This window comes from Sphingomonas sp. AP28 (genome assembly GCF_056680455.1).
This window is the reverse complement of sequence record NZ_CM155283.1, coordinates 3357057-3411700: the sequence shown is the minus strand read 5'-3', so window position 1 is coordinate 3411700 and position 54644 is coordinate 3357057. Positions and strand designations below refer to the sequence as shown.

63 protein-coding genes and 1 tRNA gene (2 of these 64 cut by a window edge) are annotated in these 54644 nt (G+C 65.3%); 27 read left to right on the top strand and 37 right to left on the bottom strand.

Annotated features, from left to right (window positions below; genetic code table 11):
• Both aroA and cmk read left to right on the top strand, forming a co-directional pair.
• Window positions 1-1021, top strand: the 3' portion of a protein-coding gene (gene aroA / locus AC1MH0_RS15680; RefSeq protein ID WP_480963523.1) for a 3-phosphoshikimate 1-carboxyvinyltransferase. It extends 314 nt beyond the left edge of the window; 1021 of the gene's 1335 nt are visible here — the last part of the coding sequence; its start codon lies off the left edge, out of view; the stop codon is at window positions 1019-1021.
• A 1-nt stretch (window position 1022) separates the two neighbouring features.
• Complete coding sequence (gene cmk, locus AC1MH0_RS15675; RefSeq protein WP_480963522.1) at window positions 1023-1661, top strand: (d)CMP kinase; 639 nt, start codon at window positions 1023-1025, stop codon at window positions 1659-1661.
• 233 nt (window positions 1662-1894) lie between these two features.
• On the opposite strand, the gene AC1MH0_RS15670 is transcribed toward cmk, so the two are convergent.
• Window positions 1895-2152: a SemiSWEET family transporter gene (locus tag AC1MH0_RS15670; protein ID WP_480963521.1), complete on the bottom strand. Its 258-nt coding sequence runs from the start codon at window positions 2150-2152 to the stop codon at window positions 1895-1897.
• Between the two features lie 276 nt (window positions 2153-2428).
• On the opposite strand from AC1MH0_RS15670, the gene rpsA reads away from it, so the two are divergent.
• The 3 genes from rpsA (at window position 2429) to AC1MH0_RS15655 (ending at window position 4784) form a co-directional block, all read left to right on the top strand.
• The gene (gene rpsA, locus AC1MH0_RS15665; protein ID WP_056060414.1) at window positions 2429-4147 is read left to right on the top strand and encodes a 30S ribosomal protein S1; all 1719 of its coding nucleotides are present in this window, start codon (window positions 2429-2431) and stop codon (window positions 4145-4147) included.
• 174 nt (window positions 4148-4321) lie between these two features.
• Window positions 4322-4600, top strand: a complete 279-nt coding sequence (locus tag AC1MH0_RS15660) for an integration host factor subunit beta (RefSeq protein ID WP_056060417.1) — start codon at window positions 4322-4324, stop codon at window positions 4598-4600.
• Between the two features lie 100 nt (window positions 4601-4700).
• Window positions 4701-4784, top strand: a tRNA-Leu gene (locus AC1MH0_RS15655).
• A gap of 33 nt (window positions 4785-4817) precedes the next feature.
• Here AC1MH0_RS15655 and AC1MH0_RS15650 read toward each other — a convergent pair.
• The 3 genes from AC1MH0_RS15650 to AC1MH0_RS15640 are packed head-to-tail and all read right to left on the bottom strand — an operon-like array spanning window position 4818 to window position 7551.
• Window positions 4818-5870 (bottom strand): patatin-like phospholipase family protein, encoded by a 1053-nt coding sequence (locus AC1MH0_RS15650; RefSeq protein ID WP_480963520.1) that lies wholly within the window; start codon window positions 5868-5870, stop codon window positions 4818-4820.
• The gene (locus AC1MH0_RS15645; RefSeq protein ID WP_480963519.1) at window positions 5867-6880 is read right to left on the bottom strand and encodes an SDR family oxidoreductase; all 1014 of its coding nucleotides are present in this window, start codon (window positions 6878-6880) and stop codon (window positions 5867-5869) included. Before AC1MH0_RS15645 ends, AC1MH0_RS15650 begins: the two co-directional genes overlap by 4 nt.
• Window positions 6881-6885: 5 nt before the next feature.
• Window positions 6886-7551, bottom strand: coding sequence for an HAD family hydrolase (locus AC1MH0_RS15640; RefSeq protein ID WP_480963518.1), 666 nt, complete (start codon window positions 7549-7551; stop codon window positions 6886-6888).
• Between the two features lie 548 nt (window positions 7552-8099).
• Between AC1MH0_RS15640 and AC1MH0_RS15635 the strand changes: the two genes are divergently transcribed.
• The 4 genes from AC1MH0_RS15635 (at window position 8100) to AC1MH0_RS15620 (ending at window position 10731) form a co-directional block, all read left to right on the top strand.
• The gene (locus tag AC1MH0_RS15635) at window positions 8100-9272 is read left to right on the top strand and encodes a zinc-dependent alcohol dehydrogenase (RefSeq protein ID WP_480963517.1); all 1173 of its coding nucleotides are present in this window, start codon (window positions 8100-8102) and stop codon (window positions 9270-9272) included.
• A gap of 77 nt (window positions 9273-9349) precedes the next feature.
• Window positions 9350-9811 (top strand): hypothetical protein, encoded by a 462-nt coding sequence (locus AC1MH0_RS15630; RefSeq protein WP_480963516.1) that lies wholly within the window; start codon window positions 9350-9352, stop codon window positions 9809-9811.
• An 84-nt stretch (window positions 9812-9895) separates the two neighbouring features.
• A complete protein-coding gene (locus AC1MH0_RS15625; protein WP_480963515.1) occupies window positions 9896-10405 on the top strand; it encodes a ferritin-like domain-containing protein in 510 nt (169 codons plus the stop codon).
• A gap of 74 nt (window positions 10406-10479) precedes the next feature.
• Window positions 10480-10731 carry a hypothetical protein gene (locus AC1MH0_RS15620; RefSeq protein ID WP_480963514.1) on the top strand — a complete coding sequence of 84 codons (252 nt, stop codon included), beginning with the start codon at window positions 10480-10482 and terminating at the stop codon, window positions 10729-10731.
• Between the two features lie 21 nt (window positions 10732-10752).
• Here the strand turns inward: AC1MH0_RS15620 and AC1MH0_RS15615 are convergent, their stop codons facing one another.
• Window positions 10753-12879 carry a phosphocholine-specific phospholipase C gene (locus AC1MH0_RS15615; protein ID WP_480963513.1) on the bottom strand — a complete coding sequence of 709 codons (2127 nt, stop codon included), beginning with the start codon at window positions 12877-12879 and terminating at the stop codon, window positions 10753-10755.
• 348 nt (window positions 12880-13227) lie between these two features.
• On the opposite strand from AC1MH0_RS15615, the gene AC1MH0_RS15610 reads away from it, so the two are divergent.
• The 5 genes from AC1MH0_RS15610 (at window position 13228) to AC1MH0_RS15590 (ending at window position 17594) form a co-directional block, all read left to right on the top strand.
• A complete protein-coding gene (locus AC1MH0_RS15610; protein ID WP_480965764.1) occupies window positions 13228-14664 on the top strand; it encodes an NAD-dependent succinate-semialdehyde dehydrogenase in 1437 nt (478 codons plus the stop codon).
• Between the two features lie 167 nt (window positions 14665-14831).
• The gene (locus tag AC1MH0_RS15605; RefSeq protein ID WP_480963512.1) at window positions 14832-15122 is read left to right on the top strand and encodes an I78 family peptidase inhibitor; all 291 of its coding nucleotides are present in this window, start codon (window positions 14832-14834) and stop codon (window positions 15120-15122) included.
• A 10-nt stretch (window positions 15123-15132) separates the two neighbouring features.
• The gene (locus AC1MH0_RS15600) at window positions 15133-15507 is read left to right on the top strand and encodes a hypothetical protein (protein WP_480963511.1); all 375 of its coding nucleotides are present in this window, start codon (window positions 15133-15135) and stop codon (window positions 15505-15507) included.
• 171 nt (window positions 15508-15678) lie between these two features.
• Window positions 15679-17163 carry an ABC transporter substrate-binding protein gene (locus AC1MH0_RS15595; protein ID WP_480963510.1) on the top strand — a complete coding sequence of 495 codons (1485 nt, stop codon included), beginning with the start codon at window positions 15679-15681 and terminating at the stop codon, window positions 17161-17163.
• Window positions 17164-17168: 5 nt separating this feature from the next.
• Window positions 17169-17594 carry a DUF4112 domain-containing protein gene (locus AC1MH0_RS15590; RefSeq protein ID WP_480963509.1) on the top strand — a complete coding sequence of 142 codons (426 nt, stop codon included), beginning with the start codon at window positions 17169-17171 and terminating at the stop codon, window positions 17592-17594.
• Between the two features lie 135 nt (window positions 17595-17729).
• Here the strand turns inward: AC1MH0_RS15590 and AC1MH0_RS15585 are convergent, their stop codons facing one another.
• On the bottom strand, window positions 17730-19184 hold the full coding sequence (locus AC1MH0_RS15585) for a L,D-transpeptidase family protein (RefSeq protein ID WP_480963508.1): 1455 nt from the start codon (window positions 19182-19184) through the stop codon (window positions 17730-17732).
• A 170-nt stretch (window positions 19185-19354) separates the two neighbouring features.
• Here AC1MH0_RS15585 and AC1MH0_RS15580 point away from each other — a divergent pair, with 170 nt between their 5' ends.
• The 10 genes from AC1MH0_RS15580 (at window position 19355) to AC1MH0_RS15535 (ending at window position 29538) form a co-directional block, all read left to right on the top strand.
• Window positions 19355-20080 (top strand): endonuclease/exonuclease/phosphatase family protein, encoded by a 726-nt coding sequence (locus AC1MH0_RS15580; RefSeq protein WP_480963507.1) that lies wholly within the window; start codon window positions 19355-19357, stop codon window positions 20078-20080.
• A 48-nt stretch (window positions 20081-20128) separates the two neighbouring features.
• A complete protein-coding gene (locus tag AC1MH0_RS15575) occupies window positions 20129-22417 on the top strand; it encodes a patatin-like protein (RefSeq protein ID WP_480963506.1) in 2289 nt (762 codons plus the stop codon).
• 84 nt (window positions 22418-22501) lie between these two features.
• Window positions 22502-22849 (top strand): hypothetical protein, encoded by a 348-nt coding sequence (locus AC1MH0_RS15570; protein WP_480963505.1) that lies wholly within the window; start codon window positions 22502-22504, stop codon window positions 22847-22849.
• Complete coding sequence (gene pyrF, locus AC1MH0_RS15565; RefSeq protein WP_480963504.1) at window positions 22846-23520, top strand: orotidine-5'-phosphate decarboxylase; 675 nt, start codon at window positions 22846-22848, stop codon at window positions 23518-23520. The genes AC1MH0_RS15570 and pyrF overlap by 4 nt, the downstream gene beginning before the upstream one ends.
• Before the next feature lie 177 nt (window positions 23521-23697).
• Window positions 23698-24333: a phosphoribosylanthranilate isomerase gene (locus tag AC1MH0_RS15560; RefSeq protein WP_480963503.1), complete on the top strand. Its 636-nt coding sequence runs from the start codon at window positions 23698-23700 to the stop codon at window positions 24331-24333.
• Between the two features lie 160 nt (window positions 24334-24493).
• Window positions 24494-25735 (top strand): tryptophan synthase subunit beta, encoded by a 1242-nt coding sequence (gene trpB / locus AC1MH0_RS15555; RefSeq protein ID WP_480963502.1) that lies wholly within the window; start codon window positions 24494-24496, stop codon window positions 25733-25735.
• A 160-nt stretch (window positions 25736-25895) separates the two neighbouring features.
• Window positions 25896-26708, top strand: a complete 813-nt coding sequence (trpA, locus tag AC1MH0_RS15550; protein WP_480963501.1) for a tryptophan synthase subunit alpha — start codon at window positions 25896-25898, stop codon at window positions 26706-26708.
• On the top strand, window positions 26705-27556 hold the full coding sequence (gene accD, locus AC1MH0_RS15545; RefSeq protein WP_480963500.1) for an acetyl-CoA carboxylase, carboxyltransferase subunit beta: 852 nt from the start codon (window positions 26705-26707) through the stop codon (window positions 27554-27556). The genes trpA and accD overlap by 4 nt, the downstream gene beginning before the upstream one ends.
• Window positions 27557-27673: 117 nt before the next feature.
• Entirely contained in the window at window positions 27674-28993 is a 1320-nt protein-coding gene (locus tag AC1MH0_RS15540) for a bifunctional folylpolyglutamate synthase/dihydrofolate synthase (RefSeq protein WP_480963499.1), read from the top strand.
• A gap of 68 nt (window positions 28994-29061) precedes the next feature.
• Window positions 29062-29538: a DUF6628 family protein gene (locus AC1MH0_RS15535; protein ID WP_480963498.1), complete on the top strand. Its 477-nt coding sequence runs from the start codon at window positions 29062-29064 to the stop codon at window positions 29536-29538.
• Here the strand turns inward: AC1MH0_RS15535 and AC1MH0_RS15530 are convergent.
• Together AC1MH0_RS15530 and AC1MH0_RS15525 are read right to left on the bottom strand one after the other, a co-directional pair.
• Window positions 29528-30898 carry an AmpG family muropeptide MFS transporter gene (locus tag AC1MH0_RS15530; protein WP_480963497.1) on the bottom strand — a complete coding sequence of 457 codons (1371 nt, stop codon included), beginning with the start codon at window positions 30896-30898 and terminating at the stop codon, window positions 29528-29530. The genes AC1MH0_RS15535 and AC1MH0_RS15530 overlap by 11 nt on opposite strands.
• A gap of 52 nt (window positions 30899-30950) precedes the next feature.
• Complete coding sequence (locus tag AC1MH0_RS15525) at window positions 30951-31382, bottom strand: response regulator (protein WP_056060487.1); 432 nt, start codon at window positions 31380-31382, stop codon at window positions 30951-30953.
• A 120-nt stretch (window positions 31383-31502) separates the two neighbouring features.
• On the opposite strand from AC1MH0_RS15525, the gene AC1MH0_RS15520 reads away from it, so the two are divergent.
• Together AC1MH0_RS15520 and rsmD are read left to right on the top strand one after the other, a co-directional pair.
• Window positions 31503-33071, top strand: coding sequence for a pseudouridine synthase (locus AC1MH0_RS15520; protein ID WP_480963496.1), 1569 nt, complete (start codon window positions 31503-31505; stop codon window positions 33069-33071).
• Window positions 33071-33613: a 16S rRNA (guanine(966)-N(2))-methyltransferase RsmD gene (gene rsmD, locus AC1MH0_RS15515; protein ID WP_480953092.1), complete on the top strand. Its 543-nt coding sequence runs from the start codon at window positions 33071-33073 to the stop codon at window positions 33611-33613. The genes AC1MH0_RS15520 and rsmD overlap by 1 nt, the downstream gene beginning before the upstream one ends.
• A 33-nt stretch (window positions 33614-33646) precedes the next feature.
• On the opposite strand, the gene AC1MH0_RS15510 is transcribed toward rsmD, so the two are convergent.
• The 26 genes from AC1MH0_RS15510 to rpsJ form a co-directional block, all read right to left on the bottom strand.
• Complete coding sequence (locus tag AC1MH0_RS15510) at window positions 33647-34906, bottom strand: MFS transporter (protein ID WP_480963495.1); 1260 nt, start codon at window positions 34904-34906, stop codon at window positions 33647-33649.
• A gap of 172 nt (window positions 34907-35078) precedes the next feature.
• Window positions 35079-36425: a sensor histidine kinase gene (locus AC1MH0_RS15505; protein ID WP_480963494.1), complete on the bottom strand. Its 1347-nt coding sequence runs from the start codon at window positions 36423-36425 to the stop codon at window positions 35079-35081.
• Between the two features lie 9 nt (window positions 36426-36434).
• Window positions 36435-37127 carry a winged helix-turn-helix domain-containing protein gene (locus AC1MH0_RS15500; protein ID WP_480965763.1) on the bottom strand — a complete coding sequence of 231 codons (693 nt, stop codon included), beginning with the start codon at window positions 37125-37127 and terminating at the stop codon, window positions 36435-36437.
• A gap of 439 nt (window positions 37128-37566) precedes the next feature.
• Entirely contained in the window at window positions 37567-38217 is a 651-nt protein-coding gene (locus tag AC1MH0_RS15495) for an adenylate kinase (protein ID WP_480963493.1), read from the bottom strand.
• A gap of 52 nt (window positions 38218-38269) precedes the next feature.
• Window positions 38270-39634, bottom strand: coding sequence for a preprotein translocase subunit SecY (gene secY / locus AC1MH0_RS15490; RefSeq protein WP_055872627.1), 1365 nt, complete (start codon window positions 39632-39634; stop codon window positions 38270-38272).
• A 392-nt stretch (window positions 39635-40026) separates the two neighbouring features.
• Window positions 40027-40569 carry a 50S ribosomal protein L15 gene (gene rplO / locus AC1MH0_RS15485; protein ID WP_056047631.1) on the bottom strand — a complete coding sequence of 181 codons (543 nt, stop codon included), beginning with the start codon at window positions 40567-40569 and terminating at the stop codon, window positions 40027-40029.
• 120 nt (window positions 40570-40689) lie between these two features.
• Complete coding sequence (gene rpmD, locus AC1MH0_RS15480; RefSeq protein ID WP_480963492.1) at window positions 40690-40866, bottom strand: 50S ribosomal protein L30; 177 nt, start codon at window positions 40864-40866, stop codon at window positions 40690-40692.
• 6 nt (window positions 40867-40872) lie between these two features.
• Window positions 40873-41667 carry a 30S ribosomal protein S5 gene (rpsE, locus tag AC1MH0_RS15475; protein WP_060524133.1) on the bottom strand — a complete coding sequence of 265 codons (795 nt, stop codon included), beginning with the start codon at window positions 41665-41667 and terminating at the stop codon, window positions 40873-40875.
• Between the two features lie 3 nt (window positions 41668-41670).
• Window positions 41671-42027, bottom strand: a complete 357-nt coding sequence (gene rplR, locus AC1MH0_RS15470; protein ID WP_031393749.1) for a 50S ribosomal protein L18 — start codon at window positions 42025-42027, stop codon at window positions 41671-41673.
• Window positions 42027-42560 carry a 50S ribosomal protein L6 gene (gene rplF, locus AC1MH0_RS15465; protein ID WP_056047628.1) on the bottom strand — a complete coding sequence of 178 codons (534 nt, stop codon included), beginning with the start codon at window positions 42558-42560 and terminating at the stop codon, window positions 42027-42029. The genes rplR and rplF overlap by 1 nt, the downstream gene beginning before the upstream one ends.
• The gene (gene rpsH / locus AC1MH0_RS15460) at window positions 42560-42955 is read right to left on the bottom strand and encodes a 30S ribosomal protein S8 (protein WP_031393751.1); all 396 of its coding nucleotides are present in this window, start codon (window positions 42953-42955) and stop codon (window positions 42560-42562) included. The genes rplF and rpsH overlap by 1 nt, the downstream gene beginning before the upstream one ends.
• A gap of 10 nt (window positions 42956-42965) precedes the next feature.
• A complete protein-coding gene (rpsN, locus tag AC1MH0_RS15455) occupies window positions 42966-43271 on the bottom strand; it encodes a 30S ribosomal protein S14 (protein ID WP_056015537.1) in 306 nt (101 codons plus the stop codon).
• A 158-nt stretch (window positions 43272-43429) separates the two neighbouring features.
• Complete coding sequence (rplE, locus tag AC1MH0_RS15450; protein ID WP_082441396.1) at window positions 43430-43993, bottom strand: 50S ribosomal protein L5; 564 nt, start codon at window positions 43991-43993, stop codon at window positions 43430-43432.
• A gap of 49 nt (window positions 43994-44042) precedes the next feature.
• The gene (gene rplX / locus AC1MH0_RS15445; protein ID WP_480963491.1) at window positions 44043-44360 is read right to left on the bottom strand and encodes a 50S ribosomal protein L24; all 318 of its coding nucleotides are present in this window, start codon (window positions 44358-44360) and stop codon (window positions 44043-44045) included.
• On the bottom strand, window positions 44360-44728 hold the full coding sequence (rplN, locus tag AC1MH0_RS15440; RefSeq protein WP_031393755.1) for a 50S ribosomal protein L14: 369 nt from the start codon (window positions 44726-44728) through the stop codon (window positions 44360-44362). The genes rplX and rplN overlap by 1 nt, the downstream gene beginning before the upstream one ends.
• 267 nt (window positions 44729-44995) lie before the next feature.
• Window positions 44996-45268, bottom strand: a complete 273-nt coding sequence (rpsQ, locus tag AC1MH0_RS15435; protein WP_031393756.1) for a 30S ribosomal protein S17 — start codon at window positions 45266-45268, stop codon at window positions 44996-44998.
• A 10-nt stretch (window positions 45269-45278) separates the two neighbouring features.
• Window positions 45279-45485, bottom strand: a complete 207-nt coding sequence (gene rpmC / locus AC1MH0_RS15430; RefSeq protein WP_055872644.1) for a 50S ribosomal protein L29 — start codon at window positions 45483-45485, stop codon at window positions 45279-45281.
• 4 nt (window positions 45486-45489) lie between these two features.
• Window positions 45490-45924 (bottom strand): 50S ribosomal protein L16, encoded by a 435-nt coding sequence (gene rplP, locus AC1MH0_RS15425; RefSeq protein WP_031393758.1) that lies wholly within the window; start codon window positions 45922-45924, stop codon window positions 45490-45492.
• A 15-nt stretch (window positions 45925-45939) separates the two neighbouring features.
• On the bottom strand, window positions 45940-46647 hold the full coding sequence (rpsC, locus tag AC1MH0_RS15420) for a 30S ribosomal protein S3 (RefSeq protein WP_055872646.1): 708 nt from the start codon (window positions 46645-46647) through the stop codon (window positions 45940-45942).
• Window positions 46647-47024 (bottom strand): 50S ribosomal protein L22, encoded by a 378-nt coding sequence (gene rplV, locus AC1MH0_RS15415; RefSeq protein WP_056047621.1) that lies wholly within the window; start codon window positions 47022-47024, stop codon window positions 46647-46649. The genes rpsC and rplV overlap by 1 nt, the downstream gene beginning before the upstream one ends.
• Window positions 47024-47299 carry a 30S ribosomal protein S19 gene (rpsS, locus tag AC1MH0_RS15410; protein ID WP_031393761.1) on the bottom strand — a complete coding sequence of 92 codons (276 nt, stop codon included), beginning with the start codon at window positions 47297-47299 and terminating at the stop codon, window positions 47024-47026. The genes rplV and rpsS overlap by 1 nt, the downstream gene beginning before the upstream one ends.
• A gap of 1 nt (window position 47300) precedes the next feature.
• Complete coding sequence (gene rplB / locus AC1MH0_RS15405; protein WP_055872649.1) at window positions 47301-48140, bottom strand: 50S ribosomal protein L2; 840 nt, start codon at window positions 48138-48140, stop codon at window positions 47301-47303.
• A gap of 4 nt (window positions 48141-48144) precedes the next feature.
• Window positions 48145-48459: a 50S ribosomal protein L23 gene (locus AC1MH0_RS15400; protein WP_056047618.1), complete on the bottom strand. Its 315-nt coding sequence runs from the start codon at window positions 48457-48459 to the stop codon at window positions 48145-48147.
• A complete protein-coding gene (rplD, locus tag AC1MH0_RS15395; RefSeq protein ID WP_056047616.1) occupies window positions 48452-49078 on the bottom strand; it encodes a 50S ribosomal protein L4 in 627 nt (208 codons plus the stop codon). Before rplD ends, AC1MH0_RS15400 begins: the two co-directional genes overlap by 8 nt.
• Window positions 49079-49080: 2 nt before the next feature.
• The gene (gene rplC / locus AC1MH0_RS15390; RefSeq protein WP_056060507.1) at window positions 49081-49827 is read right to left on the bottom strand and encodes a 50S ribosomal protein L3; all 747 of its coding nucleotides are present in this window, start codon (window positions 49825-49827) and stop codon (window positions 49081-49083) included.
• A 288-nt stretch (window positions 49828-50115) separates the two neighbouring features.
• A complete protein-coding gene (gene rpsJ, locus AC1MH0_RS15385) occupies window positions 50116-50424 on the bottom strand; it encodes a 30S ribosomal protein S10 (RefSeq protein ID WP_007406109.1) in 309 nt (102 codons plus the stop codon).
• A 141-nt stretch (window positions 50425-50565) separates the two neighbouring features.
• On the opposite strand from rpsJ, the gene AC1MH0_RS15380 reads away from it, so the two are divergent.
• Complete coding sequence (locus AC1MH0_RS15380) at window positions 50566-51009, top strand: endonuclease domain-containing protein (RefSeq protein ID WP_480963490.1); 444 nt, start codon at window positions 50566-50568, stop codon at window positions 51007-51009.
• A 120-nt stretch (window positions 51010-51129) separates the two neighbouring features.
• On the opposite strand, the gene AC1MH0_RS15375 is transcribed toward AC1MH0_RS15380, so the two are convergent.
• The 3 genes from AC1MH0_RS15375 to fusA form a co-directional block, all read right to left on the bottom strand.
• Window positions 51130-51480, bottom strand: coding sequence for a hypothetical protein (locus AC1MH0_RS15375; RefSeq protein ID WP_480963489.1), 351 nt, complete (start codon window positions 51478-51480; stop codon window positions 51130-51132).
• 266 nt (window positions 51481-51746) lie between these two features.
• Complete coding sequence (gene tuf, locus AC1MH0_RS15370; protein ID WP_132741515.1) at window positions 51747-52940, bottom strand: elongation factor Tu; 1194 nt, start codon at window positions 52938-52940, stop codon at window positions 51747-51749.
• Window positions 52941-53153: 213 nt separating this feature from the next.
• A protein-coding gene (fusA, locus tag AC1MH0_RS15365; RefSeq protein ID WP_056047600.1) for an elongation factor G crosses the window boundary here: on the bottom strand, window positions 53154-54644 show its 3' portion. The gene runs 606 nt beyond the window's last position; the window shows 1491 of its 2097 coding nt (coding positions 607-2097); its start codon lies beyond the right edge, outside the window — the gene reads right to left on this strand; its stop codon occupies window positions 53154-53156.

The following is a 54644-nucleotide window of genomic DNA, read 5'->3' as shown; positions in this document are numbered from 1 at the left end:
GCTGATGGGCCTCGTGTCGAGCCATCCGATTACCTGTACCTTTACCGGCGACGCGTCGCTGTCGGGTCGGCCGATGGGGCGCGTGATCGAGCCGCTGTCGCAGATGGGGGCGGACATCACGTCGTCGCCGGGCGGGCGGCTGCCGCTGATGGTGCGCGGGATGTGTCCGGCGGTGCCGATCGAATACACGTTGCCGGTCGCGTCGGCGCAGGTGAAGTCGGCGATACTGCTCGCGGGGCTCAACACGCCGGGGATCACGCGGGTCATCGAGCCCGTCGCGACGCGCGATCATAGCGAGCGGATGCTGACGGGGTTCGGCGCGAAGCTGACTGTCGAGGAGACGAACCAGGGCCGTATCATTTCGATCACTGGCGAAGCCGAGCTGAAGCCGCAGGACATCGTCGTGCCGGGCGATCCTTCGTCGTCGGCGTTCTGGCTGGTCGCGGCGTCGATCGTGCCGGGGTCGGATATCGTCGTGCGTAACGTCGGGCTGAACCCGACGCGGATCGGGATCGTCACGGCTTTGCGGATGATGGGCGCGGATATTACCGAGCTCGACCCGCGCACCGTCGGTGGCGAGCCGGTCGCCGACCTGCGCGTCCGGCATGCCCCCCTGACTGCGATCGAGGTGCCGGCCGATCTCGCGCCGAGCATGATCGACGAATATCCGGTGCTGTTCGTCGCGGCAGCCTTCGCGACCGGCACGACGATCGCGCGCGGCGCGCATGAGTTGCGGGTCAAGGAATCGGACCGGATCACGACGATGCGGATCGCGCTCGAAGCCTGCGGCGTCGTTTGCGAAGAATATGAGGATGGCATGGCGATCACCGGGTCGGGCGGCGCGGCGATTCGCGGTGGCGCTCGGGTGGCCTCGAAACTCGACCACCGCATCGCAATGAGCATGGTCGTGGCTGGACTTGGCGCCGTTCAGGCCGTCACGATTGACGATGTATCGCCGGTGGCGACGAGCTATCCCGTGTTCTTCCGGTCGCTCGATGCGCTTACCGGCCGGGGGAATTAAGATGATCATCGCAGTCGACGGTCCGGCGGCATCGGGCAAGGGCACGATCGCGCGCGCCTTGGCCAAGCATTATGGGTTGCCGTATCTCGATACCGGGCTGTTGTACCGGGCCGTGGCGCTGAGCGTGGCGCGGATGGGGCTCGATCCGGAGACTGAGGCCGATGCGGTCGCGGCGTGCGATTTCGGCGATGCGCTGTTGAGCGATCCGGCGTTGCGCGACGATGATATCGGCGCGCTCGCGTCGGTGGTGTCGGCGCATCCGCTGGTGCGGGCGGCTCTGTTGCACCGGCAGAAGCGGTTTGCGGCGCAGGAGGGTGGCGCGATTCTGGACGGGCGCGACATCGGCACGGTGATTGCGCCGGATGCGGATGCGAAGTTGTTCGTGAAGGCTACGCCGAATATCCGGGCGCAGCGGCGGCATGCGGAGTTGCAGGCTCGGGGTGGGACTGCGAGCAAGGATCGTGTGCTGGCGGATATCCGGGCGCGGGATGCTCGGGATAGTGGGCGGTCTACGGCGCCGTTGGTGATGGCGGCGGATGCTGCGTTGCTGGATACTAGTTTTCTGTCGATCGAGGCTTCGGTGCAGCGGGCTGTTGCGTTGGTTGAGGCGCAGCGGGCGAAGAAGGCCGCTTCGGTTTAGGGCTTACGTCGTTCCAAAAAAGCTGCGCCACCCCGGCGGAGGCCGGGGCCCAGTTGGGGGACGTTGCTAACTGAGGGCAGCGCTAAGTTACTGCGACCTTTCCAACTGGGCCCCGGCCTTCGCCGGGGTGGTTGCCCTAGCGGTGAAGTAAACTTGTTTCCCCGCGAAGGCGGGGACCCAGACTGGGCTCCCGCCTTCGCGGGAGAACAAGTGAAGAGAGGGTGCCCCCTCCCCTAAAGCGCAGTAACCAGTGCCACCGCCCCGAACACCACCCCCGGAAAATTCGCCACGACGATCGGCCAGTCCCGCTTGTCCTTCAGAAACCCGTACCCGACCCACAGCGCGCAATTCACCATCGTCGCGAACGGCTGGACCACCGATCCCTTGTGACCGGAAAGGTTCAGCATGATCTGGTCGATGTACGACAGGTACATCACGATCGCCGTCACGGTGGCGACCCAGCCCAGCACGAGAATGCCGCGTTCGTTCAAATCTTCGCTCCTGTTGTGAGCGGCCCCTAACGAAGCAGCGGCGAACTTGCTCCGAGACCCGGTTTCGGCTATACGGAACCGTCCGGCGAGCGATGCTCGTGGAGGAAGGCGCGGAGACCCTCGAGTCTCACGCGCCGTTTTCGCATTCAGCGTCTACGTCCTCCGCAGCTTTGTGCCGTCCGGATGCTGCGCCGGCGTTCGGTCGTCGCGGCAACGAAGGCCAAGACCAGCGGACCCAACCGCTTGGCCGGAAACAGACTAGGATTACTGAATTCTATGGCAACCCAGGTAATGCCGACCCGCGACGATTTCGCGGCGATGCTGAACGAAACGCTCGGCGACGCCGACAGCTTCGAGGGCCGCGTGGTGCATGGCACCGTGACCGGCATCGAGAACGACATGGCCGTCATCGACGTCGGCTTGAAGTCGGAAGGCCGCGTGCCGCTTCGCGAATTCGCAGCGCCGGGCCAGAAGGCTGACCTCAAGGTCGGCGACGAAGTCGAAGTCTATGTTGACCGCGTCGAGAACGTCCACGGCGAAGCGATGCTCAGCCGCGATCGCGCCCGTCGCGAAGCCGCATGGGATAAGCTGGAAACCGAATTCTCCAAAACGACCCGCGTCGAAGGCGTGATCTTCGGCCGCGTGAAGGGTGGCTTCACCGTCGACCTGAACGGCGCCGTCGCGTTCCTGCCCGGTTCGCAGGTCGATATCCGCCCCGTGCGCGATGTCACCCCGCTGATGGATATCCCCCAGCCGTTCCAGATCCTGAAGATGGACCGCAAGCGCGGCAACATCGTCGTGTCGCGTCGCGCCGTTCTCGAAGAGACGCGCGCAGAGCAGCGTTCGGGCCTGATCCTCAGCCTGGCCGAGGGCCAGATCATCGACGGCGTCGTCAAGAACATCACCGATTACGGTGCGTTCGTTGATCTCGGCGGCATCGATGGCCTGCTGCACGTCACCGATCTCAGCTACAAGCGCGTCGGTCACCCGAGCGAAGTCCTGAACATCGGCGACACCGTCAAGGTGCAGATCATCCGCATCAACAAGGACACCCAGCGCATCAGCCTCGGCATGAAGCAGCTGGAGAGCGATCCCTGGGATGGCGCGATGGTCAAGTACCCGGTCGGCGCAAAGCTCACCGGCCGCGTCACGAACATCACCGAATATGGTGCGTTCGTCGAGCTGGAAGCAGGCATCGAAGGCCTCGTCCATGTCTCGGAAATGTCCTGGACCAAGAAGAACGTCCATCCGGGCAAGATCGTGTCGACCTCGCAGGAAGTCGACGTCATGGTCCTCGAAGTCGATTCCGAGAAGCGTCGCATCTCGCTCGGCCTCAAGCAGGCTCAGGCCAATCCCTGGGAGGCATTCGCTGCCGCTCATCCGATCGGTTCGACCGTCGAAGGCGAAGTCAAGAACGCGACCGAGTTCGGTCTGTTCATCGGCCTCGACAACGACGTCGACGGCATGGTCCACATGTCCGACATCGCATGGGGCGTTTCGGGCGAGGACGCGCTCAACCTGCATCGCAAGGGTGAGACCGTCGAGGCCGTCGTGCTCGACATCGACGCCGAGAAGGAGCGTATCTCGCTTGGCATGAAGCAGCTCGAGCGCGGCGGGCCATCGGCCGGCGGCATCGCAGCCGCAGGCGACAAGCTGAACAAGAACGCGATCGTTACCGTTACCGTTCTCGAAGTCCGCGACGCGGGCCTCGAAGTGCAGCAGGGCGACGATGGCGCGACTGGCTTCATCAAGCGCACGGATCTTGGTCGCGATCGCGACGAGCAGCGTCCGGAGCGTTTCCAGGTCGGCCAGAAGTTCGACGCAATGGTCACCGGTTTCGACCGTTCGAAGAAGCCCACCTTCTCGATCAAGGCGATGCAGATCTCCGAAGAGAAGCAGGCTGTCGCACAATATGGTTCGTCCGACTCGGGCGCGACGCTGGGCAACATCTTGGGCGAGGCTCTCAAGGCCCGCACGGACGCCGAGAAGAAGTAAGTGTTAAGAAAAGCCTAACGGCTTATCGATGAAAACGCCCGGCATGTCTCGAACATGTCGGGCTTTTTGTTGTCATATCCACTTTGGTTTTTGACTGTTCGGTAATAAGTGCTAATGCCTCGCAGGTTGACCTGTATCAATCCGCAAGTGTTTTTTAGATGGGCGGGGGCTCGAATGATCCGATCTGAACTGGTCCTTAAGATCGCTGAGGCGCATCCGGACCTACAGCCTAACGAAGTGGAGCTGATCGTCAGCACCTTCTTCGACGAGATATCCAAGCGACTGGCCGCCGACGGCCGGGTCGAGCTGCGCGGTTTCGGTGCATTCTCGACGCGTGCACGCGATGCACGGACCGGTCGCAACCCGCGTACCGGCGAAGTCGTCGAGGTCGAGGCCAAGCGCGTGCCCTATTTCAAGCCGGGCAAGGAAATGCGCTCGCGCCTGAATGTGTGAGCGGTACCACTGCGCGGGACCGTAGACAGTCGAAGAATATGCTGCCGGCCTGGCAAGATGGGTTGACGCTGCGCGCGACCTCGTCTTGTTGGGCGCGTGTGCGGACGTGGCGAAACCGGTAGACGCAGGAGACTTAAAATCTCCCTCCCTAGGAGTGCGGGTTCGAGTCCCGCCGTCCGCACCAATCCTGTCTACGTTATCGGCCCTGCCTGACTGCTCACCGGTCGGCGTTGCTGGGCTGCCGGTAATCAAGCGGCGCGATGTGGAAGCCAGGAACGCCGATCGCCAGCGTTCCGGCCTTTACGCCTTCGACAGCCAGCATCCCGGAACGACGACCTGCCGACCAGCGCTGTTCGATCGTGGGGCCTGAAAAGTCGAGCGCCTTGCCGGCGACTTCATCGGCCTGCTCGGTATAGGCGAGTCGGACCAGCGACAGCGCGAAGTCCTGGCGGCCGGCGTGCGCGGCTTGCCACCGTTCGATCGTGCGGCGGGATTGCGCGGCGAAGATCAGGTCCTGCATGCGGCTCGTCGCCTCGCCCAACGTCGTCGGGCGCGAACCGTGGAGCGGCAACAGGTCGACCGCGATGCAGAGTGTTGGTCGCGGTAGCGGTTCGCTGAGGACCGGATCGAGCGGCAAGTTCGCGGACAGGCCGCCATCGACCAGCCAGCGGCCGTCGATCTCCACCGGCGGGAAGGCGACCGGCAGCGCGGCGCTGGCGCGGATGTGTTCGGGTCCGACCTGCATGGCGGCACTGTCGAATACGACGTCGTCGCCGGTTTCGAGATCGACCGCGGTCGCGATGTACCTACACGGACCCACGTTGAGCCGCTCGAAATCGACCAGCGTTTCCAGCGTCGTGGCGAGCTGGTTGGTTTCAAAGATCGACGGCTGGCTGTCGGTCCACGGTGCCAAGGCGGAGAGCATGGGGCCGAAGACGCCGGCGCGACCGAGCGTTGCGGACCAGCCGACTGCGTTCGTGCGACGGCTGGTTTCGAGGGCACTCAACCACGGGAGCGTCGGTGCGCCGGACGGTGCGGGTCGCCAGAACGTTCGCAGCGTCTCGATCCGTCGATCGGGAGCGGAACCGGCGATCAGGGCCCCGTTGATCGCGCCGATCGAGGCGCCGATGATCCAGTCGGGTTGAAGGCCGTGCTGGTGCAGCGCTTCGTAGACGCCCGCTTCGAATGCGCCGAGCGCATTGCCGCCGCTGAGGACGAGCGCGATGTCGAAGTCGCGCGACGCCCCTGCCCCTTCGGCATCCGGTGTCACCGGCTGGTATCCTTCGGCCAGCTTAGGGCAACCGCGATTCCGGCTCCGACGACACCGAGCACCAAGATGGCGGGGTGGAGTTTCTGTGCCTGCAACACGGTGCTCGATTTCCGCGCGTGGACGTCCTGGCTGCCTCGCAGCGCATCGACGCGCGGCTCATAGAGGTTGTCGCGGCGCGCCGGGTCACCGGGATCTTCCGGTTTCTGCTGCGCGACGGTGCCGACCAGTTCCATGATCTTGTCGCTTAACCGTGGCGCGGCGCGCGAAAGGAGCGAGGACAGCAGCCCCCCGCCCCCGGCATACAGTGTGCGTCGCGGCGTTCCGCAGGCGAACAGCACCGCGTCGGCGACGACCGACGGTGCGTAGAGCGGCGGCGGCAGGCGCGGTGGCTGATCCATGAAGTTGCGCGCATGCTCGGGGAACGGCGTGTCGATCGCGCCGGGCTTGATGAGGGTGACGGAAATGTTGGCCCCCTCCTGCTCCAGTTCCATCCGCAACGTATCCGTTAGCGCCTGCACCGCATGCTTGGTCGCGCAATACGGGCCTTGCTCGACGATCGCGCGGTCGCTGAGGATCGAGCCGACGTTGATGATGGCCCCACCACGCGCGCGCAGATGTCGCGCGGCGACCAGAGATCCGTGCAGCACACCAAAATAGTTGACGTCGAATACGCGGCGGTGATCGGCGACCGGGACCTGCTCGAGCGTACCATACGTCCCTGCCCCGGCGTTGTTGACCCAGCTGTCGAAGCCGCCGAACGCCTCGACCGCGACGGCGGCGATCCGCTCGACCGCGGCCATGTCGCTGACGTCCGCGACGCAGATCGCTATGCGCCCGCCATCGGTCGACAGGCGATCACGCAGGGCCTGCAGCGCCGCTTCGTTACGCGCGGTCGCGACGACGGTGGCACCGCGCTTCACGGCCTCTTCGACGATCGCGAGACCGTTGCCGCTGGTTGCGCCGGTGACGACGATGATCTGATCGCGAAGGGGTTTCAGGGTGATGGCCATGTCGATCAGCGTCCCAGCGGCGAGGTTGCGTAGTCGGCGAGCAAGGCCGCCACGTCGTCGTAGATCGCGATCGCGCCTGCCGACTTGAGTTGTTCGTCCTTGAACTTGCCCGATCGGACCGCGACCGCGGCGATCCCGCATTTTGCCGCCGCCTCGATGTCATAGGGCGTGTCGCCGACGACGATCACCTCGGCGGGATCGATCCCCGGCAGCTTCTTGAGCGCGGTCGCGAAGATGTCGGGCGCGGGCTTGGTCTTCTCGACGTCGTCGCTGCTCGTCGTCGCGGCGATCAGGTCGCGTGCGTCGAGCAGGTCTATGTAATGGTCGAGTTCTGCCTCGGAGGCCGACGATGCCAGTACGACCTGCTGCCCGAGACCATGCGCGTGGGCCAGCAGGTCGTGCGCCTGCGCGAACGGCTTGGCGGTCTCCAGGTATTTCGCCTTGAAGATCGCGCCGTGCGTGTCGCCGAGCTTCTCCTGCTGCGCCTCGTCCGCGTCTGGCAGCAGCGTCGGCACCAGCATGTCGGTCCCCTTGCCGATCTGGTCGTGGATCACTTGGCGGTCGAACGACGCGCCGACGGTCGCGAACGCCTCCTCCCAGGCGAGGACGTGCATGTCGTTGGTGTCGACCAGCGTACCGTCGATATCGAAGAGAATGGCTTTGATCTGCATGAGGTTATCCCGGGCCTGAAATCGTGCACCCGCCCGTCGGAACGCCGCAGCGCCATTGGAGACGTAGCGGGCGAACGGCGTCGACATGGTGCGATGACGTCCTAACGGTCCACACTGCGAATTGGCCCCGGCGTCCGCAAACTTGGTAGGGCAATCGCCGTTGCGCAGAGGAAGCCGCAGCATCAATGTCGCAACCGCAACGATGTTGCAAAGCGATCAAGATCGACAAGTCCTTACGATCTATGGACTTTCATTGTGGTATCTGGATTTAGTTTAAGTTCATCGATATTGATCACAATCAACATGAAATTTTAACTGCGGATATTGGCGTGACGCAGGAACGATGACGCCACTTTGATCGCTATACTCCCCGGGATACGTTCACGCTGACGGCGACGACGCGGAAACGTCGCGGCCGAGACTTTGTGGCGACAGTGCATAGTGTTGAGGATGATCAGGCGGCGTTTGCGCCATTGCCGAGTCATGTCTGACGCGATGTCATGTCGTGCGTGAGCACTACGCTGTAATTCTATGACGGAGATCTTCTGATGCGCGCACTTGTTTGGCATGGAAAAGGCGATGTTCGGGTCGATACTGTTGCAGATCCCGAGATCAAGCATCCGCGCGATGCGATCATCAAGGTTACGGCCTGCGCGATCTGCGGGTCCGATCTGCATTTGCTCGACGGATACCAGCCGACGATGCAGGCGGGCGACATCCTGGGCCACGAGAATATGGGCGTCGTCGTCGCGCTCGGCTCCGAAGTCACCAATTTGAAGATCGGCGACCGCGTGGTCGTGCCGTTCACGATCAGTTGCGGCGATTGCTTCTTCTGCCGCAAGGGGCTGTTCTCGGCGTGCGAGCGGACCAATCCGAACGCAGAGATGGCGATCAAGGCGATGGGCCATTCGCCCGCCGGCCTGTTCGGGTTCAGTCACATGCTGGGCGGCTATTGCGGTGGTCAGGCCGAGTATCTGCGCGTGCCGATGGCCGATATCGGTCCGATCAAGGTGCCCGACAGCGTCACCGACGAGCAGGCGCTGTTCCTCTCCGACATCTTCCCGACCGGCTACATGGCCGCGGAGAATGCGCAGATCGAGCAGGGCGATACCGTCGCGATCTGGGGCTGCGGCCCGGTCGGTCAGTTCGCGATCCGCTCGGCACTGATGCTGGGTGCCGGCCGCGTGATCGCGATCGACGAGGTGCCCGAGCGTCTGGCGATGGCCGAGGCGGGTGGTGCGGAGACGATCAACTTCGCCGAGGTCGACAGCGTCTATGACGAGCTCCAGTTCCGCACCAAGGGCCGCGGTCCCGACAGCTGCATCGACGCGGTCGGCGCAGAGGCTTCGGGTCATGGCGCGATGGATGCGGTGATCGACAAGGTGAAGGCGGCGACGTTCCTCGCCACCGACCGCGTCCACGTGCTGCGCGAGGCGATCATGAGTTGCCGGATGGGCGGCACGGTGTCGATCCCCGGTGTCTATGTCGGGATGGGCGACAAGATCCCGATCGGCGCGATGATGAACAAGGGGCTGACGATCAAGACCGGCCAGACCCACGTCCAGGCCTATACCAAGCCGCTGCTCGCGCGCATCGAGGCTGGCGACATCGATCCGAGCTTCGTCGTGACGCACCCGGCCAGCCTTGAGGATGCACCCGAGATGTACCAGAAGTTCCGCGACAAGCAGGACGGCGTCATCAAGGTCGTGCTCCGGCCGTAACTCCGTCCCGGCCCGGTCCGCTCCGGATGAGCGGACCGGGCTGGTTTTTGATCCGCTACATTCAGAAGGACGTACCGATGAGTGACAAGGTTCATACTCCCGTTCCCGGCAATCCAGCGAGCAAGGGCGCCCCAGACGGCGTTTCCAACTCGCCCCGCGGCAAGGAGGGCGCCGACGTTCACGGTCGCAGCGAAGGCGGCGAAAGTGGCGGCGGGTCCTACCCCAATCCGCATGCCGGCAAGACCGAGACTAACACCGGTTTCATGGCGCATGGCGGCCAGACCGACATCGCCTATCACGGTGGCGGTCAGGCCGGCGAAGACGGTGGCAGTGCTGCGAACGGCGTTGCAGGCTCGGGCGGCGGTGACGGCACGACGATCGCCGCAAACCCCGATGCGGATCGCGAGCCCCATGCGATCGCTGACGGGGGTACGATCGAGGTCGTCGAGACGTCGGGCATCGCCGAAGCCGAGGCCAACGGCAAGATCGGTACCGATGCCGACTACGAGGACGAGCAAAAGCAGCCCGGCGCCGGCTAATATCGCCACGTTTCGATCCGCCTTCCCCGCAATTCAAAGCCAGCCGCCGCGCATCCCGCTCGGTGGAGTCATAAGGATGATCCCATGTCTGCACCCGAAGATCTCCAGGAAATCTACACCGACGAGCTGAAGGATTTGTGGTCCGCGAACGACCAGATGAAGAAGGTCCTCAAGAAGATCACGTCGAAGGCGAGCGACGCATCGCTGAAGGACATGCTGACCAAGTCGCAGGCGGATATCGAGACGCATACCGACCTGCTCAAGGAGCTAATCGCGTCGAACGACGAGAAGGTCTCGAAGGAGCATTGCAAGGGCATGGAAGGCCTCGTCGCCGAAGCCACCAAGCATATCCTTGAAGAAGGTCCCGAAAAGGGTCCGCTGCTCGATGTGATGATCATCGCACAGTATCAGCGGATGACGCATTACGGGATCGCCGGGTTCGGCACGGCGACGGCGTACGCGAAGGCGCTGGGTCTCAAGGACGACCATAAGAAGCTCAGCGCGGCCACCAAGGACATCTACGGTGGCGACGAATATATGACGAAGCTCGCCGAGACGACCGTCAACATCGACGCCGAAGACGAAGACGAGTGACCTCGAATGCCCGCCGGCATGCAGTCGGCGGGCATCCGCATCCCATAATTTGCCGGACGGAAGAGACGAGATCCATGACAACCTATCCGCTGAGTGAGCCAGCCACGATCTACCGCACCGACAAATCGGGTGGGGAGTGGAAGAGCGTTGCGCGCGGGTCCTTGGCCGACTGTGCCGACATTCTGGCCGGTTGGTCGTTGGAGGATCGCGCTACGGTCGAGATCGAGTTGGACGACATGGCACTGCGCTATGGATCGGACGAGATGGAGGAGCTTCTGAAGTTCCTGCGCGAGGAAGACGCCGATCGGAAGTCTCCCGCCGGATGACGCGTTAGCGGCTGTGCGGTCTTATTGGCCTCGGTGGACCGACCAGGTCGACGCGTGCGTGTCAGGCGGAAATGGATCGCTGCACGTGATCCGGCCTGGCGCATCGACGCGACCGGACACGCGACGCCGAAATCGGGGAGCCGTCGTTGTGGACACCGTGACGTCGTACCACCCGAAACTGTCGCGGAGAGGCCAGCGATAGCGTGTTTCGGCCAATGGTATCACCTTGGGCGGCATGCCGATCGCCGCAACGCTCGCCACCAGGCCATGATCGCGATGGCTGCCGGGCAGTCGCAGAACGAGATCGTCCGCGGTGGTGATCCACTGCATCCGGTACAGGTATGCGGGATCGTTTCCGCTACCAGCGAAATGGCGGTGGAAGCCGTTCGGGCCGAGCACCCACAGATCGTAAACGCCCGCGTCGTCGAACGGCCACCGCCCGTCCAACGCGTGCCCGGGCTCTACGGTGAAGCGGCGCGGCGTTAGCGCCAGAGCGGTGCGGTCGTAGACGTGGAACACCGCCGCCTGCGTCCCTTCCGTTTCAAAGCGCAGATGGAGCGCGCGAGCCGCGATCCTCTCGCTGACGGCCAAGGCATAGGGCAGTGGACGAGCGCGGCGGATGCCGGGTTCCTGCCATGGGTGCAGCGACCCGGCTGGCGCCTGTGGGCTTATCTGCTTGGGGATCGCTGCGGCCCGGACGGCATCGGGCCGCGGATCGGGCATCGCGGCGAACGGCGCAGGGTCGACGGCGGTAAAGTCGAACGCGGACGTCAGGTCGCCGCAGACCGCGCGGCGCCACGGTGCGATGTTGGGTTCGTGGAAGTCGAACCGGCGTTCGAGGAAGCGGATCACCGAGGTGTGATCGAACACCTGCGAGTTGACCCACCCGCCCCGGCTCCACGGCGAGACGACGTACATCGGCACGCGCGGGCCCAGCCCATACGCCCGGCCGCGATAGGCAGGAAGATCGAGCGCGGCATCGCTTTTGCTCGGGTGGAGGTGATAGCTGCCCTCGAGATCGACCGTCGATCCGCCGAGCAGCGTGCCGTCGGCGGCATGCGAGGGTGGCGCCGGCGGCGGGACGTGATCGAAGAAGCCGTCATTCTCGTCGAACATCACGAGCAGCACGGTTCGCGCCCAGACCTTGGGGTCGGCGGTCAGCGCGTCGAGTACGTCGGCGGTATAGGCGGCGCCTTGCGCGGCGCTCGATGGACCGGGATGCTCGGAGCCTTTCGCGGTGGCGATGACGTAGGACACTTGCGGCAGCCGCCCGCCGAGCACGTCCGCGCGCAACACGTCTAGGCCGCGGGTCGTCAGCGCGCGTTCTCGTAAGGCAGGATCCCCATCACCCCGGTGCGCATCGCGAAACGCTGCGAAGCCGACCAGCGGGTTGTCGGTGAAATTGTCGGCCATGTCCTGGTAGATGCGCCAGTCGACACCCTTCGCCTGCAACCGCTCGACCACCGTCGTCCAGCGATACGGATCGGCAGCGCCGCCGTCCGCGGGGAAACTGTCGTGCGAATTGCCGATCGCCGGACCACCCAGCGTGCCGCCGGGATCGTTGGTGCCGCTCCACAGGAACAGGCGGTTGGTGTTGGTGCCGGTCTGGACCGAGCAATGATACGCGTCGCAGACCGTGAACGCCTCCGCGAGCGCGAACTGGAACGGGATGTCCTCGCGACGATAATGCCCCATCGCGCGCTGGCTCTTGGCTTCGGGCCAATGCGCCATCCGACCGTCGTCCCACCCGCGTTGCGCATCGGGCCAGCTATGCGGCGTGCCCTCCATCCGCATCAGGTCGAAATTCGTCCGCGTGGCGAGGTGGAACGGCAGGACCGTCCGAGCACCGTTGGGGGCGGTTCGATCGCTTTGGTACCAGACCGGCGCCGGCTTCGTCGCATCGGCCGCCGACGGGACCGGTATCGGCAACCGGTCCGCAAACCCGCGGACGCCGCGCAACGACCCGAAATAATGGTCGAAGCCGCGATTCTCCTGCATCAGGATGACGACGTGCTCGACATCCATGATCGAGCCCGTCTTCACCTCGGGTGCGATCGCCGCCGCCCGCGCGATCGCCGCGGGAAACGCGGACAGCGTCGCACCGGACAGGCCGGCGGCGAGCAGCGTGCGACGAGAAACTTCTGTCATGGCCACGATCCGAATGATGACGCGCACGATCCGCAAACGCGTGGGATCGCACAAGATACTGTGCGCCTGCTCCGTATGCCCGATGCGTGTCATGTACGTGACACGAGGCGTCGCACGGGGCCGGGCCTCCGCACCGATGATGGGCGCGACGATCGCATCGCTCCGGTTGAGCCTGGGGACCCGCTGCCATATGCTGCGATCGCCATGCCGGGCGATCCCGACATTTCGCTCGATCGATCCGGCGATTGCCACGTACGATCCCTCGATTACGCCTTGGGTCTTACCGCGGCGGCGATCGACGACGACATGACGGTTCAGCCGAACGCGACGCCAACAACGGAGACGATTATGACCACCGCCTATGACACCAAGCTCGGGCTCTACATCGCCGGCGAATGGCTGAGCGGCGGCGGTCGCGAGACTCGCGACGTGCTGAACCCGGCGACCGGTGCGGGACAGGCGGCGTTGCCGCTCGCCAATGCCGCGGACCTCGATCGTGCGCTGGAGGCGACGCAGCGCGGCTTTATCGCATGGCGTGCGACCCCGCCGGAAAAGCGTGCCGCGATCCTGGTCCGGACCGCGCAACTGCTGCGCGAGCGCGGCGATCACATCGCGCGTATCGCTACGCTCGAGCAGGGCAAGATCCAGGCAGAGGCGAAGGGCGAGGTCGCGTTTGCCGCCGCGCTGCTCGATTTCCATGCCGCCGAGGGCTTGCGCGTCTATGGCCGCGTCCTGCCCCGCCCATCGGGAACGCGCAGCCTGGTCCTGCACCAGCCGGTCGGCCCGGTGGCGGCGTTCTGCGCGTGGAACTTCCCGATCATGAACGTCGTGCGCAAGATCGCGCCGGCAGTCGCGGCCGGTTGCTCGATCATCATCAAGCCATCCGAGGAAACCGCGGGTAGCGCGGTCGAGGTCATGCGCTGCTTCCAGGACGCGGGGTTGCCCGGTGATGTCGCTCAGTGCGTGTTCGGCGTGCCGGACATGGTGTCGCGCCACCTGCTCGCCTCGCCGATCACGCGGAAACTGAGCTTCACGGGGTCGGTGCCGGTCGGCAAGGCGCTGATGAAGCTGGCCGCCGATACGATGATGCGGACGACGATGGAACTGGGCGGGCACGGCCCGGTGCTGGTGTTCGACGATTGCGACCTGGAGAAGACGCTCGATACGCTGGTCGCGCACAAGTTTCGCAACGCCGGCCAGGTCTGCGTCGCGCCGACGCGGTTCCATGTGCAGGACGGCATCTACGACCGGTTTGCCGCCGGTTTCGCCGAGCGGACACGCGCGCTGAAGATCGGCGACGGCATGGATGCGGCGAGCCAGATGGGCCCGATGGCCAACGCCCGCCGTCCCGATGCGATCGCCGAGCTGGTCGGCGACGCGACCGGGCACGGCGCCAAGCTGCTCGCGGGTGGCGACTATGGCGGCCAGGGCGGGTTCTTCTTCCAACCGACCGTGCTGGCCGACGTCCCCCTGTCAGCGCGCGCGATGAACGAGGAGCCGTTCGGCCCGGTCGCGCTGCTCAGCCGGTTCGCGACGGACGAGGACGCGGTGACCGAAGCCAACCGCCTGCCGTTCGGGCTGGCGGCGTATTGCTTTACCGAGAATGGCCGTCGCCAGAACATGCTCGGCGACGCGATCGAGGCGGGGATGATCGCGATCAACAATGTCCGGCTCAGCTATCCCGACAGCCCGTTCGGCGGCGTGAAGGAGAGCGGGCATGGTTCCGAGGACGGTCCAGAGGGCATTGCCGCGCATCTGGTCACGAAGGCCGTGCATATCAGCTGACCGGATGGTGCAAGGCCTTCCGCGGACGGTCGGCCTTGCAAGCCGTTGCACTGGATACCGGGGCACGCCCCCGCCCGTTCGCTCAAGGCTATCCGCTGTCGGCACCGTCTACCGTTCAGGTTCGGCTCCCTAATCAGGGCGCGGCTTATGGTGACGGGGATGTGACGATGACGACGATCAAGGGAAGCATGCTGGTGTCGGTGCTCGGGCTAGCGTGCCTCGGAGCCTGCGCCTCGATCGGCACGAACGACCGGGCGAGTACGAGGCTATGCCGCGCCGATACCGCCGCGGCGCTCGTCGGGCAGGCCGCGCCTAGCGACACGGATATTCTTCGCCGGACGGGGAGCGCCGTGGTCCGTCGGCTCGCACCGGGCGATCCGATGACGCGCGATTATCGGCAAGAGCGCGTGACCGTCATCGTCGCGGACGGCCGGGTGGTTTCCGCATCCTGTGGTTGAGCGCGCAGTCTTGATTCGAGCGGCTATCTGGGCATTGGCCGGGACGTTCGTCACCGGTTGCACGGCGCATGTCCCGGTCGAAGGTCCGATAGCGCTCGGGCAGACCGCGTTCGTCGACGGACCGAAAGTGCGTGCGGACCGGGTCATCGAAGACAGTCGCTGCCCGGTTGATGTGCAGTGCGTCTGGGCGGGACGGCTCGTGGTGCGCGCGACCGTCATGGGCGGCGGCTGGTCCAGGCAGATCGATCTGACGCTCGGCATGCCCGTCAACGTCGCGGACGGCGCGCTGACCCTGGTCGCGGCCAGCCCGGTGCGGCGCGTGGATGCTCGTCCCGCAAAGGACAGCGCCTATCGCTTCACCTTCGAATTTCGAGGCGGCCGGTAACGTTGCGAGGCGTTTATCGGGTGGTACGCGGTGCCCTCTGCGTTGCCCCGCGGGACGTCCGGGCCTACACCGTCGAGGATGCTGACGTCGACGTTCCACCAGATTCTTTTGCTGCGATCGGACTCAGGCGGTCGGCCCGGTTTGCGACCGGGCGTTGAACGCAGGCGACGCTTGCGGCTTACGGCGAGCGTTGCGCTATTCGCCGGATGCGCGGGGCTGGCCGCGTGCGATCGGCGGCCGGATACCGGCGCGGTGGTCGTCAGTGCGATCGGCGGCGTCCCGCATGTCGCCGATGCAAGCCGGGTCGCGCTCGACACCCCTGCCCGCCTGCTGATGGATTCGACCGCGCAGGGGCTGGTGCGGTTCGATGCCGCGGGACAGATCGAGCCGGGGATCGCCGAGCGCTGGATCGTGATCGACGGCGGGATGAGCTACATCTTCCGCCTGCGCGAAGGCGACTGGGGCGACGGTACGCCGGTGACCGCCGAACAGGTGGTGACGATGCTCCGGCGACAGATCGGCGGCCCCGATACCGCACGGGCAGCAGCGGGTGCACGCAATCCGCTCGCCCCCTTCCTGACCGCGATCGACGAGATCGTCGTGATGACGCCGCAGGTGATCGAGGTGCGGCTGTCACGGCCCCGCCCCGACCTGCTCAAGCTGTTCGCGCAACCTGAACTCGCGTTGCTGCGGCTTCGACCGACCGGCGGGACCGGACCGTTCCGCGTGGCACATCGCGGTCGTGCACCGTTGCTGCGCCCGGCGTTCGATCCCGGCCAAGCCGATCCCGACGACCAGCGCGAGGCAAAGCCGCAGGAGGACGTCCGGCTGATCGGCGAGCGTGCGGCGCGGGCGATCGCGCGCTTCGCCAATCGCGACTCCGATCTGGTGAGCGGGGGCAGCTTCGTCGACTGGCCGTTGCTGGCGGCGACCAGTATCGCGCCGGCGAACATCCGCGTCGATCCGGCGGTGGGGCTGTTCGGACTGGCGATCGTCCGGCGCGACGGGTTCCTGGCCGATGCCGCCAACCGCGCCGCCGTGTCGGAGGCGATCGATCGGTCGGCGGTGACGGCGGCGGTCGCGCCGAACTGGGACGCGGCGGATCGCATCCTGCCGGATATCCTCGACTCCGCCTCGTTGCCGCAGGTGCCGGCATGGACGCTGCTGACGCAGGACGAACGTCGCGCCGCCGCGCGTCAGCGGGTCGCAGGCTGGAAGCAGCAGATTCCGGGACCGATCGAACTGCGGATCGCGCTTCCCACCGGGCCGGGGGCGACGTTGCTGTATGCGCAGGTCGCGGCGTCGCTGATGGCGATCGGGATCGTCCCCCGGCGGGTCGGGATCGACGACGCAGCCGAGCTGAAGCTGGTCGATGCGGTCGCGCCCTATGACAGCGCGCGCTGGTATCTGGCGGCGGCCTGCGTCGCGTGCGGCGATGCGGTACGAACGGCATTGGAAGCGGCACGCGAGGCGCCGACGCTCGCCGAACGCGGCGCGAGGATCGCCGCCGCCGATGCCGCGATGAACGAGGACGTGGCGTTCATTCCGTTGGCGCGGCCTCTGCGATGGTCGCTGGTCTCCACACGCCTCAGCCAATGGCAGGCGAATACGCGCGCGTGGCACCCGTTGAACCGGTTGCGCGCCGATACCAACTAGGGTCCATGAACCCGCGCACCACCCGCATCGCCCCCGGCGAGATCTTCCAGACGCTGCCGCTCGGCAAGGATGCGTTGTCGGTGCGCCGCCGCGTAGAGGCGATGGAGCGCGTGATGGAGGGGTTGTTCGTCATCCCCGGCACCAACCGCAAGGTCGGCATGGACGTAGTGCTCGACCTCATCCCGTTCGCCGGCAGCACGATCGCGGCGGCGGTCGGCGCGTGGATGGCCTGGGAAGCGCGCAACATCGGCATGTCGAAGATCCAGATGGCGCGGATGTTCGGCAATGTCGGGATCGACTGGGTGTTCGGGATGATCCCGTTCGTCGGCGCGATTCCGGATTTCTTCTTCCGCTCGAACACGCGCAATTTGCGGATTATCAAGCGTCATCTCGACAAGCATTATCCGTCGACGACGACGCTTCAGGGGTAAGACGCTCTATAGGGGTCGTTCCCACGGAGGCGGGAACCCATACTGGCTGACTGCACGAATGACCCCGAATATCAGCCGGTATGGATCCCCGCCTGCGAGGGGATGACTACCAAAGGCATAGATTAGGTCAGGCTATTACGGCCCGACGTCGGCATCACGCGCCGCCGGCTTGTAGCTCGCACTCGTTCCAAGCCCCAGCGCGACCGCGACGCGGTCGTTCCAGCCATAGGGATCGGCGCGGATGACGGGCTCGCCCGCATCGTCGAACAGCACGGTCTGGTACAGCAGACGCACCGGTATCTCCTTCGGCAACTTGACGAACGTCTCCTTGCCGGTCGCGCGAGCGGCATGCCACTGATCGGTCACGCCCTCGTCCTTTGCGAGCAGCTCGGCAAACCCGAGCGCATCCTCGACGCGGACGCAGCCATGGCTGCGCTGGCGCTGGATCTCGGCGAACAGCTGTTTCGCGGGCGTATCATGCAGATAGATCGCGTGCTCGTTGGACATGTCGAACTTGACGAGGCCCAGCGAGTTCTTCGGCCCCGACTGCTGGACCAGCCAGCCGTTCTTCCACGCCAGGTTGTTGGCGCGCAGATACCCGGCGCCCTTGCCCGCCGTCTCCTTCTTCTCAACCGAGCGCGGCACCGTCCAGGTCGGATTGGCGACGAGGCGGAAGATCGGCGACCCGAGCTGCGGCGTTTCCTTGTCGGGCTCGCCGACCACCACCTTGCGGCTGTCGACCAGTTTGCCGTCGCGCCAGTAGCTCAGCCGTGCCGCCGCGAGATTGACGTCGATCCGCGTGGTGGGCGCATTGCGATCGAGCCAGCGGAGCCGCTCCATGTTGACCGCGATCGCGCGTGCGCGGTCCGCGTCGGACAAATTGAGGATGCCGAGCGCCGCGCTGCCGATCATGCCGTCCGGCTTGATGCCATAATCGGCCTGCATCTTCTTGATCGCGAGGATCATCGCCGGGGTCAGGCGATCGCCTTGCGCCGCCGCCTTGTCGAGATAATCGAACACAACGAGCTGGTGCGCGATCGCAGGCACGCGCGGATCGGCTTCGCCCGGCTTGATCGGCTTGCCCGTGTCGGGGATCGCGGACGCCGGAGTCTGCTCCCATTTCGGCGTCGCGAGATAGGCCTTCGATAGGCGCGCGTAATTCTCGTCCTGCGGCGCCAGCCCGGCGAGCCACTTGCCGACATCGCCGGCTTGAAGCGCCGCGGCGAGCCCTCGCCCAAGATCGACCTGCGGGCGGGGTACGGTATAGACGTCGAACAACTTGGTCGGATCGGTCGCGCCCTGCGACAGCGCCTTGCCGTATGCCAACGCAGCCTTGGTCAACGCGTCGTCGCCGGCACCGGGTTGCGCACTCGCATCGAAGCTCATCCGGTCTAGGCCGTGAGCGCCGCGCGCCGCGATCGCCTTGCGCAACTGCCCGGCGGTGGTCGTGGTCCACCCGGTCGGGGCAGCCGCTGGAGCCGCCGCCGCCGCGGGCTGCTGCGTGTTCGAGGCGGTCGTCGTTTTCACCTCGCATGCCGAGAGTGCACACGTCATCGCCAGCAGCGATGCACCGATCAAACCAAGACGCACCAGCAATTCCCCCACAATCTGGACATACAACGCTCGGGTGTCGGTCTCCGCTCCACGACGGAGGAGCGGAGACGTAATTCTTCCACAAGATCGACCGCCCGTGCCTTTTGCATGTCACGTACCGTCATTCTGCAACCCGGATCGCGCCCGTCGCGTTATAGGGCCCACGCATGATCAAGGTCGCCAGCTACAATATCCACAAGGGCATCGGGCTCGACCGTCGGCGCAATCCCGAACGCGTGGTCGAGGTGCTGCGCGAGATCGATGCCGACGTGATCGCGCTCCAGGAAGCGGATCGGCGCTTCGGGGCTAAGGCCTGCGTGCTGCCGCATCACCTGCTGGAGGAGCATAGCGACTGGAAGCCGGTCGACTTCGGCCTGCGCGCGCTCAGCATGGGCTGGCACGGCAATGTCATCCTGGTGCGCAAGTCGGCGCGGGTCGTCGACAGCGAGCCGCTCCACCTCCCTTCGCTCGAGCCACGCGGGGCGGTGATGGCTGACGTCCAGTTCGCGGGCGGCATGTTGCGCGTGCTCGGCATGCATCTCGATCTGTCAGGGCTGTGGCGGCGCAAGCAGGCCGCCGCGATCATGAACCATGTCGATACCTGTGCGCAGGCGCATCCGACCGTGATGATGGGCGACCTCAACGAATGGAGCGCGGGCGCCGGGTGCCTGCGCGATTTCGGCCGCGACTATGCGTTCGCCGAGACAGGAGCGAGTTTCCATTCGCGGCGTGCGGTCGCTCGGCTCGACCGGATCATGGTGTCGTCGGACTTGAACGTGGTCGAGTGTGGCGTCCATGCCAGCCCGGCGGCACGGAAAGCCTCGGATCACTTGCCGATCTGGGCTATTCTGGAAACGAAGACACCGACGAACCGAGCCGGCGCCACCGGATAAACCCCGAGCGATCACACCCGAGCGATCGAGGCGGCATGAGGATGTAGAATGCGCGAGAAGGAACTGCGACTGGCGCTCGTCTGCTATGGCGGGATCAGCCTTGCGGTCTACATGCACGGCATCACCAAGGAGATCTGGCGCCTCGTCTGCGCCAGCCGCGCCTTCCACGACGGCGACACGCCGAAGGGCGGCAGCGAAGGCGTGTATCACGCGCTGCTCCAGGAGATCGAGGCGCATGGCGCGATCCGGGTCCGTGTCCTCGCCGACATCATCGCGGGCGCCAGCGCGGGCGGGATCAACGGCATCTTCCTCGCTCAGGCGATCGCGACCGGGCAGAGTCTCGACCCGCTCACCGACCTGTGGATGACGTCGGCGGACGTCGAGGCGCTGATCGATACCGAGGCGGCACCCAAATCACGCTTCTCGAAGGCATGGGCGATGCCGCTCGCGTGGATGGCCGCAGGGCGCAGCACCGACAAGGTCGACGCGCTCGACGATCCCACGCGGGAGGAGGTGCGGACCAAGCTGTCGCATTTCATCCGCTCGCGCTGGTTCGAGCCGCCGTTCGGGGGGAAGACCTTCACCAACCTGCTGCTCGATGCGTTCGACGCGATGGCGGCGAGCGAACGCGGACCCCGCCTGTTGCCGCCGGGCCAGCCGCTCGACCTGTTCGTGACGGTCACCGATTTCTCGGGGCACCCCGAGCGGTTGCAACTCAATTCGCCGTCGGAAGTTGTCGAGACCGAGCATCGTCTGGTGGTCGACTTCACCGACAATGGCGGTGCGTGCGATACGCTCGCGCCGCCTGCCGAACTGGCGTTCGCGGCGCGTGCGACGTCGAGCTTTCCCGGCGCGTTCCCACCGTTCACCGTCGCCGAACTGGACGGCGTGCTTAAGGATCGCACGATCGATTGGCCGGAACGTCCCGCGTTCCTCGCGCGCGTCCTGCCGCGGCATACGGCCGCCAACGCAGCGGAAAGCGCGGTGCTGATCGACGGATCGGTGCTCGCCAACGCGCCGTTCAGGCCCGCGCTCGATGCGCTCAAGGAACGGCCCGCGCGGCGCCAGATCGACCGGCGCTTCATCTACATAGACCCCTCGCCCGACATCAAGCTGCGGCTCAATCGCGGTGGCGGCACGCCTGGCTTCTTCCAGACGATCATCGGCGCGATCAGCGACATTCCCCGCCAGCAACCGATCCGCGACAATCTGGAGGCGATCGCCGAACGCTCCGCGCGGATCGACCGGATGCGCGGCATCCTCACCGCGATCCGTCCCGAGGTGGAGGCCGACGTCGAATCGTTGTTCGGCCACACATTGTTCCTCGGCCGGCCGACCGCGCCGCGGCTGATCGCGTGGCGGCGGCGTGCGCAAAAGGCGGCGGCAGCGAGCTCGGGCTATGGCTTCGTCGCGTACGGCCATTTGAAGCGCAGCGCGGTGATCGAGACGCTGGCGCTGCTGTTGTTCGATGCCGGGGAGCACCACCGGCCGCGGCGACTGGCGCAGATCCGGGCGGCGATCGTCACGCATGTCGCCGCCTCGGGGGCTGACCAGCTCGGTTCGGGCCATGCGGGCGGCGCCAGTGCGGCGTCGATCGCGTTCCTGCGGACCTTCGACATCGGCTTCCGTATCCGTCGGCTGCGTTTGATGGCGCGGCGTTTGTCGGAGGTTGAGACTGCGGCCGACGAGCCCGAGCTGGGGCCGATGCGCGACGCCATCTACGAATCGCTGTCGCCTTATCTCGATCGGTTGCGCGCCGAGATGCATGCCGGACTCCACGATGCGGTGCGGGCGATGCGCGGCGATGCGACCGCGGTGCTGGAGACGCTCGGTCGGACGTTCGACCTGGAGCGCCTCGATGCGGAGACCGACCAGCGGCTGGCGGAGGCGTTCGCCGCGCTCGCCAAGCCGACGCGGCGGACGCTGTTGCTGGCCTATCTCGGCTTCCCGTATTTCGACACCGCGACGCTGCCGCTGTTGCAGGGCGAAGGGCTCGACGAGTTCGATCCGATCAAGGTCGACCGGATCGCACCCGACGATGCGACCTCGATCCGCTCCGGCGGCGCCGAGGCGACGTTGAAGGGAATCCAGTTCGGCACGTTCGGCGCGTTCTTCAGCCGCGCCTACCGCGAGAACGACTATCTCTGGGGGCGGCTACACGGGTCGGAGCGGATGATCGACATCACCGTTTCGACGCTGCCCTCCACCGTGCGGATGAAACCCGGCCGGGTGGCGGCGATCAAGCGCGCCGCGTTCCTGGCGATCCTTGACGAGGAGGAGCCGAGGCTGACCGCGATCCTGCCGCTAATCGCGCAGCTACGGACGGAGATCGGCTAAAGCTGGCCAAAACGCCGATGTGGCGGTAGCTCTGCGTTTCCAACCGCGTTTCGGCGCGATCGGGGTATGATAAAGGGTCGCCGCATGCAGTTCCTGAAAATCCTGTTCTGGTGCCTGCTGGCGTTCATCGCCGCGGTCTTCACCATCAGCAACTGGAACGCCGTCCAGATCCAGCTCTGGGGCGGGCTGATCGCGGACGTGAACCTGCCGCTGCTGCTGTTCGTAACGTTCCTGATCGGGTTCGTGCCGACGATGCTCTACAATCATGCGATCCGGTGGCGGCTGCGCCAGCGGCTGTCGACGTGCGAGCGCGAGTTGCTGGACCTGCGCACGCCGCGGCCGGAACCGGTGGCGTTCGTGCCTGCCGAGACTCCGACAACGATCGCACCGACTGTTGCGCCGACCGCTACGCCGCCGGGGTCGCTCCTGTGAGCAACCGGATCTACGTTGCACTCGACACGCCCGACCTCGCCCGCGCCAAGGCGATGGCGACACGCGTCCGCCACCATGTCGGCGGGATCAAGCTGGGGCTCGAATTCTTCTGCGCGCACGGCCAGTCCGGCGTGCATGCGATGGCGGAACTCGGCCTGCCGATCTTCCTCGACCTCAAGCTGCACGACATTCCGAACACGGTGGCCAAGGCGGTGCAGGCCTTGGGCGCGCTGAAGCCGGCGATCCTGACTGTGCATGCGAGTGGCGGGCGGGCGATGCTCGAGGACGCGAAGGCTGCCGCCCCGCTCGGCACGAAGGTGATCGCGGTGACGATGCTGACCAGCCTCGACGCGACCGATCTCGCCGCGATTGGGGTCATCGGCAACGCGCACGACCAGGTTTCGCGGCTCACCGAACTCGCCTGCGAGGCGGGGGTCGACGGGATCGTGTGTTCCGGCGCGGAGGTTGCGGCGGCGAAGGCGATCTGGCCCAAGGGGTTCTTCGTGGTACCCGGCGTACGCCTGCCCGACGGCCAGATCGGCGACCAGAAGCGCGTCGTCACCCCGCGCCAGGCGATGGACGCCGGCGCCTCGATCCTGGTGGTCGGCCGCCCGATCACGCAAGCCGAAGACCCCGACATCGCCGCGCGCGCGATCGGCGCGACGCTTTAACCCAAGGGTTAACTTCATAATCCTCCCCCGCCAGGGGGAGGTGGCGCCGAAGGCGACGGAGGGGGAGGACACGGAACGTCGGTCATCCCTTCCCGCCCCCTCCGTCAGGCTGCGCCTGCCACCTCCCCCTTGCGGGGGAGGATCGTTGGACCTCCGCGATCCGTTTTAGGAAACCCCATGACCACCGCCAAGATCTGCGGCCTCTCCACTCCCGCCACGCTCGACGCCGCGATCAAGCACGGGGCGAGCCATGTCGGGTTCGTGTTCTTCCCCGCCTCCCCGCGCCACGTGACGTTCGCCAAAGCCGCCGAACTCGCCGCCCGCGTACCAGGGCACGTCGCGAAGGTCGGCGTGTTCGTCGATCCGGAGGACGACATGCTCGAACAGGCGGTCGGCTCGGCGGCGCTCGACGTGTTGCAACTCCACAAGGTGACGCCGGCACGCGCGGCCGCGATCCGCGCCAAGTTCGGGATCGAGACATGGGTCGCGGTCGCGGTTCGTACGCGCGGCGATCTCGATGCGGCGCACGGGTTCGTCGGAGTCGCCGACCGCATCCTGTACGATGCGAAGACTCCGGACTCGGCGGCGCTGCCCGGTGGGATGGGATTGCGGTTCGACTGGGACCTGCTCGACGGGTTCCGGCATCCACTGCCCTGGGCGCTGTCGGGCGGGCTCGATCCGGCCAATGTGGCAGAGGCCATCCGGCGGACTGGTGCGGAACTGGTCGACGTGTCCTCGGGCGTAGAAAGCGAACCGGGCACCAAGGACGAGTCCAAGATCGCGGCGTTCTTGAAAGCGGTAGCCGCGCGCTAGCACCACCCCGGCGAAGGCTGGGGCCCAATTGGGGGAGACCTTTCACAGTCCCTTCCCGCCGCCATTATGATCTTTCCAATTGGACCCCGGCCTCCGCCGGGGCGGTGCCCGATAAAACGGAAGGGGTGACAGCGATTTACGAAGTGCTAAACGCCCCTGCATGAACGCTCCAACCCTCGCCCCCAACTCCTACCGCGCCCAGCCCGACGAGCGCGGCCATTTCGGCGACTTCGGCGGCCGCTATGTCGCCGAGACGCTGATGCCGCTCGTCCTCGAACTCGACGAGGCCTATCGCGCCGCCAAGGCCGACCCCGCCTTCAAGGCGCAGTTCGACGATTTGCTCGAACATTATGTCGGCCGCCCCAGCCCGCTCTACTACGCCGAACGGCTGACCGAAGCGCTGCGCGAGTCCGCCCCCGAGGGCATGGGCGCGCAGGTCTGGTTCAAGCGCGACGAGCTGAATCACACCGGCGCGCACAAGATCAACAACTGCATCGGCCAGATCCTGCTCGCGATGCGGATGGGCAAGACGCGGATCATCGCCGAGACCGGCGCGGGCCAGCACGGCGTCGCCACCGCAACGGTCTGCGCGCGCTTCGGCCTGCCGTGCGTGATCTACATGGGCGCCAAGGACGTCGAGCGTCAGGCGCCCAACGTGTTCCGCATGAAGCTGCTCGGCGCCGAAGTCCGCCCGGTGACCAGCGGCGCGCACACGCTGAAGGACGCGATGAACGAGGGGATGCGCGACTGGGTCGCCAACGTCCACGACACCTTCTACATTATCGGCACCGCCGCCGGCCCGCACCCGTATCCCGAGATGGTCCGCGATTTCCAGAGCGTGATCGGCACCGAGGCGCGCGCACAGATGCTCGAGCGGACCGGTCGCCTGCCCGACATGCTGGTCGCGGCGATCGGTGGCGGCTCGAACGCGATCGGGCTGTTCCACCCGTTCCTCGACGATGCCGACGTGCAGATGCTCGGCGTCGAAGCAGCGGGCCACGGGCTCGACAAGCAGCATGCGGCGAGCCTTGCGGGCGGGTTCCCCGGCGTGCTCCACGGCAACAAGACCTATCTGTTGCAGGACGAGGACGGCCAGATCACCGAGGCACACTCGATCTCGGCCGGGCTCGACTACCCCGGCATCGGCCCCGAGCATGCCTGGCTGCGCGACATCGGCCGCGTCCAGTATGACAGCGCGACCGACACCGAAGCGCTCGACGCCTTCCAGCTGCTGTGCCGGACCGAGGGCATCATCCCCGCGCTGGAGCCAAGCCACGCGATCGCAACGGTGACGAAGAAGGCGCGCGAAATGCGGCAGGACCAGATCATCCTGGCCAACCTGTGCGGCCGCGGCGACAAGGACATCTTCACGGTGGCTGAAGCACTCGGGGTGGCGATATGATCGCCGCGTCCTTCCCCCCTCCCGCACGCGGGAGGGGCCGGGGGTGGGCTCGCGCTCACACCGGTCGCACGGTTGGTTCAAGCCACCCCCTCGCAAACCGCAACGCCAGCGGAGGCCGGGTGCCCACCCCCAGCCCCTCCCGCTTGCGGGAGGGGGGCAAGTGAGCCGCCTCGCCGTTACCTTCGCACGCACCGCCGCCGCTGGTCGCGCCGCGCTCGTTGCGTTCGTGACCGCGGGTGATCCGACAACCGAGGCTACCGGCTCGATCCTCGACGCGCTCGTCGCTGGCGGCGCGGACGCGATCGAGCTCGGCATGCCGTTCACCGATCCGATGGCCGACGGCCCCGCGATCCAGGCCGCGAACATCCGCAGCCTCGCGCAAGGTACGCGCACCGCGGACATCCTCGCCACGGCCACCGCGTTTCGCGCGCGGCATCCGGACGTGCCGCTGGTCCTGATGGGCTATGGCAACCCGATGCTCCGGCGCGGCGCGGACTGGTTCGCCGAAGCCGCCGCCAACGCCGGTGTCGACGGCGTGATCTGCGTCGACGTCCCGCCCGAGGAAGACGATGCGCTCGGCCCGCAGTTGCGTGCCGCCGGGATCGACCTGATCCGCCTAGCGACGCCCACCACCGATTCCGCCCGGCTGCCGACCGTGCTCGATGGTGCGAGCGGGTTCCTCTATTACGTCTCGGTCGCCGGCATCACCGGGCTCCAACAGGCACAGCAATCTTCGATCGAGGACGCCGTCGCCCGTTTAAAGGCACAGACCGACATCCCGATCGCGGTCGGCTTCGGCATCCGCACGCCCGACCAGGCCGCCAACGTCGCGCGCGTTGCGGACGGCGTCGTCGTCGGCTCCGCGATCGTCGAACTGGTCGCGCAACACGGTGCCGCTGCGGCCGAGCCGGTCCGCGCCTATATCAAGTCTCTCGCCGACGCCGTCGCGTCCGCACGGAAGGTCCCCGCATGAGCTGGCTCAACAGCGTCCGCAACGTCTTGCCCTTCGTCGCGAAGCGCGAGACGCCCGAAAATCTCTGGCACAAGTGCAAGGGTTGCGGGCAGATGGTCTTCACCAAGGAGCTCGAGGACAATCTCTATGTCTGCCCGAAATGCGATCACCACGACCGCATCGGGCCGAAGATCCGCTTCGCGCAGTTGTTCGACGAGGGTAGCTGCAGCGAACTGCCGGCGCCGAAGGTCCCTGAGGATCCGCTCAAGTTTCGCGACCAGAAGCGTTACACCGATCGCCTGAAGGCGGCACGGACGGACAACAGCGAGCAGGATGCGCTGATCAACGCACGCGGCGCGATCGACGGCCGCCGCGTCGTCGTCGGCGTGCAGGATTTCGGCTTCATGGGTGGATCGATGGGCCTCGCGGTTGGCGAAGCGTTTGTGCGCGGCGTCGAGGCGGCGATCGAGGACCGCGTGCCCTACGTGATCTTCACCGCATCGGGCGGCGCGCGCATGCAGGAAGGCATCCTAAGCCTGATGCAGATGCCGCGCAGCACCGTCGCGATCCAGATGCTGCACGATGCGGGACTGCCGTACATCGTCGTGCTGACTGATCCGACCTCGGGCGGCGTGATGGCCGCGTATGCCATGCTCGGCGATGTCCAGATCGCCGAGCCCAAGGCGACGCTGGCGTTCACCGGTCGCCGCGTGATCGAGAGCACCATCCGCGAGAAGCTGCCCGAGGATTTCCAGACGTCGGAATATTATCTCGAGCATGGGCTGATCGACATGGTCGTCCACCGCAAGGACCTGCGCGAGCAGCTCGGCACGGTGATCGGGTACCTCAGCGCGCGCGAAGCCGCGTAACGCACTACCTCTCCCCTTCGGGGAGAGGGTCGGGGTGAGGGGCGGCCAAGCAACGCTGCGCCCGGAACTGCCCCTCACCCCAGCCCTCTCCCCGGAGGGGAGAGGGAGCCTAGAAGAATGCCCGACCACGCGACGTCCTCGTCCCCCGCAGTGCAAGCCCAGCTTGACCGACTGACCGCCTTGTCGCCAGGCGCCGACATCCTCGGCCTCGAGCGCATCACCGCGCTCCTGAGCCGCCTAGGCGACCCCCACCTCAACCTCCCCCCGGTGTTCCACGTCGCGGGCACCAATGGGAAGGGTTCGACCTGCGCGTTCCTCCGCGCCGCGATCGAAGCCGCCGGTCACAGCGTGCACGTCTATTCCTCGCCCCACCTGGTCCGCTTCAACGAACGTATCCGCCTCGCGGGATCGCTGATCGAAGACGACCTGCTCGCAGCCTTGCTGTCGGAAGTGCTCGACCACGCCGCCGACCTCCAGGCGAGCTTCTTCGAAGTCACCACCGCAGCGGCCTTCCTCGCCTTCGCGCGCACGCCCGCCGCCGCGACGATCGTCGAGGTCGGTCTCGGCGGCAGGCTCGACGCGACCAACGTCATTCCCAACCCCGTCGTCACCGGTATCGCCGCGCTCGGCATCGATCACCAGTCGTTCCTCGGCGACACGCTGCTGGAGATCGCCGGCGAGAAGGCGGGCATCGCCAAGCCCGGCGTGCCGATGGTCACGATGGACTATCCCAAGGCCCTCCGCGCGAAGATCGCCGCGGTCGCCGATGTCGCTGGCGCACCGGTGTTCGCCCGCGGCACCGCCTGGACGAGCGAAACCGCACGCTCGACCGTCCGCTACGAGGATACCGGCTTTTCGGTCGTCACCAACCGCCCCCGCCTCGTCGGCGCGCACCAGTCGCGCAACCTCGCGCTCGCGATCGCGATGCTTCGTCACCAGGGCGCGCTGCACGTTCCCGAAGCAGCGATGCGCGCCGCGGCCGACTGGGCGCACTGGCCCGCGCGCATGCAGCGATTGTCGGACGGCCCGCTGCTCGCGCGATTGCCCGAGGGCAGCGAATTGTGGCTCGACGGCGCGCACAATCCCAACGCCGCGCAACCAGTCGCGCGCTCTCTGCGGACGCTCGCCAAGGGCCGCCCGGTAACGCTGATCCTGGGCATGCTCGCGAACAAGGATGCGGACGCCGTTATCCGCATCCTGTCGCCATCGGTCGGCCACGTCATCGCCATCCCCGTCCCCGGCCACGCCCATCACGCGCGCGAGGCACTTGCGACGCTCGTCCGATCATTCGGAAAGACCGCTGGAATAGCCGCCACGCCCAGTGAAGCGCTAGGCTCGATCGCCGCACAAACCGACCAGCCGCAACTCGTGCTGATCGCCGGCTCGCTCTACCTGGCCGGTGAAGTGCTCGCCGCAAACGACCAACCGCCGGACTGAGTCCTTATTGCTATTGACTATCAATAACTAACAGGCGACTTTGTGGGCACCACCACGGAGTCGCGTGAATGACCGATACCCGCCCCAATTCGACGACCAACTCGACGGCCGCCTCGACACAGACCATCGCCAGCGCGACCTCGCTGCTGCCCCACCCGCTACCGCCCTGTGAAAACGCGCGAATCGCCTTGTTCGCGATGCGGCGGATGGGCGCACACGGCCTCGCCGACGCCCGCGCTTCGCACACGATGTTCACTGCGTTCGGGCAAGGCTTCCGTCGCCCGCTGGTGCTGCTGAGGGCGCTGATGGCGGACCTTGCCGGTACCTCGGCAGGTACGATCGCGATCGCCCCGTGCTGCTGCGCGCGAATGACGCCGGCGGAATCGGCGATGCTGTCGGTGCTCGCGCGCGTCGAGACCGCGCCCGAGACCGCACGCTATCTGATGGCCGACCTGCTCGGCGTCCGCCGCATCGACGGCGTCCTCGCCAGCGCCGCGGCGGTCGCAGCGGCCTTCGCCGACGAGGGGCGCCCGATCACGGTGTAGCGGTGGAAGAGTCCGGCGTTTCGTCCGCCCGCGCCCGGCGGACGCTCTCGACCACGAACCCTTGCCGCCATAAGATCCACAACAGCACGAGGCCGGGGATCGCGACGACCATCGTCAGCATCCAGAACCCCGGCCACCCGAGCGCTGTGGCGGCATAGCCGGCGGGGGCTGCCAGCCACGTCCGCCCGACCGCGGCGAACGACGACAGCAGCGCGAACTGGGTCGCGGTGTAGGCGAGGTTCGACAACCCCGAGAGATACGTCACGAACACGGTCAGGCCGATCCCGCTGGTCACCTGCTCCGTCGCCACCGCGATCGTCAGCCACGTGTTCGAATGGCCATGCCACGCCAAGATCACGAAGGTGAAGTTGCTCAGCATCATCAGCACGCCCGACACGAACAGCGCGCGGCCGAGACCGAGCCACGCCATGAACGGCGCGCCGAGCGCGGTGCCGACGATCAGCCCCCAGAACCCGACCAGCTTGTTGATCGCGATGAATTCGGTGTCGCTGAACCCGAGCTCGACGATCATCGGGTTGAGCATCCCCTGCCCCATCGCGTCGCCGAGCTTGTAGATCAGCACGAACAGCAGGATCAGCACCGCACCGCGCCGCTGGAAGAATTCGCGGAACGGGCCGATAATGGTATCTTCGAGCCAGCGCCCGCCGGTCTCGTGCGGCTGCTTGGCCAGCACGTGATCGTGGAGGCCTCGCCCGGCCCAAAGAGCAGCGAGCGCGCCGGGAATGACGCAGAACGCGGTCAGGCCGTAGCCCAGTGCCCAGCCCAGCCCCAGGCCTTCGGACGAGGCGATCGCGATCGTGCCGACGCCCGCGGCCAAGTTGCCGAGACGGTAGCCGAACTGGTTGTTGGCCGTGCCATGCGGGAGTTCGTCCTCGGGCAGGATCTCGATACGATATGCGTCGATGACGATGTCTTGGGTCGCGCCGAGGAACGCGGTGACGATCGCCCAGAACGCGAAGACGCCGAGATGCTCTTGGGGCGCACTGAACCCGAGCATCCAGACCGATCCGAACAACAGCGCCTGTACCACGAACAGCCATGCGCGGCGCTGTCCGACCAGGCGAGTCAGCACCGGAATTTCGAACCGGTCGATGAACGGCGCCCACAGGAACTTCAGCGTGTACGGCGTGGTCAGGCCGATCGCGAACCCTATCGTCTTCTTGTCGATACCGACCTTCGACAGCCAATAGCCCATTGTCCCGAGCAGCAAGGCCAGCGGAAAGCCACTCGATATGCCGAGCAGCAACGCGGCGATCGGTCTCGGCCGGAGGTATGGGGCTAGCGTGGCGAGAACGGAGCTGCGTTCGACGGGATCGGGGGCTACAGTATCGGTGGACATTCGCCGACCATAGCGCGCTGTCCGGGCGAGGGAAGACGTTAGCCGACCAGCGTCACGCCGTCCGCGGAAACAACGTGAAGCCCGACGGCACGCGCGTCGGCTTGCCGCCACCGAGCATCGCCTCGATAGCCTCGATCGCGGCGATCAAGTCCCGCGGCATGTACGGCTTGGCCATGCAGCCGGCGGCGAGCGTGGTTGCCTCGACCGGGCAGCTTCCCGTCACGAACATTACCGGCACGCCGCGGGCCTGTGCCGCGCGTGCGACATCGATGCCGGAGCCGTCCGCTAGGTTCACGTCGACGAGCACCAGATCGATCACCGTGTCGCTCGCCAAGATCGGCAAAGCCTCCGCGACCCGGTCGATCGTCGCGACGATCGTGAACTTCGCGTCCGTCAGGAAATATTCGGTGTCGAACGCGACCAGCGGTTCGTCCTCGACCACCAAGAGCCGGACAATCTGCCGCTTCTTCTTCCCGAACAACATTGCCGACAGGCCCCCGGACGCGAACGAAAGGTCGTTACGCTCGCGAGTTCTAACGCACCGCCGCACGAACGGTCGCAAATATTTTCGCGCTGGACGCCGATCCATAGTATCAGCCGCGCCATGACGACTTCAAAAGACGATAACCCGACTGCCAGCCCGTCGACCGACGCGCCTGCAACTCCTGCCACACCGGTCAAAGGCGACCGTATCGCCAAACTGCTCGCCCGCGCCGGGATCGCCTCGCGCCGCGATATCGAGCGGATGATCGCCGAGGGGCGCGTCGCGCTCAACGGCACCATTCTCGACACGCCCGCGACGATCCTCCGCAACCTGGCTGGCGTCACCGTCGACGGCGATCCGGTCGAGGCGCCGAGCGCTGCGCGGCTGTTCCTGTATCACAAGCCGACCGGGCTGCTCGTCACCGAGCGCGATCCCGCCGGCCGTACGACGATATACGACCGCCTGCCGCAGGATCTTCCGCGGCTGGTGCCGGTCGGCCGGCTCGATCTCAACACCGAAGGGCTGTTGCTGATGACCACCGATGGTGGCCTCAAGCGCCAGCTCGAACTGCCCGCGACCGGCGTCGAGCGTGCCTATCGTGCGCGTGCTTACGGCAACATCACGCAGCCGCAGCTTGAGGAATTGATCGAGGGGATCGAAATCGAAGGCGTGCGCTACGGCTCGATCAACGCCAATATCGAACGTCGGACCGGTGCGAACGTCTGGATCGAAATGATCCTGACCGAGGGAAAGAACCGCGAAGTCCGCCGCGTGCTCGAGCATCTCGGATTGCAGGTCTCGCGGCTGATCCGGACGCGTTATGGTCCGTTCGTGCTCGGCGACCTGCCGCCCGGGCAGATCGGCGAGGTGTTGCAGCACGACGTCGTCGCGTTCCAGAAGGAACTGGCCAAGGGTCGCCCCGAGGGTCCGGGCGCGCGCGCGAACATCGGGATCAGCGCGAGTGCCGGCGCGGGGGCGGGAATCGGTGCGCGGTCGAGCCAGCGGGGCAGCAATGCGCCGCGACCTGCTCCGACGATGCGACCGGCGCCGGGTGCGCGTCCGGTTTCGGGTGCGCGGCCTGCTGCTGGCGTGCGTGCGCCGGTTCGCAGTCCGTATTCGGCGCCTGCAAGCTCGGGCTTTTCGAGCGGCGCGGTACCGACCGATCGGCCTTTACGACCGGCACGTCCGGAGCGGATCCGTCCGACCGCGGCGATGCAGCGCGGCGACGTCAACGATCCCTGGGCGCGGCCTGATGTGCGGAATGCCGCTCGGCCGACGGGGACGCATCACGCCCGGCCGACAAGTGGCGAGACGTCCAAGCCGTATGTGCGGCAGGAGCGTGCGGATCGCGGCGAGGAACTGAGGACGAGCCCCAAGATCAAGCATTTCCGCGCCGCCAAGCCACCGCGGGAGCGCGCTGCGCCGTCGCGCGTCGGCGCGGGCGCTACGGTGCAGCGTCAGGAGCAACCGCGGGGCTTCCGTCCGCAGGCCGACGATTCGCGGGGACGCAGCACGCTCGACAAGCGCGCGGCGCGGAGTGCCAGCGGTCGTCCGGGTGCCGAGCCACGACCCGTGCGTTCGGAGGGTCCGGCGCGGCCTGAACGAGGGAGCCGTCCTACGGCACCGGGCAAGGGTCCGTCGGGAGGCCGCGGTCATCCGCCCCGTGCACCACGTGGAGGGAAGCGCTGATGCGGATCATCGCAGGACTGTACCGCGGCCGTCAGATCGCCGCGCCCAAGGGTGACACCACCCGTCCCACCGCCGACCGGATGCGCGAGACATTGTTCTCGATGCTGACCAGTCGGGTCGGAAGCTTCGAAGGGTTGGCGGTCGCCGATCTGTTCGCGGGCTCGGGTGCGCTCGGCATCGAGGCGCTCTCGCGTGGCGCGGCGACGTGCATGTTCGTCGAATCGGACAAACTGGCGGTCGATGCGCTGAAGGCGAACCTCGCCAAGCTCGAGATTCGTGGTGATGTCCGCGCGACGTCGGTGATGGCGCTCGGGCCCGCGCCGGCGCCGCTCGACGTGATCCTGATGGACCCGCCGTACAGCACCGGTGCCGGACTGGTCGCGCTCGACAAGCTGTCGCGACTGGGTTGGGTCGGGCCGGCGACGTGGATCAGCCTGGAGACGGCGAAGGCCGAGGTCGTCGAACTGGCCGGCTTCGAGGTCGACGCCACGCGGGTGCACGGCAAGGCGCGGCTGACGCTCTTGCGGCCAGTGTCCGCGTAAAGGCATGCTCTCCCGCAGAGGCGGGAGAGCATTCTATTTGTCGGTCGTGCGGCCGAGGATCAGCAGCCCGCCAAGGCTCAGCACCCCGGCCGCCATCAGATACCCGCCGACCAGCCACAACCCATGCGGGGCCAGTGCCTCCGCGACGATCGGCGCGAGCGCACCGCCCAGCACGCCGCCAAGATTGAACGTCATCGACACGCCGGTGTAGCGCACCCCCGCCGGAAACAGGCTCGGCAGCCAGCCACCGAGCGGCCCGTAGGCGAACCCCATCACGAACAGCGCGCCCGACAACCACAGCCACACCGTGAACAGCGATCCCGAGCCCAGCATCGGCCCCATCAGCGCGCCGACACCGATGCACCCGGCAAACCCGATCGCGAGCATTCGTGCTGCGGAATGCCGGTCCGCGAGCACGCTGGCCACGATCACGCCGCCTGCCAGGAACCAGATCGCGACGAGTTCGACGCCGAGGAACGCCTCGCGCGAATAGCCGAGCGTCTTGGTGCCGTAACCAAGAGCGAACGCGGTCGCGAGGTAGAATAGTGCGAAGCATGCGATGACGCCGAACGTGCCCGCCAGCGTCGCACGCAGGTGCTTCGTCAGCAGGGTCGCGATTGGTACCTTCGGGAGCGCTTCGGTCGCCTCGGCTTCGAGGAACGCCGGCGTTTCGGTCAGCTTCAGCCGCACCCACAGGCCGAGCCCCACGAGGATCGCGCTGAGCAGGAACGGAATGCGCCAGCCCCAGGCGATGAACTGCGCTTCGTCGAGCACGAGGCCGATGATCAGGAACAGCCCGTTCGCGGCTAGAAAGCCCACGGGAGCACCAAGCGGCGGGAACATGCCCCAGGTGTTCTTGCGGTGCGGCGGTGCGTTCTCGACCGCCAGCAACGCCGCCCCGCCCCATTCGCCGCCAAGGCCGAGCCCCTGCCCCAGCCGCATCAGGCACAGCAGCGCGGGGGCGATCCAGCCGACTTGCGCATAGGTCGGCAGGAACGCGATCCCGACGGTCGATCCGCCCATCAGCAACAGCGATGCGACGAGCGTGGACTTGCGCCCGATCCGATCGCCGAAATGCCCGAACACGATCGCGCCGACCGGGCGTGCGACGAAGGCCAGACCGAACGTGGCGTAGCTCAGCAGCAACTGCGCTGACGCGGACTGCCCCGAAAAGAACAGAGGACCGAACACCAGCGCGGCGGCGGTCGCGTAGATGTAGAAATCGTAGAACTCGACCGCGGTGCCGACCAGGCTGGCGGCGAGAATGCGGCGATGAGAGGCGAGCGTCGTCATGGGCACGGTCTCGCCGGGCAGGCGGTTCCGGTCAACCGATTGCGGCTTACAATCCTCCCCCGCCAGGGGGAGGTGGCGCGAAGCGACGGAGGGGGAGGACACGGAACCGAGGTTGCCCTTACCTCCCTCTCCGTCTGGCAAGCGCCAGCCACCTCCCCCTTGCGGGGAAGGATCAGACTGGGAGGACGATGCGGGCGACGAGGCCGGGGGCGTTGTCGGCGAGTTCGAAGTGGCCATCGTGGAGCCGCGCCACCGCTTCGATCAGCGCCATGCCCAGGCCGGCACCGGGCGTGGAGCGCGCGCTGTCGAGACGACCGAAGCGCTTCAGAGCCTGCGCGCGATCGGCGGCGGCGATGCCGGGGCCGCGGTCCTCGACCTGGATCGCGACGCCGTCGGTGCGGTGGACGATCCGCAGCGTGACCTCGCCACCGCCAGCACCATGACGGAGCGCGTTGTCGATCAGGTTGGTGATCGCTTGGCTGATGAGTTCGCGGTGCAACTTCATCGTTGGCGGGCGGTCGTCGATCGCGATCGTGAAGACGAGGCCGGCGTCTTCCGCGACGGGCGCGTAGAGTTCGCCGATCTCCTCCAGTAGGTTCGCAGGCGAGACCTCGATGAAGCGGTCTCGCGAGACCGAGCCCGACCGGCTGATCTCGATTACCATCGTCAGCATCCGCATCACCAGGTCGGTCTCGACCAGGAGGCCGCCCAGCGCCGCCTCCCGCGCGTCGGGATCGGCGATCAGAACCGCCTGCTCGGTCTTCGTGCGCAGGCGGGCGAGCGGCGAGCGGAGGTCGTGCGCGAGGCTGTCGGTGACGATCCGCAGTTCGGCCATCACGCCCTCTAGTTTGCCGAGCATTACGTTCAAGCGCGCGGCGAGCCGGTCGAACGCATCGCCGCCACCTGCGATCATGTCGACGCGGCGCGAGAGGTCGCCCTCGCCCGCCGCCTCGATCGCCTTGGCGATGCCGTCGAGCCGCCGACTGACGTAGCGGGTCAGGACGAGTCCCCCGATGACGCCGAGCGCAAGTGAGAGGAACACCGCGACCGCGAGCGCGCGTTCGATCGCGCGTTCCTCCGCCGCGATGAGGTCGAGATTACGGCCGGTGAGTAGCCAATAGCTGCCGAGCGGGTGCAGCGCATAGCCGGTCTCGCGCGCAGACCAGAGTTCGTCCGCGCCCAACCGTGCAATCCGGAAACGCGTGACGCGGAGGGGAACGGCGAGGCGTTCCGGCGCAATACCGACCACCGCCCTGCCCTTCGGGTCGATCACCGCCAGGACGAGGGACACGTCGCCTGGTACGACCGCGCTGTCGATCGCCTGACGGATCGCGGAAAGCCCGCCACCGCGCCAGACCGCGCGCAGGGCTTCCGACTGTTCGGTAGTCTCGCGCCGTATCGCATCGATCGCGTCGGCGCTGGTGGTCTTCCACACGAACCCGACCAGCGCGAGGTTGGAAACCAGCGCCAAAGCGATCGAGAGCAGCGCGATCCGGGCGGTAACCGAGAGGCGAATCACGCCCGCGGATCAGTTTTCAACGGCGAGCCGGTAGCCTGCGCCGCGAACCGTGTGGAGAATGGGCGTGGGAAAACCATCCTCGAGCTTGCGGCGGAGGCGACCGATATGCACGTCGACCACGTTCGAACCCGGGTCGAAATGATAGTTCCAGATCTTCTCGAGCATCATCGTGCGCGTCACCACCTGGCCGGCATGGCGGGCGAGGAACTCGAGCAGATTGAACTCGCGGGCGCCGAGCGGGATCGAGCGGCCGGCGCGCGATACGGCGCGAGCGAGCAGGTCGATCTCGAGATCGCCGACGGACAGCTTGGTCTTTTGCGGCTCTGTCGCGGCACGGTCGAAGCGGCGCAGCATGGCCTCGATCCGCGCGGAGAGCTCGGCGAACGAGAAGGGCTTGCACAGATAATCGTCGGCGCCGGCCTTGAGGCCATCGACGCGGTCGTCGACGGCGGCAAGCGCGGACAGGATTAGGACGGGCGTAGCGATACCGGCGGCACGAATCGCGCTGACCATCGACAAGCCGTCGAGGCCCGGCAACATGCGGTCCGCGATAATGAGGTCGAAGATGCCTTCGCTGGCGAGAAACAGGCCGTCGCGGCCGTCTGCACAGGCTTCGATTGCATGGCCGGCCTCAGCCAGGCCCTTGGCAAGATAGGCGGATGTCGAGGCGTCGTCCTCGACGATCAGGATCTTGCGGCTCAACGCGGTATCACCTTCCCTGCCACCGATTTCGGTCACCATCTCCTGCCCTTATAAACGGAAAGGCCGGCGGAAAGAACCCTTCCCGCCGGCCCCCACGGTACCCCCGGGAGTGACGGGCACCGATCTCTGGAAACTCATGCGACCGTTGCTGGCTACGTGGTCGTTCTAAGATCGGGCGGGGGTCAGGGCGATGACTGAGGGGTGACAATTTCGTCATGTTGATGGTTGTTCTGGGCCTGAGACGAAACAGCCTCAGTCAGCCGCCCCACTCCTACCCCGTCATCCCGGCGCACGCCGGGACCCATGGTTGCGGAGTGGGAAGTGGTAGCACGCTCTCGCTTGGTCCGCCGGATCCGTGGGTCCCGGCGTTCGCCGGGATGACGGAAAGGGTGTGAGGGTGGGGACCCAGATTGGGCCCCGCCCCCCCGGCGGAACACGCTTACCTTTTGTCTAGGATCGCAGCGATTGCGGCACCGACGTGCGCAATGTCGGCCATGCCGTCAACCCGGTGGACTAAGCCCCGTGCGTCGTAGATCGGCAGGATCGGTGCCGTCTTCGCGCGGTATTCGGCCATGCGGTTGTGGACCGTCTCAGCGTTGTCGTCGGGACGGCGCTTGAACTCCGTCGAGCCGCAGACGTCGCAGACGCCGGCAACGACCGGCTTCTTGTAGCGATCGTGATAGCCCGTACCGCACTTCGCGCACGTGTAGCGGCCGACGACGCGGTCGATCAGCGCGGCCTCATCGACGCCCAGTTCGATGACGTAGTCGAGCGTACGACCACGATCGGCGAGCAGACCGTCGAGCGCTTCGGACTGCGCGGCGGTGCGCGGATAGCCGTCGAAGATGACGCCGTTGGCCGTGTCCGGCTGGTCGAGACGCTCGCCGATGATGCCCGACACGATCTCGTCAGACACGAGACCGCCGGACTCCATCACGGATTTCGCCTGGAGGCCGACCGGCGTTCCGGCGGCAACCGCTGCACGCAGCATGTCGCCGGTCGAAAGCTGGACCATGCCGCGCTCGTTGACGAGCGTGGCGGCTTGGGTGCCCTTGCCGGCGCCAGGCGGTCCAAGAAGGATGATATTCACGAAACGCACTCCCCTCGTTCGTGCAGGATTTTTACCGCGTTAGACCCGCAGCTTAACGAAGTCGATTGCCCTTGAGCTTCGCCTTCTTGATCAGGTCGCCATACTGGTGCGCCAGCAGGTGCGACTGGATCTGCGTCACCGTGTCCATCGTCACGTTGACGACGATCAGCAGGCTCGTACCACCGAGGTAGAACGGGATCTGCAATGCGGTCACCAGATATTCGGGCAACAGGCAGATGATCGTCAGATACGCCGCACCGATGACGGTGATGCGCGTCAGCACGTAATCGAAGTAGTTCTCGGTGTTCTTGCCCGGGCGGATGCCGGGAATGAACCCGCCATTGCGCTTCAGGTTGTCGGCGGTTTCCTCGGGGTTGAAGACGACCGCGGTGTAGAAGAACGAGAAGAAGATGATGCCGGCGCCGTACAGCAGCATGTAAACAGGCGAACCATGCTGAAGGTACTGGTTGAGGGTGATGATGAAATCACCCCACTTCGACTCACCTGCAACGCGCTGACCGGCGAACTGCGAGATCGTCAGCGGCATCAGCAGCAGCGACGAGGCGAAGATCGGCGGGATCACGCCGGCGGTGTTGATCTTCAGCGGCAGATGGCTGCGATCGGCCTGCATGCCGCGCTGAGTCTGGCGCTTGGGATACTGGATCAGGATGCGGCGCTGCGCGCGCTCCATGAAGCAGATGAAGAGGATCAGCACGACCACCGCGACGACGATGCCGATCAGCTTGATCGGATCGAGCGAGCCCGAGCGGCCCCCTTCGAGCAGGTTGACGAGCGTGACGGGGAGATGCGCGACGATGCCGGCCATGATGATCAGCGAGACACCGTTGCCGATGCCGCGGCTGGTGATCTGCTCGCCGAGCCACATCAGGAACATCGTACCGCCGATCAGCGAGATCACCGCGGCAACGCGGAACATCATGCCGGGCTCGATGACTGCCTGGATGCCCTGTGCGGCGCCGAGCGTCTCAAGCCCGACGGCGATGAAATAGCCCTGCACCGCGGTCAGGCCGACGGTGCCGTAGCGTGTGTACTGGTTGAGGCGCTTGCGACCCGATTCGCCGTCCTTCTTGATGGCGGCGAGCGTCGGCGACAGCGACGTCGCGAGCTGCACCACGATCGAGGCGGTGATGTAGGGCATCACGCCGAGCGCGATCAGCGACATGCGGCTGAGCGAGCCACCCGAGAAGGTGTTGAAGAAGTCGAGCACGCCGCCCTGCGTCTGCTGCGAGAGCAGGCCGAGCGCGGTCGGATCGACACCCGGCAGCGGGACATAGCTGAGCAGGCGGAAAATGATCAGCGCACCGATCGTGAACCACAACCGCTTCTTGAGGTCGGTCGCCTTCGCGAATTTCGAAAGGCTGATGCTTTGCGCCATCTGGTCGGCTGCGGATGCCATGCGTGTGATCGTCCTGGAAACAAAGAAGGCGGGATGCGTTATGACCGCCCCCGCCGCTCATATAGGCGCACGGGCGCGCTTGTCTAATGGCTAGGTGGCCAAAGTGCCCACTCCGTTCGTCCTGAGTAGACGCTGAGCTTGTCGAAGTGGCGTATCGAAGGACCCGCTCGCTTGGGGCAAATCCTTCGATACGGGTCTTCGGCTTCGCTCAGCCCCTACTCAGGACGAACGGAATGAGGGTCGCCACCTACCCGTTCGTCCTGAGCGAAGTCGGAGGATAGTGCCCCGAGGGAAGCGCCCTTCGACTTAGCTAAGGGCGAACAGAAGAGAGGAGCACTCCGGGCAAACAAAAAGGGGGCGGGTGCATCAGCACCCGCCCCCTTCAGTCCGACTTAAGCCTTGAACGACGCCTTGTGCGCCGCACGCTCCTTGTACTTCACGCCCTTCTTAGCGGCAGCCTTCTCGGCTGCGGGGACGAAGTGGATCACCTCGACCTTGCCGCCGATCTTCTCGACCGCTTCGATCGCGCCCTTCGACGCGCCGTCGACGGTGAACGAGAGGACCGTGGTCAGCTCGCCCTTGGCGAGGAGGCGGACGCCGTCCTTGCCGCCGCGTGCCAGGCCTGCTGCCTTCAGCGCGTCGTGGTCGAGCGTGGCGTTAGCCTCGATCTTGCCGGCATCGACCGCGAGCTGGATCGCGCCGAGGTTGACCTCTGCGAAGTCCTTGCGGAAGATGTTGTTGAAGCCGCGCTTAGGCAGACGCATGTGCAGTGGCATCTGGCCGCCTTCGAAGCCGGCGATGGAGACGCCCTCACGGCTCTTCTGGCCCTTCTGGCCGCGGCCTGCGGTCTTGCCCTTGCCCGAGCCGATGCCGCGTCCGACGCGCATCTTGGACTTACGGGCACCTTCGTTATCGCGGAGTTCGTTAAGCTTCATGGTAATGCACTCGCTTTCGCTTGTTACGCGCTGGTTTGAAATCGCCGGGTTCGAATCCGGAAATGAGGAAGGGGGCCGTTAGCCCCCTTCCCGGTATTTGTCACTAGGTAGCGTGAAGGCTCAGCCTTCGACCGACACCATGTGCTGCACCTTGCGGATCATGCCGCGGACCTCTGGGCTGTCTTCCAGCTCGCGGATCTTGTGCATCTTGTTGAGACCGAGACCGATCAGCGTTGCACGCTGGTCCTTCTCGCGGCGGATCGGCGAACCGGTCTGCGTGATCTTGATGGTTGCCATGATCGCTTACTCCGTGATCGCAGCTGCATCGGCCTCGGCGGTCTTCGAACCACCATGGCCGAGCAGGTCGGCGATCTTCTTGCCGCGACGCTGTGCGACGGCCTTGGGCGAGGTCTGCTCGCCAAGGGCCTCGAACGTGGCGCGGATCATGTTGTAGGGGTTCGACGTGCCGACCGACTTGGTCACAACGTCCGCAACGCCCAGCGATTCGAAGACGGCGCGCATCGGGCCACCGGCGATGATGCCTGTACCCTGAGGCGCCGACCGCAGCGTGACCTTGCCGGCACCGAAGTGACCGTTGCCGTCATGATGCAGCGTGCGACCGTCCTTCAACGGAACGCGAACCATCTTCTTCTTGGCAGCAGCCGTCGCCTTCGAGATGGCTTCCGGTACTTCGCGTGCCTTGCCATGACCGAAGCCTGCACGACCCTTGCCGTCGCCGACCACGACGAGCGCTGCGAAGCCGAAGCGCTTACCGCCCTTGACCGTCTTCGAGACGCGGTTGATGTGCACCAGCTTCTCGATCAGCTCTTCGCCGCCATCGTCCGCACCGGGACGACCGCCACGATTGTCGCGACCGCGACCGCCGTCACGACCACCGCGGTTGCCACCTGGGCCACCGCTGCGGTTGCCGCCGGGGCCACCACGACCACCACCGCCGCCGCCACCGGGACCGCCGCGACCGCGACCGCCACCGTTGTTGCCCTGGTAGCCAGTGCTCTGCGGGACATTCTGAGCCGTGACGTCCTGTGCGGTCGTCTCGGGAGCGATTACTGCCGGCGTGTTGTTTTCGTCAGCCATGTCTTAGAACTCCAATCCGGCTTCGCGCGCGGCATCGGCAAGAGCCTTCACGCGACCGTGGTAGAGGAAGCCGCCGCGATCGAACACGACCTGGGTCACGCCCGCTGCCTTGGCAGCCTCGGCGACGCGCTTGCCGACCGAAGTCGCCGCGTCGATGTTGGCGCCGGACGTGCCGCGCACGTCCTTCTCCAGCGTCGAGGCCGATGCGACCGTCGTGCCGGCGGCATCGTCGATCACCTGGGCATAAATGTGCTTGCCCGAGCGATGCACCGACAACCGCGGACGGGTGCCTGCACGTGCGCGGAGCGCGGTACGGTTGCGGCGACGCCGCTTGGCGAAAAGAGAAAGTCCCTTGGTCATTACTTCTTCTTCCCTTCCTTGCGGAAGATGAACTCGCCGTCGTACTTGATACCCTTGCCCTTGTAAGGCTCGGGCTTGCGCCACTGACGAATTTCCGCGGCCAGCTGACCGACCATCTGCTTGTCCGAACCCGAGATCTCGATCGTCGTGTTGTCGGGGGTCTTGACTTCGATCCCCTCCGGCACGTCGATGTTGACGTCGTGGCTGTAGCCGAGCTGCAGCTTGAGGTTGCGACCCTGCGCGGCGGCACGATAGCCGACGCCGGTGATCAGCAGTTTCTTGGTGAAGCCTTCCGACACGCCGGTGACCAGGTTCTGCACCATGGTCCGCTGCATGCCCCAGAACGCGCGAGCGCGCTTGGTGTCGTTGGCCGGCTGCACCGAAATGCCGCCGTCTTCGATCGTGTAGCTGATCTCGTCGCGAAGCGGCATCTTAAGGGTACCCTTGGGGCCCTTCATCGTCAGCTGCTTGTTCTCGATGGTCGGCGTGATGCCTGCCGGTACGGTGACCGGCTTCTTACCAATGCGGCTCATCAGAACACCTCCGCGAGGACTTCGCCGCCAACGTTCTGCTCGCGTGCTTCGGAATCCGACAGCACGCCGCGGGGCGTCGAGACGATGGTGATGCCGAGGCCGTTACGGACGCGCGGGAGTTCCTGCGAGCCGGAATAGACGCGACGGCCGGGCTTCGAGACGCGCGCGACATGCTTGATCGCAGGCTGGCCCTCGAAATACTTCAGCTCGATGCGAAGGCCGGCCGCAGGGCCCATCTGCTCTTCGCTATAGCCACGGATATAGCCTTCGCGCTGCAAAACGTCGAGCACGCGGACCCGCAGCTTCGACGCCGGCGTGAGGACGGAGTCCTTCTTCGCGCGCTGGCCATTACGGATACGGGTGAGCAAATCACCCAGGGGATCGGTCACTGCCATGATTTAGTCCTTACCAGCTCGACTTCGTGACGCCGGGGATGAGGCCCTTGTTGGCCAGATCGCGCAGCTGAATACGGCAGAGCCGGAACTTGCGGTAATAGGCGCGCGGGCGACCGGTCAGCTCGCACCGGTTACGGATGCGGGTCGGGTTCGCGTTGCGCGGCAGTGCCGCCATCTTGAGGCGAGCGATCAGACGCTCACCATCGTCGAGCGTCTTGTCCGCTGCGATTGCCTTCAGTGCCGCGTACTTCGGGGCATACTGCTTGACCATGCGCTTGCGGCGCTCGTTCTTGTTGACTGAACTCAGTTTCGCCATCGACTTAAGTTCTTTCTTTCTTCTGCCCCCTCGCCCCTCCGGGGAGAGGGTCGGGGTGAGGGGCAGCCCAGCAGGACCGCGCCTCCAGTTTTCGGGCGGGGCGAGGGAGACTCACTCCCCCTCACCCCAACCCTCTCCCCGAGGGGAGAGGGAGTTACTTAAGCTGCCTTCTTCTCGTCGGCAGCGTCGTCTTCGATCGGGAACGGGAAACCGAACAGACGGAGAAGCTCGCGAGCCTCGTCGTCGGTCTTTGCGGTCGTCGTTACGATCACATCCATGCCGCGGACCTTGTCGACCCGGTCATAGCTGATTTCTGGGAACACGATCTGCTCCTTGATACCGCAGGCATAGTTGCCACGGCCATCGAAGCTCTTCGGGTTGAGGCCGCGGAAATCGCGGACGCGGGGAAGAGCAATCGTGATGAAACGGTCGAGAAACTCGTACATGCGCTCGCGGCGAAGGGTGACCTTCACGCCGATCGGCATGCCCTCACGCAGCTTGAACTGCGCGATCGACTTCTTGGCTTTCGTCACGACAGGCTTCTGGCCGGCGATCAGCTCCATTTCGGAAGCAGCCTGGTCGACCTTCTTCTTGTCCTGCGTGGCTTCGCCGACACCCATGTTCAGCACGATCTTGTCGAGCCGGGGGATCTCCATGACGTTCTTGTACCCGAACTTCTCGGTCATCGCCTTGATGATCGTCTCGTCGTACAGCTTGCGCATGCGCGCGACGTAGACGGCCTCGGTGCCGGCCTGCTCGCCCGTGTTCTGATCAACCATTGATCTTCTCCCCGGTCTTGACGGCGACGCGGACCTTCTTGCCGTCCTGCTCCTCGAAGCGGACGCGGGTCGGCTTGCCGTCGGCGGTCACGTGCGCGACCTTCGAAACGTGCATCGGTGCTTCCTTGCGGATCAGGCCACCCTGCGGGTCACCCTGAGTCGGCTTGGTGTGGCGCACGGCGATGTTGACGCCCGATACGACGACCTTGTCGGTCTTCGGCATGGAGACGGTGACTTCACCGGTCTTGCCCTTGTCCCTGCCGGACAGGACGATGACCTTGTCACCCTTCTTGATACGCTGCGACGCCATTACAGCACCTCCGGCGCAAGGCTGATGATCTTCATGTGCTTCTTGCCGCGCAGCTCGCGAACGACTGGGCCGAAGATACGGGTGCCGATCGGCTCCTCGTTCTTGTTGACCAGCACCGCGGCGTTGCCGTCGAAGCGGATGACCGTACCGTCTGCACGGCGGATATCCTTGGCGGTACGCACGATCACCGCGCGGTGAACGTCGCCCTTCTTCACACGGCCACGTGGCTGCGCTTCCTTGATGCTGACGACGATGATGTCGCCAACACCTGCAACACGACGCTTGGAACCCCCAAGCACCTTGATGCACTGCACCCGCTTCGCGCCGCTGTTGTCAGCGACGTCGAGATTGGACTGCATCTGGATCATGGATCCGTATCCCTTCTCTGTCTCTGGGGTCGATACCGACCGAACCCCGCCTAAAAAATCACCCCGCCACGGACGAACCGCAGCGGGGAGGAGCGGCCGCTTAGCCGTTCCAGTTTACGAAAACAAGAGCGCAGGAGGTTTCCCCCCTGCCCTCTTAACTCAAACCCGTCATCCCAGCGAAAGCTGGGGTATCCCTGTTCGAGCCGATCGCCCCTCACCACGAGATCCAAGCTTTCGCTCGGATGACGGGGTTTGGAGCGTACCAGTTCAGCCCTCGGCCGAAGCCCGTTCCGGCGTCGCGTGGGTGTTGACCCGCTCGATTACCTTCCAGGTCTTCAGCTTGGAGATCGGTGCGGTCTCTTCGATCCGCACGGTCTCCCCCTGCTTGAACTCGTTGCTCTCGTCATGAGCATGATACTTCTTCGAGCGACGGATGATCTTCCCGTAGAGCGGGTGCTTCACCTTACGCTCGACGTTCACGACCACCGTCTTGTCGCCCTTGTCGGACACGACCAGACCGGTCAGCACGCGCTTCGGCATGATACGTTCCTTACTTCGCGGCTTCAGCGCTGGTGCGCTGAGCCTGCAGGGTCTTGATGCGAGCGATGTCGCGGCGGACCTCACGAACGCGGCTCGGCTTTTCGAGCTGGTTCGTGGCGGCCTGGAAGCGCAGGTTGAACTGCTCGCGCTTCAGTTCGCCGAGCGACTCCGACAGCTGGTCGTCGCTCTTGGTCTTCATGTCGTCGATACGAGCCATGATCTTACTCGCCTCCCAGATGCGAGGTGTCACCCAGGCGGGCAACGACCTTTACCTTGATCGGCAGCTTCATGGCCGCCCGCTCGAACGCCTCGGCGGCGATCTTGCCGTCGACGCCGTCGAGCTCGAACAGGATCCGACCCGGCTTGACGCGAGCGGCCCAGTATTCCGGCGCGCCCTTGCCCTTACCCATGCGGACTTCGGCTGGCTTTCCCGAGACCGGAAGGTCTGGGAAGATGCGGATCCACAAACGCCCCTGGCGCTTCATGTGACGCGTGATCGCGCGGCGAGCCGCCTCGATCTGGCGTGCGGTGATCCGGTCGGGTTCCATCGCCTTCAGGCCGTAGGAGCCGAAATTGAGCGAGAAGCCACTCTTGGCGTCGCCCGAAATCTTGCCCTTGAAGGCCTTCCGGAACTTGGTCTTTTTTGGTTGCAGCATGTCTGTTCCTGCCCCTTAGCGACGATCGTCGCGCTGCGGCCGCACGCCGGAGGTCTGAGCCTCCATCATGATGCGGTCGTACGACGTCGGATCGTTGCCGAGAATCTCGCCCTTGAAGACCCAGACCTTCACGCCGCATACGCCATAAGACGTGTGCGCCGTAGCCTCGGCATAATCGATGTTCGCGCGCAGCGTGTGCAACGGAACCCGACCCTCACGATAGCTCTCCGACCGTGCGATCTCGGCGCCGCCAAGACGGCCACCGCAGTTCACCCGAATGCCCTCGGCACCGAGACGCATCGCCGACTGGACCGCACGCTTCATGGCGCGACGGAAGGCGATACGACGCTCGAGCTGATCGGCGATGCCCTGCGCGACGAGACGCGCATCGACTTCCGGCTTGCGGATCTCGACGATGTTCAGCGACACGGTCGACGACGTCATCTTGCCGATCGTCGAACGCAGCTTCTCGATGTCCGCACCCTTCTTGCCGATGATCACGCCGGGGCGTGCAGCGAAGATGGAGATGCGGGCCAGCTTGGCCGGACGCTCGATGACCACCTTGGAGATCGCGGCCTGCGGCAGCGTCTTCATGATGAATGCGCGGATCTTGAGATCCTCGAGCAGGAGCCGACCATAGTCGGCGCCTTCGGCGTACCAGCGGCTATCCCAGGTACGGTTGATCTGCAGACGCAGACCGATGGGGTTGCTCTTCTGACCCATTATGCTTCTTCCTGCTCGCGCACGACGATGCGCAGACGGCTGAATGGCTTGAGAATGCGGGTCGACTTGCCGCGGCCGCGGGTAGCGAAGCGCTTCATCGTGATCGACTTGCCGACCGAAGCCTCGGCGACGACGAGTGCGTCGACGTCGAGGTTATGGTTGTTCTCGGCGTTGGCGATGGCCGAGGCCAGCACCTTGCGCGCTTCGATCGCCATGCCCTTGGTCGAGAAGGCAAGGATGTTCATCGCATCGCCGACCTTCTTGCCACGGATCAGCGCAGCCACGAGGCCGAGCTTCTGCGCGGAACCACGGATCTGCGTACCGACCGAAAGCGCCTCGTTGTCCGCGACCTTGCGCGGGCTGACTTGCTTAGACATCAGCGCTTGCCCTTCTTGTCGGCGGAGTGGCCGGGGAAGTAGCGCGTGGGCGCGAACTCACCGAGCTTCATGCCGACCATGTCTTCGTTGACCGAGACGGGCACGAACTTGCGGCCGTTATAGACGTTGAACGTGAGACCCACGAACGACGGCAGGATCGTCGAGCGACGCGACCAGGTCTTGATCGGCGAACGCGCGTTGGTGTCCTGGGCGGTTTCTGCCTTCTTGAGCAGATGAAGGTCCACGAAGGGGCCCTTCCAGACTGAACGAGCCATGTTAGCCCTTCCTCTTCGTCGAATGACGCGACCGGATGATCATCTTGTCGGTCGACTTGTTATGACGCGTGCGCGCACCCTTGGTCGGCTTGCCCCAAGGCGTAACCGGATGACGGCCACCCGAGGTACGGCCTTCACCACCGCCATGCGGATGGTCGACCGGGTTCTTGGCGACGCCGCGCGTCAGAGGACGGATACCCATCCAGCGCGAACGGCCTGCCTTGCCCAGGTTCTGGTTCTGGTTGTCGGGGTTCGAGACCGCGCCAACCGTCGCCATGCAATCGCTACGGATGTAGCGCTGCTCGCCCGAGTTCAGGCGGACCATCACCATGCCCTTGTCGCGACCGACGACCTGCACGTACGTGCCGGCCGATCGGGCGATCTGGCCACCCTTCATCGGCTTCATCTCCACGTTGTGGACGATGGTGCCGACCGGCATCTGACCGAGTTCCATGGCATTGCCTGGCTTCACGTCGGTCTTCTTGGCCGCGAGGACCTTGTCGCCGACGGCCAGACGCTGTGGCGCCAGGATGTAGGCGAGCTCCTCGTCCGGGTACTTGACCAGGGCGATGAACGCGGTGCGGTTGGGATCATACTCGATCCGCTCGACGGTGCCTTCGACGTCCCACTTGCGACGCTTGAAGTCGATGTAGCGGTACTTCTGCTTGTGACCGCCGGCGATGCCGCGCGAGGTCACATGGCCCTTGTTGTTACGACCGCCGGTCTTGTGCTTACCTTCGGTCAGCGCCTTGACGGGGCGGCCCTTCCAGAGCGACGACTTGTCGACCAGGATGAGACCGCGGCGTGCCGGCGATGTCGGATTATAATGCTTGAGTGCCATGGCCTCAGATCCCCGTCGTCACGTCGATGGACTGACCGTCCTTCAACGTCACGATTGCCTTTTTCATGTCGGAGCGCGAGTAGTTCGTGCCCTTCCACTTCTTGGTCTTGCCCTTCTGGACGAGCGTGTTCACGCCGACGACGTTCACGTCGAACAGCGCCTCAACGGCCGCCTTGATCTCGGGCTTCGTGGCATCGTTCGATACCTTGAACACAACCGCGTTGAACTCCGACAGGGTCGTCGTCTTCTCGGTGATGTGCGGGGCGAGGATAACGTCGTAATGACGATTATCGATGCCCGCCTTCTGCTTCTTAGCCATGGAAGCGCGCCTCCAGCTTTTCGACAGCGGCGCGCGTCAGCACCAGCGTGTCATGCTTCAGGATGTCGTAAACGTTCGCGCCGGCAGCCGGCATCACGTTCACTTCGTACAGGTTGCCCGCAGCGAATGCGAAGCTGGTGTCGACCATGTCGCCGTCGATGACGAGCGCACGCTTGCCGAAGCCGAGCTTTGCGAGATCGCCCTGCAGCGTCTTGGTCTTGCCACCCTCGACAGCCAGGCTGTCCATGATGACTAGCGAACCCGCCTTGGCGTGGCTGCTGAGAGCCATCCGCAGACCGAGCGAGCGAACCTTCTTGTTCAGCGACGGGTTGAAGTCACGGACGCGTGCGCCGTGAGCCTTACCACCACCGATGAACACAGGTGCGCGACGATCGCCGTGACGAGCCGTACCGCCGCCCTTCTGGCGACCGAACTTCTTGCCGGTGCGAGCGACGTCTGCGCGCTCACGGGTGCCACGAGCCGTCTCGCGACGCTTCTCGAGCTGCCACGTGACGACACGGTGCAGGATGTCGGCGCGCGGATCGAGGCCGAAGACCTCGTCGTTGAGCTCGATGTCCGCTGCGTCAGTGCCGGCGAAAGATGAAACCTTGATCTTCACGCTCAGCCCTCCTGGCCGTCGGCTGCAGGTGCGTCGGTCGTTTCGGCCGGCGTGTCTGCTGCGGTGTTGCTGTTTGCGGTCTTGAGACCGGCGGGGAACGGTGCGTCGGCATGGCGCGCGACCTTCACCGAGTCCTTAACGAAGAGCCAGCCGCCCTTGGAGCCAGGAACCGAACCCTTGACGAACAGGAGACCACGCTCGACGTCCGTCGATACGATCTCGAGGTTCTGCTGGGTGCGATACTTGTCGCCCATGTGGCCGGCCATCTTCTTGTTCTTGAAGACCTTGCCCGGATCCTGGCGCTGACCGGTCGAACCGAGCGAACGGTGCGAGACCGAAACGCCGTGGGTCGCCCGCAGACCGCCGAAGCCCCAACGCTTCATGCCGCCCTGGAAGCCCTTACCCTGGGTCTTGCCCTGGATATCGACGATCTGACCTGCGACGTAATGGTCGGCCGAGATCTCGGCGCCGACGTCGAGCAGGCCGTCTGCGTTCACACGGAACTCATGGACGACAGCCTTGGGCTCCACTTCGGCCTTGCCGAAATGGCCGCGCTGCGGCTTTGCGACATTCTTCGACTTGGCGACACCTGCACCAAGCTGGACGGCAGTGTAGCCGTCACGATCCATTTCGCGAACGGAAACGACCTGATTGCCTTCGAGTGCCAGAACGGTGACCGGCACGTGCCGACCATCTTCCTGGAACAGGCGGGTCATCCCCATCTTCTTCGCGATCACGCCAGTACGCATGATCTTGTCCCTTCCTAGACAGAGGCCCCGTCGGACTATTCCTCGGGGGCTTGCGGACCATGTCCGGAGCGAGCTCCATGATGCGTCCACCTGACCCCATCCCCGGCAAAAGCCCTGAATGGAGTCGGTTCAACCCGGTAAATACGAAACGTGCCCCCGTCCCGGGCTGGTGTTTCTGCAAGTGCAAAAACGTAACGGGGGACGCTGCCCCGCCGGTTTACACCGACGGCGGTATCCCAATGTAGAACGGCGCGGGACCATTGCTGGTCGACCGCGCCGCGCCAGCCCTTAGGCGAGCTTGATCTCGACGTCAACGCCAGCGGCGAGGTCCAGCTTCATCAGCGCATCGACCGTCTGCGGCGTCGGCTGGACGATATCCAGCATACGCTTGTACGTGCGCACCTCGAACTGCTCGCGCGACTTCTTGTCGATGTGCGGGCCGCGGTTCACGGTGAATTTTTCGATGCGCGTCGGAAGGGGAATCGGACCGCGGATGAGCGCGCCGGTGCGGCGTGCGGTGTCGGCGATGTCGCCAGTGGCCTGATCGAGCACACGGTGATCGAACGCCTTCAGACGAATGCGGATATTGCTGTCCATAGTCCCTACCGATGCGAAAGAGCGGGCCCGTTTCCGGGCTCTTGCTGGTTGATGTTTAAACCGAAGGCGGGCCATTACGGGAGAGTCAGTTGAAATGCAACCGGGGGTTGCGGGTTTTCCGGCTCGGTTCGTCCGCCCGCCATGCTACCTATCAATCCTCCCCCGCCAGGGGGAGGTGGCACGCGAAGCGTGACGGAGGGGAGGCAAGCGAGGCGGCTCGAAGGATCTCTACACGACCACAGCAACGCCAAGCGCCTGCGAAAACAGATGAGCCCACCGGAGATAGCCCTCTGGCGGGCGCTAAGACGAAACGAAGAAGGCCTACGCTTCCGCAGACAACACGCCGCAGGCCCTTACGTCCTAGACTTCTACTGCGCCCCAGCCCGACTCGCGATCGAAGTCGACGGCGAAGCCCACAACCACGGCAACCGCCCCGAACGAGACGCAACCCGCGACGCTTGGCTGATCGCCCAAAACGTCCGCGTCCTCCGCTACCCAGCCCGCGAAATGCTAGCCAACCTCGACGACGTCGTCCGCCAGATCACGTCCATCGCACTCCAACGCCGAACCACCTTCGAGGGCTAATCGCCCCCTCCCCCTCCGACGCCTCCGACGCCACCTCCCCCTAGCGGGGGAGGATTTGCGAGTTCGTTACTACTCTTCCTGACTCCACCACGAATACCGACATTACACAGCCGATTGCCGTCAAGAATTCTGCAAAAGCAGTTCGGTATCAGAAATGGTCAAGCCGTTCAGTTGTACCAGGTAGAGGATACCGCCTAAATCCTTGTAGCTGAACTGACCTGGCCAACTCAAACGTACGCTAGCTACATTGCCCGACTTTTCGACCGGGGCCGCGCTCCACGAATGCGGCTGAGATGTAAGTTGCTTCAGCACCTTCGATAAGGTCGCTATTGGTCCGGACAACGTGAGCGCTTGCTTGGTTTGTGGCAAAGTAGCGTCGGCAAAATGCGCTTCTAGCGGGCGAGCCTCAGTCAACCCCACGCCCATTGGGATCCGTAGAGCAGCTAGCACTTTGAGAGTTAGGCTCCTCATTAAAACAGCCTGCACCTACACGCGGGTGTTTGCAATTGGGCGAGGGCAGATGCCACCAGTCAGTACCTAGCGGTTCGCGCTACCCAATCGCAACAACGACACGCTTAAGTGACTTGGTCGCTTTATCGGCGTGCGCGCCTTGGATTTCCCACGGCTTAAACTGCCCAATCCACTCGGCCATACCCAGCACACCCAAACACAAAAAAGCCCGGCCTCTCTCGCAGGAAGCCGGGCTCTTTTCGATCTACTCCCGAAGGAGAGGATGCTTACTTGTCGATCTGGCTGACGACGCCTGCACCGACGGTACGGCCGCCTTCGCGGATCGTGAAGCGCTGGCCCACGTCCATGGCGATCGGTGCGATCAGCTTGATGCCGAGCGACACGTTGTCGCCTGGCATGACCATCTCGGTGCCCTCAGGCAGCTCGACGGTGCCGGTCACGTCCGTCGTACGGAAGTAGAACTGCGGGCGGTAGTTGGCGAAGAACGGCGTGTGACGGCCACCCTCTTCCTTCGACAGCACGTACACTTCCGAGTTGAAGTCGGTGTGCGGCTTGATCGTGCCTGGCTTGCAGAGCACCTGGCCACGCTCGACTTCGTCGCGTGCAACGCCACGGATCAGCGCGCCGACGTTATCGCCAGCCTGGCCCTGGTCGAGCAGCTTGCGGAACATCTCGACGCCCGTGACCGTGGTCTTGCGGACGGTCGGGTGAATGCCGACGATCTCGACTTCCTCGCCAACCTTGACGATGCCGGTCTCGACGCGGCCGGTGACGACCGTACCACGACCCGAGATCGAGAACACGTCCTCGATCGGCATCATGAACGGCTTGTCGAGCGGACGCTCCGGCTGCGGGATGTACTCGTCGACAGCCTGCATCAGCTCGGTGACGGCGTCGGCACCCAGCTTCTGGTTCGAACCCGACAGTGCGCAGGTAGCCGAACCCTTGATGACGGGGATGTCGTCGCCCGGGAAGTCGTACGAGCTGAGCAGCTCGCGGATTTCCATCTCGACCAGCTCGAGGATTTCCTCGTCGTCAACCAGATCGACCTTGTTCATGAACACGACCATGGCAGGCACGCCGACCTGGCGTGCGAGCAGGATGTGCTCACGGGTCTGTGGCATCGGGCCATCGGTCGCCGAAACGACGAGGATCGCGCCGTCCATCTGGGCTGCGCCGGTGATCATGTTCTTCACATAATCGGCGTGGCCCGGGCAATCGACGTGCGCATAGTGACGGTTGGCCGTCTCGTACTCGACGTGTGCGGTCGAGATCGTGATGCCGCGCTCGCGCTCCTCGGGAGCCTTGTCGATGTTGGCGAAGTCGACGGCGGTACCGCCGGTCGTCTCTGCCAGAACCTTCGTGATCGCAGCGGTAAGCGACGTCTTGCCATGATCGACGTGACCGATGGTGCCGATGTTGAGATGCGGCTTGTTCCGCTCAAATTTTGCCTTGGCCATTGTTTCCTACCTTCTGATTCGTATTCCGGTGCCACCCCGGGAACCGCGCGAACGCGGCCCAATAGCGGCTGTTAAAGCGTTGCGCCAGCCCCTGCTTGGGGAGAGGCCGACGCGGAAGTGAATTCCGCGTCGTCGAACTTCGGTCGCTGACCGAAGCCGGCCCGCCTTTCGGCGTCTCCAAGCCAGGCTTCCCTGGCTCGGCGCGCCTCTGGCTTAGGCCAGCTTGGCCTTCACCTCGTCAGCAACGTTCTGCGGCACTTCGTCATAGTGCGAGAACTGCATCGAGTACTGCGCGCGACCCTGCGTGAACGAACGGAGCGAGTTCACGTAGCCGAACATGTTGGCCAGCGGGACCATCGCCTCGACCGTCTGCGCGTTGCCGCGGCTGTCGGTGCCCTGGATCTGGCCACGACGGCTGTTCATGTCGCCTATGACGTCGCCCAGGTAATCCTCCGGGGTGACGACCTCGACCTTCATGACCGGCTCGAGCAGCGTGATGCCCGACTTCTGTGCGACTTCGCGCATCGCGCCACGGGCACAGATTTCGAACGCCAGTGCCGACGAGTCGACGTCGTGATACGCGCCGTCATACAGCACGATCTCGAAATCGATGATCGGGAAGCCGACCAGCGAACCCGACGCAGCGGTTTCGCGGAAGCCCTTCTCGATCGCAGGCAGGTATTCCTTCGGAATGTTGCCGCCCTTGATCTCGTCCTTGAACGTGATGCCCGAACCGCGCTCGCCCGGCGTGACCTTGACCTTCACGCGACCGAACTGGCCGGTACCACCCGACTGCTTCTTGTGCGTGTAATCGACGTCGACCGGCTTCTTCAGATACTCGCGGTATGCGACCTGAGGAGCGCCGACGTTCGCCTCGACCTTGAACTCACGCTTCATGCGATCGACCAGGATCTCGAGATGGAGCTCGCCCATGCCCTTGATGATGGTCTGGCCCGACTCGGGGTCCGACGACACGCGGAACGAAGGATCCTCGCGTGCGAGACGATTGAGAGCGACGCCCATCTTCTCCTGGTCGGCCTTGGTCTTCGGCTCCACCGACAGCTCGATCACGGGCTCGGGGAATTCCATCCGCTCGAGGATGATCGGTGCGTTCATCGCGCAGAGCGTGTCACCGGTCGTGGTATCCTTGAGACCCGCGAGCGCGACGATGTCGCCAGCGAAAGCCTCCTGGATGTCCTCACGGCTGTTCGCATGCATAAGCAGCATACGGCCGACCTTTTCCTTCTTGTCCTTGACCGAGTTGGTGACCTGCGATGCGGTCTCCAGCTTGCCCGAGTAGATGCGGGCGAAGGTCAGCGTGCCGACGAACGGATCGTTCATGATCTTGAACGCCAGTGCCGAGAACGGAACGTCGTCCGAGGACGGACGCTCGTCCGGCGTCACGCCGTCGAGCTTCAGACCCTGGATCGCGGGAACGTCGAGCGGCGAAGGCAGATAGTCGACGACAGCGTCGAGCAAAGGCTGAACGCCCTTGTTCTTGAACGCCGAACCGCAAACGACGGGGACGAACGCCATGCTCAGCGTACCCTTGCGGATCAGCTTCTTGAGGTCGGCGACGCTCGGCTCGTTGCCTTCGAGATACGCCTCCATGAGGGCATCGTCCTGCTCGACAGCCATCTCGATCAGCTCGCTGCGATACTTCGCGGCCTTCTCGACCAGATCCTCAGGGATCTCGGCATATTC

Coding starts and splice junctions, on each gene's coding strand:
- rpsH (WP_031393751.1), bottom strand. CDS start 42,955: ATGGCAGTGACCGATCCCCTGGGTGATTTGCTCACCCGTATCCGTAAT.
- AC1MH0_RS15525 (WP_056060487.1), bottom strand. CDS start 31,382: ATGTTGTTCGGGAAGAAGAAGCGGCAGATTGTCCGGCTCTTGGTGGTC.
- AC1MH0_RS15635 (WP_480963517.1), top strand. CDS start 8,100: ATGCGCGCACTTGTTTGGCATGGAAAAGGCGATGTTCGGGTCGATACT.
- rplR (WP_031393749.1), bottom strand. CDS start 42,027: ATGACCAAGGGACTTTCTCTTTTCGCCAAGCGGCGTCGCCGCAACCGT.
- AC1MH0_RS15615 (WP_480963513.1), bottom strand. CDS start 12,879: ATGACAGAAGTTTCTCGTCGCACGCTGCTCGCCGCCGGCCTGTCCGGT.
- trpB (WP_480963502.1), top strand. CDS start 24,494: ATGAACGCTCCAACCCTCGCCCCCAACTCCTACCGCGCCCAGCCCGAC.
- AC1MH0_RS15640 (WP_480963518.1), bottom strand. CDS start 7,551: ATGCAGATCAAAGCCATTCTCTTCGATATCGACGGTACGCTGGTCGAC.
- AC1MH0_RS15510 (WP_480963495.1), bottom strand. CDS start 34,906: ATGACGACGCTCGCCTCTCATCGCCGCATTCTCGCCGCCAGCCTGGTC.
- AC1MH0_RS15375 (WP_480963489.1), bottom strand. CDS start 51,480: ATGAGGAGCCTAACTCTCAAAGTGCTAGCTGCTCTACGGATCCCAATG.
- AC1MH0_RS15535 (WP_480963498.1), top strand. CDS start 29,062: ATGACCGATACCCGCCCCAATTCGACGACCAACTCGACGGCCGCCTCG.
- AC1MH0_RS15400 (WP_056047618.1), bottom strand. CDS start 48,459: ATGGCTAAGAAGCAGAAGGCGGGCATCGATAATCGTCATTACGACGTT.
- AC1MH0_RS15620 (WP_480963514.1), top strand. CDS start 10,480: ATGACAACCTATCCGCTGAGTGAGCCAGCCACGATCTACCGCACCGAC.
- AC1MH0_RS15645 (WP_480963519.1), bottom strand. CDS start 6,880: ATGGCCATCACCCTGAAACCCCTTCGCGATCAGATCATCGTCGTCACC.
- AC1MH0_RS15575 (WP_480963506.1), top strand. CDS start 20,129: ATGCGCGAGAAGGAACTGCGACTGGCGCTCGTCTGCTATGGCGGGATC.
- AC1MH0_RS15580 (WP_480963507.1), top strand. CDS start 19,355: ATGATCAAGGTCGCCAGCTACAATATCCACAAGGGCATCGGGCTCGAC.
- AC1MH0_RS15560 (WP_480963503.1), top strand. CDS start 23,698: ATGACCACCGCCAAGATCTGCGGCCTCTCCACTCCCGCCACGCTCGAC.
- AC1MH0_RS15530 (WP_480963497.1), bottom strand. CDS start 30,898: ATGTCCACCGATACTGTAGCCCCCGATCCCGTCGAACGCAGCTCCGTT.
- AC1MH0_RS15625 (WP_480963515.1), top strand. CDS start 9,896: ATGTCTGCACCCGAAGATCTCCAGGAAATCTACACCGACGAGCTGAAG.
- rpsJ (WP_007406109.1), bottom strand. CDS start 50,424: ATGGACAGCAATATCCGCATTCGTCTGAAGGCGTTCGATCACCGTGTG.
- rpsE (WP_060524133.1), bottom strand. CDS start 41,667: ATGGCTGACGAAAACAACACGCCGGCAGTAATCGCTCCCGAGACGACC.
- rsmD (WP_480953092.1), top strand. CDS start 33,071: ATGCGGATCATCGCAGGACTGTACCGCGGCCGTCAGATCGCCGCGCCC.
- rplX (WP_480963491.1), bottom strand. CDS start 44,360: ATGGCGTCGCAGCGTATCAAGAAGGGTGACAAGGTCATCGTCCTGTCC.
- rplO (WP_056047631.1), bottom strand. CDS start 40,569: ATGAAGCTTAACGAACTCCGCGATAACGAAGGTGCCCGTAAGTCCAAG.
- rpsS (WP_031393761.1), bottom strand. CDS start 47,299: ATGGCTCGTTCAGTCTGGAAGGGCCCCTTCGTGGACCTTCATCTGCTC.
- secY (WP_055872627.1), bottom strand. CDS start 39,634: ATGGCATCCGCAGCCGACCAGATGGCGCAAAGCATCAGCCTTTCGAAA.
- rplB (WP_055872649.1), bottom strand. CDS start 48,140: ATGGCACTCAAGCATTATAATCCGACATCGCCGGCACGCCGCGGTCTC.
- rplC (WP_056060507.1), bottom strand. CDS start 49,827: ATGCGTACTGGCGTGATCGCGAAGAAGATGGGGATGACCCGCCTGTTC.
- AC1MH0_RS15660 (WP_056060417.1), top strand. CDS start 4,322: ATGATCCGATCTGAACTGGTCCTTAAGATCGCTGAGGCGCATCCGGAC.
- AC1MH0_RS15520 (WP_480963496.1), top strand. CDS start 31,503: ATGACGACTTCAAAAGACGATAACCCGACTGCCAGCCCGTCGACCGAC.
- AC1MH0_RS15380 (WP_480963490.1), top strand. CDS start 50,566: ATGCTACCTATCAATCCTCCCCCGCCAGGGGGAGGTGGCACGCGAAGC.
- rpsN (WP_056015537.1), bottom strand. CDS start 43,271: ATGGCGAAACTGAGTTCAGTCAACAAGAACGAGCGCCGCAAGCGCATG.
- rpmC (WP_055872644.1), bottom strand. CDS start 45,485: ATGGCTCGTATCGACGACATGAAGACCAAGAGCGACGACCAGCTGTCG.
- rplV (WP_056047621.1), bottom strand. CDS start 47,024: ATGTCTAAGCAAGTCAGCCCGCGCAAGGTCGCGGACAACGAGGCGCTT.
- rplN (WP_031393755.1), bottom strand. CDS start 44,728: ATGATCCAGATGCAGTCCAATCTCGACGTCGCTGACAACAGCGGCGCG.
- rplE (WP_082441396.1), bottom strand. CDS start 43,993: ATGCGCAAGCTGTACGACGAGACGATCATCAAGGCGATGACCGAGAAG.
- AC1MH0_RS15570 (WP_480963505.1), top strand. CDS start 22,502: ATGCAGTTCCTGAAAATCCTGTTCTGGTGCCTGCTGGCGTTCATCGCC.
- rplP (WP_031393758.1), bottom strand. CDS start 45,924: ATGCTGCAACCAAAAAAGACCAAGTTCCGGAAGGCCTTCAAGGGCAAG.
- tuf (WP_132741515.1), bottom strand. CDS start 52,940: ATGGCCAAGGCAAAATTTGAGCGGAACAAGCCGCATCTCAACATCGGC.
- AC1MH0_RS15610 (WP_480965764.1), top strand. CDS start 13,228: ATGACCACCGCCTATGACACCAAGCTCGGGCTCTACATCGCCGGCGAA.
- rpsQ (WP_031393756.1), bottom strand. CDS start 45,268: ATGCCGAAGCGCGTGCTGACCGGTCTGGTCGTGTCCGACAAGGGCGAC.
- AC1MH0_RS15590 (WP_480963509.1), top strand. CDS start 17,169: ATGAACCCGCGCACCACCCGCATCGCCCCCGGCGAGATCTTCCAGACG.
- rpsC (WP_055872646.1), bottom strand. CDS start 46,647: ATGGGTCAGAAGAGCAACCCCATCGGTCTGCGTCTGCAGATCAACCGT.
- accD (WP_480963500.1), top strand. CDS start 26,705: ATGAGCTGGCTCAACAGCGTCCGCAACGTCTTGCCCTTCGTCGCGAAG.
- rpmD (WP_480963492.1), bottom strand. CDS start 40,866: ATGGCAACCATCAAGATCACGCAGACCGGTTCGCCGATCCGCCGCGAG.
- rplF (WP_056047628.1), bottom strand. CDS start 42,560: ATGAGCCGCATTGGTAAGAAGCCGGTCACCGTACCGGCAGGCATCACG.
- AC1MH0_RS15630 (WP_480963516.1), top strand. CDS start 9,350: ATGAGTGACAAGGTTCATACTCCCGTTCCCGGCAATCCAGCGAGCAAG.
- cmk (WP_480963522.1), top strand. CDS start 1,023: ATGATCATCGCAGTCGACGGTCCGGCGGCATCGGGCAAGGGCACGATC.
- rpsA (WP_056060414.1), top strand. CDS start 2,429: ATGGCAACCCAGGTAATGCCGACCCGCGACGATTTCGCGGCGATGCTG.
- AC1MH0_RS15540 (WP_480963499.1), top strand. CDS start 27,674: ATGCCCGACCACGCGACGTCCTCGTCCCCCGCAGTGCAAGCCCAGCTT.
- AC1MH0_RS15605 (WP_480963512.1), top strand. CDS start 14,832: ATGACGACGATCAAGGGAAGCATGCTGGTGTCGGTGCTCGGGCTAGCG.